This is a genomic window from Novosphingobium sp. JCM 18896, assembly GCF_025938095.1.
Classification (GTDB): domain Bacteria; phylum Pseudomonadota; class Alphaproteobacteria; order Sphingomonadales; family Sphingomonadaceae; genus Novosphingobium.
The window spans coordinates 893,515-936,780 of the sequence record NZ_JAPCZF010000002.1 but is presented as its reverse complement, the minus strand read 5'-3'; the positions used below and the strand labels follow the sequence as shown (position 1 = coordinate 936,780).

Genomic DNA, 43,266 nt, shown 5'->3' with positions numbered 1-43,266 from the left:
CACCTGGAAAAGAAGGCGATTTACGCCGTGGCGGGATGCCTCCGGGCTACGCCCTCCGCCATCCCGCCACGGCGTAAGCGCGCATCAAACCCTGGTCCCCTATTGCACGCCGATCCCGGTCCCCGTTTGCGCGCCGATTGACACTGTCGCGCCCATGCCCGCGCTTCGGGCTTAGTTCGGAAGGTCTTGCTGCGGGGGGCATAACCGGCTCGCCTAACCTGCACATTCCAGCCAGTTTTCCGCTTCGTAATCGTAGCCATTTTCAGCTCCAGTGTGATTTTTTTGTGATTCTGAGCGTCACACGGCCTTGGAGCTGGCCTTCAGGTCTGTTGGGTCAGAGCCACGCCGCTATCTGCGAAAAGCCCGACATTGCGCTTGGCAATCGCCGTCACCCTCTGCTAGTCGCACGCGGCCCGCACCCGTAGCTCAGCTGGATAGAGCGCTGCCCTCCGAAGGCAGAGGCCACAGGTTCGAATCCTGTCGGGTGCGCCATCAGCCCAGAATCGTCATTCGCGTGCTACGGCGTCCAGCCACTTGCCGCGGATGCATGCCTGCGGTATCGACCGCGCCGTCCGTGATCCCAAGGATTGCGGGCGCATGATCGCGCCGGTGCCTCGCGAGAGGCTTAAAACGGGAACGCGGTGAGGAAGGCGGGAGCGATCCCACCTTTCCGAAGCCGAGGCTGTCCCTGCAACTGTAAGCGGCGAGCGCGATGCACATGCGCGGACGGGCACAGGTCCCGAGCCGCCAACCACTGGGCCGGACGCTAAATCATGCGAGGCCTGGGAAGGTCGTGCATCAAGCGATGACCCGCGAGCCAGGAGACCTGCCGGCGTCTGGTCGCTCTTGCCTTGGTCCAGGGGATGGCCGCGGCACGGTGTACTCCGTCTGAGCGACGAACGAGCGGCTGGGGCCGCATCGGTGTCGTGTGTCGGTCGCCCCCGGGCGTCCGGCCGGTGCACGCTGCCGACCGTTCGCGAACGGCAAGCCCCCGCCCAGTGTCGTGTGACGCCGACGGGGGATTACAATGATCAAGCTTGCACCGGCTGCTTTCGCGGCCTTCTCTCTCTGTGCGCCTGCGTTGGCCCACGCCGAAACCTATGCCGAAGAGGCGGAAACCACCGACAGCGAAACCATCGTCGTCAACGGCGTGGTCGATCGGCTCCAGCTCAACACCAAGGCCGAAGGCGCCAGCCGCCTCGGCATCACGCTGCTCGAGACGCCGGCCAGCGTCGAAGTGCTCGATGGCGACGCCATTCGCCTGCGCGGCGACCTGACCATCCAGGATGCCGCGGCGCGCGCCACCGGCATCGTCAACACCTCGGGCGTGTTCGGCTTCGGCCTGGCCGCACGCGGCTTCACCGGCACGAATTCGGTGATGACGCTCTACGACGGCATGCGCATGTATAATAACACGCTGACTTTCCCGGCCGATCCGTGGATGGCGCAAAGCGTCGAGATCCTGCGCGGGCCGGCCTCGGTGCTCTATGGCGAGGGTGCGATCGGCGGCGCGGTCAACATCGTGCGCCGGCAGCCGAGCGATGAGTTCGAAGTGTCGGGCCGCGTGATCGGCGCCTCGTTCGGCACGGTGCAAGCCGCCGCCGGTGCCGGCGGACCGCTCGGCGACAAGGTCAGCTTCCGCGCCGACGCCAGCTACCGCCGCTCGGACGGCTGGATGGACCGCGGCGACAGCAGCGCGATCGCGCTGTCGGGCGCGCTCCGGTTCAAGCCGACGGACAGCCTCAGCCTGACCCTGTCGCACGACTTCGCGACGCAGAAGCCGCGCACCTGGTTCGGCGTGCCGCTGGTCAACGGCGTGCTCGACAGGTCGATCCGCAAGAACAACTACAACGTCACCGACGCCGTGCTGCGCTTCCGCGACAACTGGAGCCAGGCGAAGCTCGAGTGGACGCCGTCCGAGGACGTGACGGTGCGCAGCACCTTCTACCACCTCTGGGCGAACAAGTACTGGCAGAACGCCGAGAACGTGACCTACGTGCCCGCGACGGCGACGAGCGCCGCGCAGGTCCGCCAGTCGAGCTTCCTCGAGCTCTATCATATCCAGAAGCAAACCGGGAACCGCACCACCGCGAACCTCAAGCAGCGGTTCGGCTCGGTGGAGAACACGCTGGTCGTCGGGTTCGACGTCAACCACATCAGCTACAAGAACGTCAGCAATTCGGGCAACAACGCCACCCGGCTGATCGACGCGGTCAATCCCGTGCCCGGCCTGTTCATCGATCAGACCGGGGCCGCCGCGACCAAGCCGCGCTACACCAATATCATCAACCAGTTCTCGCTCTTCGCCGAGGACCGGCTGAAGTTCAGCGAGCAGTTCTCGATCATCGGCGGGCTGCGCTATGACCGGCCAAGGATCACCAAAACCGACTACGTCGTGACGACGAACAACTTCACGGCCACGCCCGATGCCGTGACCTGGCGCGTCGGCGCGGTCTATCAGCCGATCCCGACACTCTCGTTCTACGGTCAATATGCCACGGCCGCCGATCCGGTCGGCGCGCTGGTCTCGACCAGCCTGGCGCAGAGCGATTTCGACCTCTCGACCGGCCGCCAGTACGAGATCGGCATCAAGCATTCGTTCTGGGGCGGGCGCGGCCAGTGGACCCTGGCTGCCTACGACATCGTCAAGAAGAAGCTGCTGACCTCGGACCCGCTGATCCCGAGCCTGCAGGTCCAGGTGGGCCAGCAATCGTCGAAAGGCATCGAGGCCTCGTTCTCGCTCGAACCGTTCGACGGTTTCAGCGTGGCGCTCAACGGCTCCCTGCTGCGCGCCCGCTATGACGATTTCTCCGAGAGCGTCGGCGGCGTTCGGTTCCAGCGCGCGGGCAACCGGCCGACCAATGTCGCGGCGAAGACGGCCAATGCCTTCGTCAGCTGGGAAGTGGTCGAGAACTGGACCCTCGACGGCGGCGTCTCCTATGTCGGCAAGCGCTTCCAGGATGCGGCGAACACGCGCGTGATCCCCGCCTATACGCTGACCGACATCGGCCTGCGCTGGCAGTTCATCGAAGCCGCCAGCGCCAGCTTGCGCGTGCGCAACGTGTTCGACGAGACCTATGCGCGCGCCACCTATGGCGCCACGCAATGGGTGCTGGGCGATCCGCGCACGGTCGAGGCCTCGATCCATGTCGCCTTCTGAGGCGGCTACGGCGATCACCGGTGGGGGCGCGCCACGCGCGCGTCCCCGCTCCCCTGCCACCGGCGCACTATGGCGCGCGGCAAAACGCTTTCTCTATGTCTTCCACCGCTGGACCGGCATCGTCCTCTGCCTGTTCTTCGCGGTGTGGTTCGTCTCGGGCGTGGTGATGATGTACGTGCCCTTCCCGTCGTTCCGCGCGTCCGAGCGGATCGCCGGAGCCGCGCCGATCGACTGGGCGCGGGTTCGGGTCGCGCCCGATGCCGCGCTCGCCAGGCTGCACGAAAGCGCGTTTCCCGAGGAGATGCGGCTCGGCATGTCGGGCCAGGTGCCGGTCTACCATATCGTCACCGAGGATGGCCGCCGCGCAGTCTCGGCCGAGACCGGGCAGGAAATCCGCGCGGTCGATACGCGGCAGGCGGGTGCCATCGCCGCGGCGTTCGTCGGGGCACCGGTTGCCTCGACAGCCGCGGTCAGCCAGGACCAGTGGGTCGTCACGCGCGCCTACAAGAAGATCGCGCCGTTCTGGCGCGTTCGTCTGACCGATCCGGCCGCGACCGACGTTTATGTCGTGCAGCGGACCGGCGAGATTGTGCAGAACACCACGGCGGACGAGCGCTTCTGGAACTGGCTCGGCGCCGTGCCGCACTGGATCTACTTCGAGGCACTGCGCGTCTTTCAGGAGCCCTGGCGCCAGACCGTGCTCTGGACCTCGGGCGTGGGTCTGCTCGGTGCCATCGCCGGGATCTGGATCGGCCTGCTGCGCGTGCGATTAGCCAAGCGCTACAAGTCGGGCTCGGTCAGCCCCTATCGCGGCTGGATGAAATGGCACCACGTTATCGGTCTCGTCGGCGGGCTGTTCGTGGTGACCTGGGTGTTCAGCGGCTGGCTGTCGATGAGCCCCTGGGGCGGCCTGCGCGACGAGGACAAGGGCGTGGCCGAGCGCTATGCCGGGACAGGCCCTGGTTTTGCCGCCACCGACCTGCGGCGCCTGGCTGCCACGGCGGGGGCCGCGCGCGAGCTGGAATTCCGCTATCTGGACGGCATGCCGGTGATCGTCGCCTGGCATGATCCCGAGCGTAAGTCGCTGCTCGACGGCGCGACCGGTGAGCCGCTCGCGCTCCCCCAAGACCGGATTGCCGCGATAGCCCGTGCGGCCGTGACCGACGGCCGGCTGGTGCGAGTGCAGCGGCTCGAACGCTACGACAGCTATTGGTACGCCACCGGCGATCCGCGCCGCGATGCGCGGCCGTTGCCGGTGCTGCGCCTGGTGTTCGACGACCCCGCCGAGACCTGGCTCCACGTCGATCCCGCGACGGGCACGCTGCTCGCGCGGACCGGATCGGGCGGCCGCTCCTACCGCTGGCTGTTCGCCGCGCTGCACAGCTTCGACCTGCCGTTCCTGCTGGAGAACCGGTGGCTGCGCGATCTGCTGATGTGGCTGTTTTCGGCGGCCGGCCTGGCCGTGTCGATCTCGGGCGTGGTGATCGGCTGGCGCCGGTTGCGACCCCCGGCCAAAGCGCTGCGCGCGCCAGGCGGAGCCTGATACGCCGGAAGCGGTGGTGCCGGACCGGCCGGCACCACCGCCATGGCCCTTAGCGGGCCTGGCCCACTTCCTTGCGCGACAGCGAGGTCGTCAGCTTGCCGTCGACGTCGGACAGCGTCGAGGCGGGGATCGTCACCAGCTTGCCGTTGTGGATGATCTGCGCGTCGCCGGTGCCGGTCACGCGATAGACCGGCGCGAGGCGCTGGCCCGTGCTGGTGTAGATCATCTTGCCCTGCGAGGCGACGGCTGCGGCCGGCGCCTGAGCGACGACCACCGCGGGCGCGCCCGCAACAAAAAGAGCCGCCGTGGCGGCCACGAGGAATTTCCGCATCAAAAGTCTCCCACACTACTTACCTAGTTTAGCAATTGGTAAGCTTGCTTAGAATTCTGTGAGTGTCAATCACTCACACGAGGGAGATCGCTCGACTCTGGTAATTTTACGTGGTCGCGATCTCTGACAGGCACTCAAAAAAGCACCTCCGTCAGAGCAGGCGGGCCACGAAGTCACGGTCCGAAACCGTCGGTGTCCAGATCGCCGAGACCAGTCTCTCCGCGCCGAACAGCGCATCGAGCCATTCACCCGGCGCCGCGGATCGCGTGGCTGCCTGCAACGGCTCGGACAGCGGATCGTCGACCGGGCCATTGTCACCGCGAAGGTGCCGCAGCCAGGCGGCGAGCGCGGTAAGTATCGCGGGGCTTTCGGCACCGCGGCGCTGGTGGTGCGCCAAGGTCTCCAGCCAGCGCTGCGGGATCTTCTGGCTGCCGTCCATCGCGATCTGCACGAGGCGGTGGTGGAGTGAGGGATTGGCGAAACGCGCGAGCAGGTCGGCGGCATAGGCCTCAAGATCCTGGCCCGGCGCCGGGGTCAGGCTGGCCGCGGCTTCCTGCTGCATCAGCCGCTCGATCACGGGGCGGATCGCCGGGTCGGCCACGGCCTCGTGAACGAAGACATGGCCGCGCCCGAGGCCGAGATAGGCCAGCGCCGAATGGGCGCCGTTGAGCATCCTGAGCTTCGCGGTCTCGTAAGGCGCGACATCGGCGACGAGCTGCGCGCCGACCTGGTCCCAGGCGGGGCGGCCCTGGGCGAAGCGGTCCTCGATCACCCATTGGCTGAACGGTTCGGTGACGACCGCGGCCGCGTCGGACAGGCCGAGCAGGCCCTCCACCACTGCCACGTCTTCTGGCGTCGTCGCGGGAACGATGCGATCGACCATCGTGCCGGGGAACGTACATTCGTCGGCGATCCAGCGCGCGAGATCGGCGTCGATGCGCGCGACATGTTCGCCGAGCAGTCGGCCGAGCTGGCCGCCGTTGTCGGCGAGGTTGTCGCAGGACAGCAAGGTGAGGCCCGGCAGCTTCGCGGCCCGGCGCTGCGCCAGGCCTTCGGCGAGGTAGCGGTAGATCGATCCCTCGCCCGCCAGCGCCGGATCGAGGCTGCCGTCGGCGGCACGGCCATAGCCCTTTTCGGTGATCGTGAAGCTGGCGATCTTCGTCGCCGGCGCGGCGAGCAGCGCCACCACCGCCGCAGGATCCTGCGGCGCGACCAGCACCTGACGCACCGAGCCGACCACGCGCGCCCTGGGCGCCGCGTCGGAGCGTTCGGTCACGCTGTAGAGCCCGTCCTGCGGGTTCATCTGCTCGGCCACCCCGGCGGAGCGCAGCGAGACGCCGGCGATCGTCCAGTCGCGCCCATGCTTGGTGCCGGCGCCGGCTTCCATCGCAAGGTCGGTATACCAGGCCTGGTGCGCGCGGTGGAACGCGCCGATGCCGAAATGGACGATACCCACGGCCTGGGCCGCGCGATCGTAAGCGAAGCGCGTCACTCCCGGCGCCAGCCGACCCAGCGACTGGTCGGACAGCCGCGTCACAGCCGGTAGGCCTGCTTGGCGAGATTGTAGGCCAGGTCTTGCGCGAGCTCGGCCGCTTCCCAGTCCTCGAGACGGTGCTCGAGCACCAGTTCGGCCAGGAAACCGCAGTCGATCCGCCGCGCGAGATCGTGCCGCGCGGGGATCGACAGGAAGGCCCGCGTATCGTCGTTGAAGCCGACCGTATTGTAGAAACCCGCGGTCTCGGTGGTCGCGCGGCGGAAGCGGCGCATGCCCTCGGGGCTGTCGTGGAACCACCAGGCCGGTCCGAGCTTGAGGCACGGATAGTGCCCGGCCAGCGGCGCGAGTTCGCGCGCATAGGTGCTCTCGTCGAGCGTGAAGAGGATGATCGACAGGCCCGGGGCATTGCCGAAGCGGTCGAGCAGCGGCTTGAGCGCGTGGACGTATTCGGTGCGCATCGGCAGGTCCGCACCCTTGTCGCGACCGAAGCGCGCGAAGACATCGGCATTGTGGTTGCGGAAGGCGCCGGGATGGATCTGCATCACCAATCCGTCGTCGACGCTCATCGCCGCCATCTCGGTCAGCATCTGTGCGCGGAACAGCTCCGCCTCGGCCGCGGTGAACTCCGCCGACGAAACCTTGCGGAACAGCGCCTCGGCCTCGGCCTGTGAAAGATCCGCCGTCTGTGCGGTCGGATGGCCGTGATCGGTCGAGGTGGCGCCCAGGCTGGCGAAGAAGGCGCGGCGCTGACGATGCGCGGCGAGGTAGCCCGACCACGACAGGCAATCCTCGCCGGTCAGTTCGGACAGCCGCGCCAGGTTCTCGCGAAAGCTCTCGAATTCGGGGTCGATCACGGGATCGGGACGGTAGGCGGTGACCACCCGCCCCTGCCAGCCGCCCTGCCTCTGGTTCTCGGCCCGCACCGCGGCATGATGTTCGAGCGTGTCGAGCGGGCTCTCGGTCGTGGCGATCACTTCGATGTTGAAGCGATCGAACAGCGCGCGCGGGCGAAAGGCGTCGGTCGCGAGCGCGGCGGTGATCTTGTCGAAATAGAGGTCCGAGGTCTCCGCCTCGAGCCTCACCGCGATGCCGAAAGCCTCGCCGAAGACCCAGTCGAGCCAGAACGCCGAGGGGGTGCCGCGGAACAGGTGATAGCGCTCGGCGAAGAGGCGCCAGGCCGAGCGCGGATCGGCGTGGCGACCGGCCTGACCGATACCCAGGGCTTCGAGCGGAACGCCCTGCGAATAGAGCATGCGGAAGACGTAGTGATCGGGCCGCAGCAGCAGGTCGGTGGCATTGCCGAAAGGCGCGTTGCGCGCGAACCACGACGGATCGGTATGACCATGCGGGCTGACGAGCGGCAGTCCGGCGACCGCGGCGTAGAGCTCACGCGCGATGGCGCGGGTCGCGGGATCGGCGGGCAGCAGCCGATCGGGATGCAGCGTCAGCGGGCGCGCCATCGCGGTTCAGCGCGTCGCCTGGGTATAGCGCGCGCGCTTGGCGGCGACCGCGGCGCGGGCTTCCTCGACCGCCTTTTCCTCGGTGGCGAAAAGCAGACTGTCGAGCACCGCGGCCAGGTGCGTGCGCATCGCCGCGCGAGCGATCGCCGGGTCGCGCGCGCGCAGCGCCTCGAGCACGGCCGAATGCTCCTCGATCACCGGCTTGACGTTGGCCGTGCGCGCCTTCTCGTGGAGCAGCGCGGCTTCGGGCGAGGTGTAGCGCAGCTCCCACAGCCGCTCGATCGTGTCGAACACGGCCTGGTTGCGCGTGGCTTTGGCGATGGCGAGATGGAAGGCGCGATCGGCCTTGTCGGTCCCGCTCGGCTCCTGGTTCTCGCGCGCGATCTCGCGCACGAGCTGTTCGATCTCGGCGATCTCCTCGTCGCTGATCTGCGTCGCGGCGAGCGCAGCCGCCTCGCCCTCGAACAGCAGGCGCGCCTCGGTCAGCTCGAAGGCGGTGATGTTGAACCCGGCAATATCGCCCTTGCCCGGCAGGCGCATGACATAGGCACCCGAGCCGATGCGAACTTCGACCAGGCCCTGGACCTCGAGCGCGATGATCGCCTCGCGCACGGTGGGTCGGCTGACCTGGTACTGCTGCGCCAGCTCGCGCTCGGCGGGAAGACGGCTGCCGACCGGATAGGCGCCGGCGGACAGTTCGCCGATCAGCTTGCGCGCGAGGTCCTGGTACAATCGGTCATTCGACCGCGGAGAAGTATCCTGCATCTTGCTTTCCATTGGCCTGACCAATATGGGCATGGCAGTCAGACCCGACGGCGTCAAGTTCGAGTCCGCCGCTCGGCCCATCAGCGAACCGGAGTCCTCCTAGGATATGAAGATCACGGCAGCCAGGGTCATCGTCACCTGCCCGGGACGCAATTTCGTGACCTTGAAGATCGAGACCGACCAGGGCGTCTACGGCATCGGCGACGCGACGCTGAACGGCCGCGAGCTCTCAGTCGTGTCCTATCTCGAGGATCACGTCGCGCCCTGCCTGATCGGCATGGACCCGCGTCGGATCGAGGACATCTGGCAATACCTCTATCGCGGCGCCTACTGGCGGCGCGGGCCGGTGACGATGCGCGCGATCGCCGCGGTCGACGTCGCGCTGTGGGACATCAAGGCCAAGATGGCGGGCATGCCGCTCTACCAGCTGCTCGGCGGGCGCAGCCGCGACGGCGTGATGGTCTACGGCCACGCCAACGGCAGCGACATCGCCGAGACGGTCGAGGCGGTCGGCCAGTACATCGACATGGGCTACAAGGCGATCCGCGCGCAGACCGGCGTGCTCGGCATCAAGGACGCCTACGGCGTCGGCCGCGGCAAGCTGTTCTACGAGCCCGCCGACGCCGCGCTGCCCTCGGTCACCGGCTGGGATACGCGCAAGGCGCTCAACACCGTGCCCAAGCTGTTCGAGAAGCTGCGCGAGACATACGGCTTCGACCACCACCTGCTCCACGACGGCCACCACCGCTACACGCCGCAGGAAGCCGCGAACCTGGGCAAGATGCTCGAACCCTACCAGCTGTTCTGGCTCGAGGACGTCACCCCGGCCGAGAACCAGGAAGCCTTCAAGCTGATCCGCCAGCACACGGTGACGCCGCTGGCCGTGGGCGAGATCTTCAACACGATCTGGGACGCCAAGGACCTGATCCAGAACCAGCTGATCGACTATATCCGCTGCACGATCGTCGGCGCCGGCGGCGTCACGCACCTGCGCCGCATCGCCGATCTCGCCAGCCTCTACCAGATCCGCACCGGCTGCCACGGCGCGACCGACCTGTCGCCGGTGACGATGGGCACGGCGCTGCACTTCGATACCTGGGTGCCCAACTTCGGCGTGCAGGAATACATGCGCCACACCGCCGAGACCGACGCGGTGTTCCCCCACGACTACACCTTCGACAAGGGCGAGCTGTTCTGCGGCGAAGCCCCCGGCCACGGCGTCGACATCGATGAGAAGCTGGCCGCGAAATATCCCTACAAGCCCGCCTACCTGCCGGTCGCCCGGCTCGAGGACGGGACGATGTGGAACTGGTGAGAGGAAAGACCATGGCCCCCCGTTTTATCGCCGTTGCAGCCGCCTTGCTGGCGGGTTGCGCCACCGTTTCACCGGCCACCGGTGAACCCCGCGGCGGCCTGGCCGCCCTGCCCGCCGTCGGCACCGTCGACGCGCGGTTCCTGTCCTACAACGTCGAGATGGTCGAGATCACCGGCGGCCGGTTCTGGCGGCCCTACGGCAGCCCGGGGACCGACCGGCACGAATACCGCCCGCCGCTCGACCTCGCAGACGCGAAGCTGCGCGCGCTGGCGAAGGCGCTGGCCCCGGCCTATGTCCGCTACAGCGGCACCTGGGCCAACAATACCTGGTTCGCCGACAGCGACACGGCCCCCGCCAAGCCGCCCGAGGGCTTCGACCAGATACTCACCCGCCAGCAGTGGCGCGGCGCGGTGGACTTCGCCAAGGCGACCGGCAGCGCGATCGTCACCTCCTTCGCCACCAGCACCGGCACCCGCGACGCCCAGGGCGTCTGGAAGACCGACACGGCAGCACGCTGGCTGGCCTATACCAAGTCGATCGGCGGCGCGATCACCGCCACCGAGTTCGCCAACGAACCCAACATGATCGACCTGACCAAGCCGCCGGCGGGCTACACCCCGGCCGACTATCGCCGCGACTACGCGACCTTCGCCGCCTGGCTGCACAAGGCCTCGCCCAAGACCTTGCTGCTGGCGCCCGGCTTCGCCGAGCTCGGTGAGCCGACGCGCACCTTGAGCCTGCGCAACAATACGATGAAGCAGTTCGCGGCGAACGAACTGCTCACCGCCGACATACCGCGCCCCGATGCCTACAGCTTCCATTTCTACGGCGGCGGATCGGAGCGCTGCGGCGGCAAGTTCATGGGCCACTCGGCCGAGAAGGCGCTGGGCGCGGCCTGGCTAGACGCGGTCGATCCGGCCATCGCACGCATGGCGGCCGAGCGCGACAAGGCCGCGCCGGGCAAGCCTCTGTGGAACACCGAGAGCGGCGAGACGGCCTGTGGCGGCAATCCCTGGGCCAGCACGTTCGCCGACAGCTTCCGCTTCGTCGACACGCTCGGGCGCTCGGCCCGGCAGGGCGTGAAGGTGTTCATCCACAACACGCTGGCCGCCTCGGACTATGCGCTGCTCGACGAAGGCACGCACGATCCGCGCCCCGACTACTGGGCCGCGGTCCTGTGGAAGCGGACGATGGGCACGACCGTGCTCGCCGCGCCGACCACGCCTGCACCCGAAGTGCGGATCTACGCCCAGTGCCTGCCCGGCCGCAAAGGCGGTGTCGGGCTGGCGGTGATCAACACCGGTGAAGCGACACAGACTTACGCGCTCGGCGGGCCCGCGCTCGCCTGGGTGATGCAAGCGCCCGCGCTCGACAGCAAGGCGGTGACGGTCAACGGTCGGCGTCCCGCTTTGGCAGGCTCCAGCCTGACCGGTCTCGACGGCGCGCCGGTCTCGGGCAGCCTCTCGCTGCCGGGCCGGTCGGTCACCTTCGTCGCCGTGGCCGCCGCCGGCAACCGCGCCTGCGGCTGAGCCGATGGCGCGGATCGTCTGCATCGGCGAAGGCATGCTCGAGCTCTCGCGCCGGGAGAACGACTGGCAGCTCGACTATGGCGGCGATACGCTCAACACCGCGATCCACCTCGCGCGCGCCGGGCACGACGTCGCCTATCTGACCGCGCTGGGCGCCGATCCCTTCAGCGTGGAGCTGAAAGCGCAGTGGCGCGCCGAGGGGATCGACACCTCGCTGGTCTTGACCCACCCGACGCGCCAGGCCGGGCTCTACGCGATCACCACCGACGCGGCCGGCGAGCGCAGTTTCACCTATTGGCGCGACACCAGCGCCGCGCGGGAAATGTTTGCCCTGCCCGAGAGCGACGCCATGCTGGCCCAGGCCGAGCGGGCGGACCTCGTCTATTTCTCGCTGATCACGCTGGCGATCCTGCCACCCGAGGGCCGCCAGCGGTTGCTGGCCCTGGCAGCCTCGGCACGCCGCGTCGCCTTCGACGGCAACTATCGTCCGCGGCTGTGGCAGAACCAAGCCGAGACGCGCGCGGCGCGCGACGCCGCCATTGCCCTGGCCGACATCGGCTTGCCGACATGGGAGGACGAAACCACTCTGTCGGGCGAGCCCGATGCCGAGGCGGTCGCGCGCCATTGGACCGGCTTGGGCTGTAGCGAAACCGTGGTGAAGCTGGGCGCAGAAGGCTGCCGACTGCCCAACGGCACACTCTGCGCACCCGAGCGCGTGTTGCAGCCCGTCGACACCAGCGGCGCCGGTGATGCCTTCAACGCCGGCTACCTCGACGCGCGACTGAAGGGCGCCTCGCCAGCCGATGCGGCGCGCGCCGGGCACGCGCTCGCCGGCTGGACGATCATGCTCCCCGGGGCGATCCCGCCGCGCGAGTCCTGAGCAGGCTCCACAGCACCGCCGCGGCCATGAGATCGAGCGCGGCCAGCGCCACGAACAGCGGGTTGTAGCCGAACACGTCGGCGCTCTTGCCGATCGCGAAAGTGAACAGCATGCCGCCGATCCAGGCGGCCGATCCGGCCATGCCCGTCGCGGTGGCGACGGTGCGGCTGTCGAACAGGTCCGAACCCAGGGTGACCAGCGCGCCATTGAGCAGCTGGTGGGCGAAGCCGCCGACGCAGAACAGCGCGATCGCCACGCCCGGCGAGCCCGCCAGGCCGATGCAGGCCGGACCGATCATGCAGACCGCGCCCGCAGTCATCGTCAGCTTGCGCGAGGTGACCAGCGACGCCCCCCTCCGCATCAGCCACGGCGGCAGCAGGCCCGCCACGAGCGAGCCGAAATCGGCGGCCAGGAACGGTAGCCAGGCCCAGAGCGCGATCGCCTTGAGATCGAGCTTCCACACCGCGACCAGATAGAGCGGGATGAAGAAGTTGAAGGTCTGCCAGGCCGGCTCGGCCAGGAAGCGCGGCAGCGCGATCGCCCAGAACCCGCGCGACTTGAGCACCTGCTTGCGCGTCGCCGGCTTGTCGCCGATGTCGTCGCGGTTGCGGCCAAGCTCGATATGGGCGCGCTCCTCGGCCGACAGGCGCGTGTGCTGCGCGTGGGGGCGATAGCCGAACCACCACAGCGCCGCCCAGACGAGGCTCAGCGCGCCGGTGATCAGGAAAGCTTCCTGCCAGCCCCACCAGAGGATGCAGAAGGCGACGAGCGGCGGCGCGATCATGTTGCCCAGGCTCGTGCCCATCTGGAAGCCGCTGGTCGCCAGCGGCCGCTCGCGCGGGGGAAACCATTCGGACACGGTCTTGGCACCGGCGGGGATCGCCGCCGCCTCGGTCGCGCCGAGCAGGCCGCGGAAGAAGGCCAGGCTCGGCCAACCCGTCGCGAAGGCGTGCGCCATGTTCGACAGCGCCCAGCCGACGGCAAAGAGGAAGAAGCCGAGCCGCGTGCCCAGGGCATCGAGCACCGAACCCGCCACGGTCTGCATCACCGTGTAGCTCGCCTGGAAGGCCAGCACGACCCAGGAATACTCCTCGGTCGACATGGCGAATTCGGCCTGCAGGGTCGGCGCCGCGACCGACAGGGTCGAGCGCGCGAGATAGTTGAGCACCGTGCCCAGGGTGACGAGGCCGATGATCCACCAGCGCAGGTTGCGGATGGTGCGCATCAGCTATGGGCTTGCACGAAGCGGGCACCTTCGGCCGCAGCCACGAGCCCGTCGGGCGGCGAATCGACCTCGATATAACCGACCGCGGAGGTAAGCCTGCGCAGGCGTGGCAGCAATGCCGCATAGCCCATCTCGCCACTGCCGACCGTGACGGCATGATCGGTCACGCTCTTGCCGCGGCTGCGATCGATGTCCTTCAAATGCATCGAACTGACCCGCGGTCCGAGCCGGGCGAGCAGGTCGAGCGGCGCGACGCCGCCGTACCAGCACCAGGCGAGATCGAGCTCGATCGCGAGATCGCCGGGCGGAACGCTGCGCAGGATGATGTCGAGCGGGCTCTCGCCACCGTCGAGCGGCATCAGGTCCCACCAGTGGTTGTGATAGGCCAGGGTCAGTCCGGCAGCCCGGCACTTGGCGCCGAGCGCGGCGAGTTCGGGCAGCCAGGCGTCGAAGGCTGCGCGGGTGGTCACGCCGAGCCGGCCGGAAATGAACGGCGGGGCCGCGCTCATGGCGATGACCTTGGCGCCGATCACCACGGCATCGGCGATCTGGCGATCGATGTCGGGGCGCACCGGCGGCAGGCGCACCACGCCGACTTCGAGCCCGGCGTCGCGCACCATCCGCGCCTTGTCCTGCGCCGAGGGCTCGCGGCTTCCGCCACCATAACCGGCCAGGCGGAAACCGAAGTGGCTGTAGCCCATGGCCGCGACCGCCTTGAGCGTACCGGGATAGTCGCGAGCCAGTTCCTTGATCACGGTGATGTCGGCAAGGCCCAGCCGCCCGCGGCGACGCGCCGTGGCGGACAGAGCGGAGATGGGCAGGGCGGCGGCGGCGGACAGGCCCAGTCCACCGCGCAGCAGGTCTCGACGGCCGATGATCAAGCAACCCTCCCAAAATTGGTCAGGCCACCTATTCAGCCGGATCGCTCCGTGTCAATCCAATCGTGGTTTCAGCGCCGCGCCGGGCAGGCCCGTTTGCCCGAGACCGCCGCCCAGTCGATCGCGGCTTCGAGCAGCACCACGTTGTGCGGTTCGGCATAGGTTTCCGGGCGGTGGCCGATCGCCGAATAGAACATGCGCCCCTTGCCGACGCAGTTGGTCCAGGCGATCGGATGATCGTCGCCCATGCGCAGGTTCTGGTTCATCATGCCGACCGGCTTGTAGCTGGTCTCGTCGAGCGTCGCGATCACCGTCGCGCCGATCGCGCGCGGGTTGGTGCGGAACGAGTACCATTCGTCGTTCATCGTCCATTCGCGCGGCAGGCCGCGTGCGGCCGGATGATCGGGCGCCTGGACGACCACGCGTGCATCCTGGAACTGCGGCGCCATCGGATGGCCGATGAAGCGCGCGCCGAGTAGGCGGTCGGCGTACCAATCCCAGAAATAGATGAAATCGCCGGCGCTGCCGTGCAGGCCGACATAGGCGCCGCCCTGCTCGATCCAGGTCTGGAAGGCGCGGCGCTGCGACAGAGTCAGCACGTCGCCGCTGATGTTGTTCCAGATCACCGCGTCGAACTGGCGCAGGGTCGCCGGGTTGAAGGCGCCGCCCTTGTCGGTGACGACGAGAGCCCAGCCCTTGCGCTCGGCCATGGCGGTCAGCGCCGCGCGCGCGGCATCGACGCTCGGCGTATCCTTGAAGCCGTTGATCTTTTCGAACAGCAGCAGGTGCGGCTTGCCCTTGGGCAGATCGAAGCGCGGCACCTCGTTGTCGTAGCGGGCGCAGCGCGCGACCTTGTCGGCGGCGGTGACCGGCAGCGCGCGCAGTTCGGCATCGATCGCGGGCAGCGCCTCGGCCTTGATACCGGTCATCGCGCTGCCTTCGCGCAGGCTCAGGATCGCGGCGAAGGTCGGCGGCGTGGTGCCGGCAAAGCGCGGCGGCAGCTTCGAGAAGCGGCCCGGCGCCGCCTTCTCGAGCACAGCCTTGGCGGCCGGGCTCAGCATGATGTCGACCAGCGGCGAATCTACCGAGAACGGCGCGTCGCGCAGCGGGCAGTCTGTCACGGGACGGGCAGTGGCGGGCTGCGCCACACCAGCAGCCAGCGCGGCGGCCAGAACCAGGCCGGCGAATGTCTTCATAGTCTCTCTCCCACCGCCGCGCGTCAGGCGCGCTCGGCCTCTATCTCTTCGAGGCTCTTGCCCTCGTTGCGCGGGGCACCGAGCCAGCCGATGATAGCGCTAACTAGCAGGAAGCCGACGAGTATCCAAGCCAGCGTGTGGAAGCCCGTCGCGGTCAGCAGCGGCACGAAGAAGCTGAATACGCCGAGGCCGATGCGCACGACGGCGAAGGTCACGCCCTGCGCGGTCGAGCGCAGCAGGGTGGGGAACAGTTCGGCGCTCCACAGCTGGAAGAACGACTGCGCGCCGAAGCCCATCGCCGTCGCCATGATAACGATGTGGACCACGGCGACCGGGCCGGTCAGCGGCAGCACCGCGAGCAGCGCCATGCCGCCGACCTGCATCAGCGCCGAGACGAGGAACAGCGCCCGCTGATTGACCCGGTCCGACAGCTTCATGAAGACGAACCAGATCGACACGATGCCCAGACCGAAGGTCAGCGCCTGCAGCGCGACGCTGGCCTCCTGGCTCTGCCCGCCGACGGTGCGCAGGATATAGGGGAAGAAGAAGCCGTTGGTGCCGGCCCAGAGGTTCCAGAAGCCGTACATGCCGATGAGGAACAGTATCGACTTGAGGTATTTGGGCTGGAGCAGCTGGCGCCAGTCGGCCTTCTCGGCATGGTCCTCGGCCGCCCTCGCCTCTTCCCAATAGCGCGATTCGCGCATGCGCGAGCGCAACAGGGTCAGCACCAGCGCGAGCACCAGCAGGTGGCCGAAGACCAGGCGGATGCCGAGCAGGCCGAGCGGCGCGAGGATCAGCCCCAGGGTCAGCACGACCACGGGACCGAGATACCAGAGGATCTGGGCGATACCGCTGTAGCGCGCGCGTTCGCGCTTGGGCGCGATCTCGGCGATCAGCGACCACGAGGCGGGGATGTCGGCACCGACCGCGAGGCCGACGAGCACGAAGCCGAGCACGATCATCCAGGGCGCCGCGGCGAAGGTCAGCCAGGCCATGCCGAAGGCGTAGAACAGCATGTCGTACTGGTAGATGCGCTTGCGTCCGAACCGGTCGCAGAGCACGCCGCCGATCAGCGCGCCGACGCCGGCCGAGATCGCATTGGCGCTGAAGGCGCCGATCAGGCCGATCGTCGTCGGGGTCATGCGGTAGAGCTCGGCCCAGAGCGCCAGCGCGGCCGAGCCGGCGACGATCGATCCCGCGTCGATGTAGTTCGCCAGACCCGCCAGCACGGAATCGCGCAAGGGCGATGGCTCGGTCTTCTCGCTCGCTACGATAGGCGCGATCGCCCCGACTTCCTGCATCCCGCCACCCTCGAATGATCTTTTTCGATCGTTTATGCTCGAAAAAGATCGATAGCGCGAAGGTCGCGGCCTGGCAACGCGTCACTTCACGATGACGCGCACCCGTCCCAGGTTGCGGATACGGCCATAAGGCGAGGCAGGATCGCCCTGCCGCTGCGACACGCCGCGCAGGCCGGCGAAATAGGTGCCCGGCTTGTCGTAGCGATGCGCGATCGTGACGTTGGCCTGCTTCGCGCCGCGTCGAATGGGCGAGGTCTGGGCGAAATTGCCCGTCCCCTCGAAGTCCCATTCCGCGGCGACCACCGCGCCGGCGCCCGGCGGCACCGCGATCGTGCCGCTGAACGACACGGTCTGCCCGGCGGCGATCTCGACCCTGTCGCCACCTTGGACACGCAGCGTCACGACCGGCTGGATGCCGTGACGCTGCGCCGCAGTAGGCGCAGCGACGACCTGGCCCTTGTCGATGCGATAACCGGTCGAGGCTGGCGGCGGCGTACCCTTCTCGACCCAGGCGGCGAGATCGCTGAGCGCCTGCTGGAGCACGGGCACGTAGCTGACGATACGGCTTGCGGCCTCCTCGGTCGGCTCGTCGCCGTGGAGCGCATGGTCGGTATACCAGAGGCGGAAGTTCTGGTCGAACCTGCCCCCAAGATTCTCCTTCACACGTTCGGCATACCAGTCGGCCTGCCAGGGCATCGCCTCGCGATCCCACAGCGAGGCGGCGACGATCATCTTGCCCTCGAACCGGCCGGTCTGCAGCGAGCCCGAGGTCGACTTCACGAACAATGGGCCGAGCAGCATCGGCCGCTGCGGATAGATCGGCGTGCCGTCGGGCTTGCGGAACTGGTCCCAGACGGCGAAGTCGCGGCCCGGCACCTGGTGGCGATGATAGGTTTCCATCGCCAGGAAGTTCGAATTGTCGACGGTGACCTCGTCGCCGGGCCTGATCTGCTCGATCGCCTTGGGATCGGCGAAGCCCAGCAGCACCGAGTCCCCGCTGAGCGTGCTCAGCATCAGCTTCTTGCCTTTGACCGCCCCGCTCGAGACGACGAGTTCGCCGCCGAGGAAATAGACCGGCGGCGCGGCGCTGCTCAGCCGGAAGCCGACGACCTTGTTCGCCTCCTCGGGCGGGCCCTTGTAGGCGGTGTCGACCCCGCCGCGATCCTTTTGCTCGAAGGGATTGGTGCTGAGCCCCAGCCGCGCCGCCTCGGCCGCGGTGATCGGCGCCGCCACCGTCGTCTTGAACTGGACGCGGTCCTTGGTGAAGTATTCGGGGTGATCGTGGCCGAGATAGCCGGACTTGGTCCAGAAGTCGGTGAAATAGCCCGGATCGGCCATGGCGACGCCGCCATAGAGCGCGGCAAAGCCGTGCAGCCCCATGGTCTTGTAGCCGAACCACGACTTCATCGGGAAACCCATCTGCTCGATCTCGCGCAGGACCGAGGCCTCGTAGGGCGTCAGCCCGGCATAGGGATCGCCGCTGCCGCCGGGCTCCATGGCATCGATGATGCCGGGAAACTTGTCGCGCAGCACGCGCAGCGCCTGCATGCGCACGGTGAACATGTTCGGGATCGCCATGGTCGAGCCGATCACATAGGGCACGACCCCGTCCCAGACGCCGCGGGTGTTCTCGATCGAACCGATCGTGCGATAGCCGCCGCCGCTGCCGCCATAGGCATAGCCGTAAGGCCGCTTGCCGCCGTACATCTCGAGCGCGAGCTTGCGCGAATAGGCGGCCGACGCGGCATTGGCGCGATAGGCGGTGATCGTCGGATCGGACAGCGCCAGCGAGCCCTTGGCGAGGTCGATCTTGCCGCCGCCGTTGGTCTCGATGAAATAGGCGCCGGCGGCGATCGACGAGCCGATCTTGTTGAACTCGCCCGCGGGCATCGCCTGGGCCAGGTTCTCGTTGTCGGGCACCGGCGTGATGTGCTGGAAGAAGCGCCCCTGGTACTGTTCCTTGGGCGGGAAATAGAACGAGAAGCGCGTATCGGTACCCTTGAAGCCGCCGTGGACATAGCGGTGGCGGACGGGCGCATCGCGCCACTCGTCGACGTCGACATAGGGCTGCGCGAAGAAGGGATCGTTGTCGGGCGAGTAGAGCGCGGGCGCGGCGGCGGGCGTGGGTGCAGGATCGGCCGCTTGGGCAACCACGGGAAGCCCCATGGCCACCGCAGCCACCACACCCCGCAACCAGATTCGCGAACGACGCATTTGCTTCTCTCCCGCAACAACGGCGCCGCTTTCCGGCACCCGAAAAGAACGCCGCCGCCCCGATCCCGGGTGCGGCGGCGGATAGTCGATCAGAACTTCTTCGAGACGCCCAGGATGAACATCCGGCCAATCGTGAAGCCGTTGGCATAGCCGAATTCGTTCTGGTCGTTGCGGCGCAGGATCGGCGGATCCTGGTCGAAGACGTTGTTGACGTTGAGCGTGAAGCTCAGGTCCTTGAGCATGCCGCTGTCCGACGGCACGTCGTACTTGAAGAACAGGTTCACCGTGTTGAACGCGCTGACGCGGTTCTGCACGGGCGTGCCGGTGGTCGGGACGATGGCGTAGCCACCGTTGTGGTTCCAGGTCGCCTGGGCGCGGAAGCCGCCGACGTCGGCGCCGATCGAGGTCTGCAGGAACAGCTTCGGATTGTCGCGCGCCAGTTCGTCGACCACCACCGAAGTCGGGCTGACCTGCGCCTTGCGCGACAGCGGCCGGTTGCCGCTGACATCGGCGAAGAGCGCGCCGAAGCCGGTCTCGTGACGATAGTTCACCGAGAAGTCGATGCCCTTGACGTGAACGATGCCGAAGTTGCCCGTGCGGAAGTCGACGAATTCGTAGACCGGCGTGCCGCTGGCGATCAGCGGCTCGACCACGGCCGAACCACCGGGGGCGAGCGCGCCGATGGCGCGCAACTGCGCGGCGGTGAGGCCCGAAACGCTGGTCGTCACGTTATTGGGGAAGTCGGTGAATATCCCGACGTTGGCCGTCGGCGTACGCAGGATGTCCTTGAACTTCACGTCATAGTAGCTGACGCTCGCACGCAGCGAAGGCAGCGGCGTGAGGTCGACGCCCACCGACCAGGTATCGGCCTTCTGCGGCTTGAGCCCGGGCTGCGAGCCCTGGAGCGCGATGGTGAAGCTGCCACCCGTCGGGGTGTCGCCCGGCTTGGTGAAGGCGACGAAGGGGAACGACGAGATCGAATTGCGCAGCGAGCCGAGCTGGTCGAGCGGGGTGGGCGCGGTGAACGAGGTGCCCCAGTTGCCGCGGATCGCCAGCCATTCGACCGGCTTGAGCGTGGCGCCGATCTTCGGATTGAAGGTGTCGCCGAAGTCACTGTAGTGATCGTAGCGGCCCGAGGCCGAGATCGTGAACGAGTAGAGCCCGCCGGTGCGGTTACCCTCGCCGATGATCGGCACCTGCAATTCGCCGAAGAGCGAGTGGACGTCGCGCTTGTAGGGCGTGAAGGGCAGGTTGATCAGCCCGCCGAGACGCACGTCGTTCGAGAACCGCTGCTTGAACGTGTCGTGCATGAACTCGTAGCCGGCGGCCAGGCGGACGTCGCCGCCGCCGATCGTGAACAGCCGGCCCTCGGCGATCAGGCGCGCGTTGAACAGGCTGTCCTTGGCCTGACCGGCGATCGAGCTGTCGGCGATGTCGTCGAGCAGCGCGCGGCTGGTCAGCGCCACGTTGTAGGGGTTGATCGCCGTGGCCGTGGTCGTGGCGAGACCCGCGGCGGCCAGACGCGTCGGGCTCAGCTGGGTCAGTTCGTAGCGGCTGTCGCTCTGGCTCCAGTTGAGCAGGCCGCGGATCTGCCAGTCCTCGTTGACGTTGAACTTGAGCTCGGCATTGACCCCGCCTTCCTTGATCGACGTGCTCGAACGCTGGCTGTCGAGACCGTAGACCGGACCGAGACCGAAGCTCACCGTCGCGCGGTTGTCGATCGGCTGCGAGCCGAGACCCGGGATCGGGATCGAGCCGAGCGGACCGAGGAACAGACCGGCGGGCAGGTTCGCGGCATTGTAGGGATTGCCCGAACCGACCGTGACGACGCCGTCGAGCACCGAGGTCGAAAGCGTCGTGCGCTGGCTGTAGAAAGCGCGCGCGTCGAGCGTCAGCCGATCGCCGAACTCCTGGGTGAAGCCGACAATCGCACCGTGGCGCTCGGCGCGCGGCACGAAGGTGTTGTCGTCGCTGTTGTCGCAGCGGTTGAAGGTGTTGGCGGCGTAACGCGGCCCGGCATAGTTGACCGACGAGATCGTCGCGCCGAGGTTGGTCAGCACCGTGTTGACCGCCAGGTTCGGGCTGTCACAGGTTAGGTCGCGCGGCAGATAGGGCTGCGAGGCGTAGTTGACGTTGCGGATGTAGTCGCGATCGCGGCCATAGAGCGCGTCGTTCTTGGTGAAGGTGTAGGAGGCGTAGATCGAGCCCGTCTCCCAGGCCTTGCCCAGGGTCGCGCTGGCATCCCACTGCCAATAGTCGTCGGCGAGGCCATAGCGGCCGCTGACCTCGAGCCCGTCGAAGCGCTTGCGGGTGATGAAGTTGATCACGCCGGCAACCGCGTCGGCACCGTAGATCGAGGAACCGCCTTCGGTCACGACCTCGACCCGCTCGATCGCGCCGGTAGGGATCAGGTCGGGATCGACCGAAGCCTGGTTGACGCCCGCCGAGGCGACGCGGTGACCGTCGACGAGGATCAGCGTCGCCGAGGACGAGGCGTTGTTCGGCGAGATGTTGCGGATGTTCGGACGCGAGATCTGGATCTGGTTGACCGCGATCGACAGGTCCGAAACCGGCACGCGATTGAAGTAGTTGGTGACCTGCGGGATCGACGCCAGCAGCTCGTTCGAGCTCGTCGCCGCGGTCGACTGCAGGCTCTCCTGGCCGATGGAAATGACGTTGGCACCGACCGGCGGCGCGCCGCGGATCAGCGTGCCGGTGACGACGATCTCCTTGCCGTCTCCGCCTTCGCCGCCGGGCGCATCGGCCGTGGACTCCTGCGCCGCGGCGAGGCCCGGAACGATAGCGAGCGCCGCGACACCCGCGAAGGACAGCGCGCGAAACGCGCGCAGGGTCGAATTGATCATTGATTTGCCTCCCTGAAAGCATCCTCGGACGGTTTAGCGAGACGCCGCTCGTTTATTATTCAATATGATCGATTATGATCATACTATTTGATAGCGCTACCAACACTCGCGCGCAACCCGGCGATTTTCGCCGTCATCCGCAGCAAGTCCGTCGATGACGTCCGGATAGACGGCCCATCGCGGCGCTGTCAATTTTATTTTACGTTCTAAAATAAATGTGGTGTCGGCTTGGCAGACCGGCGCAAGTCTGGAAGACAGGCGCCCGATGCGAATGTCCGATCAAGCGTTCAACCGGCTGTCCGTGCTCAAGAAGCTGCGCGCGGCCGAACCGATCTCGCGGACCGACCTCGCGCAGATCTCGGGGCTCAACGGCGGCACCATCACCGCCATCATCCGCGATCTCGTCGAGCGCGGACTCGTCATCGAAGAGCGGCTGGGCTCGGCCACGCGGGGACGCCCCAAACTCAATCTGCGGATCAACCCCGAGGGCGCCTTCGTCGTCGGCGCGACCATGTCGGAAAACGGCCAGCTATGCGCCGAGATCGTCGATCTGCGTGGCCAGAGCGTATCCTCGCATTCCGCCCCCGCCCCACCGACGAGAAGTCTCGAGGATCTCGCCCAGGCGTTCTGCCGCACCATTGCCGAGGCGATCGCGGCCAGCCCGATCCCGCGCACGGCCATATCGCAGGTGGGTATCGGCCTGCCCGCGATCGTGGTCAGCCAGACCGGCATGGTCGAGCTGTTCGAGACCTTCGAAGGCGCGCCTTTCGCTTTCGCCGAGGCGATCGAGCGCGAACTGCGCATCCCGACGCGGATCGACAACAACAACAACATCCTCGCGCGCTCCGAACACTGGTTCGGCGACGGCGGCGTTGACGATTTCACGCTCGTCGTGTTCGATCTCGGCCTCGGCGGCACGCGCTATCAGGCCGGGCAACTGCTGATCGGCAGCCACGGCATCGAGGCCGAGTTCGGCCATACCAAAATCGTGCCCGAAGGCGGCCGCCCCTGCCATTGCGGCGGCCGCGGCTGCCTCCAGGCCTACAGTTCGGTGAGCGCGATCGTCTATCAGGCCTGCGAACTGCGCGGCGAGCCGCAGCCGGCGATCGACCAGCTCCGCAGCCGCTTCGGCGAAGTGGTCGAGGCCGTCCAGGCCGGCGATCCGGACATGGCCGAGCTGTTCGCGCGCGCCGGCCGCCTGCTCGGTCGCGGCCTCGCCAACCACGTCAACATGCAGGACCCCGAACGGATCGTGGTCCTCGCCAAGTCGCGCGACCTGATCGACCTCGTCTCACCGCCCTTCTTCGCCGCGCTCCACGAGGACACCTTACCCGTGCTGCGCGACGGCGACCGGGTGACCTTCAAGCAGATGGACGACAGCGCCTATGCGCGCGGCGCGGCCGCGATGGTGCTCGAGCAACTCTATCAGTTCCGCTAATCGCGGGGGCGATCACCGTCGGATTCGCGCAGGACGAGTTCGAAATCCAGGCACTCGTGGCGCACCGATCCGGCCTTGCCCAGACGCTTGGCCTCGATCGCGGCGATCAGCAGCTGCGTCCCGCGCCGCGCCATGTCCTGGATCGGCTGGCGGATCGTGGTGAGCTCGGGCCAGACGGTGGTCGCGATCGGCGTGTCGTCATAGCCGACGATCGTCAGTTGGCGCGGCACGTCGAGCCCGTGACGGTGCGCGACCGCGGAGGCCGCCGCCGCCATGTCGTCGTTGCTCGCGAAGATCGCGGTGGGGGGCGACGGCCGTGCGAGCAGCGCCTCGGCCGCGGCCAGACCGCTGCGATAGGTGAAATCGCCCTCGACGACGAGCTCGGGTTCGGCCGCCCTGCCCGCCTCGCCCAGCGCGCGCCGATAGCCGGCCAGACGCAGCGCCGACGCGGTCTGGTTGGTGTCGCCGGTGATGAAGGCGATCCGCTCGTGCCCGCGCGCGAGGAGATGGCGGGTCATGGCATGCGCCGCGCGTTCGTCGTCGATCGTCACGGCATGGGCGAAGTCCGCGGCGCGGCCCGTGGCGATCTGCACCATCGGCAGCCCGCGGTCGCGCAGCACCGCGAGCAGCGCGGCATCGTCGCAGAGCGGCGGCGGCAGCAGCACGGCGTCGACCCGGTGCGAGTCGAGCTTGGCGGCCAGCACATCGGCGCTCTCGCCGCCGGCGCAATGCTCGACCACGAGCTGCGCATCGCTGGCCCCGGCTTCCTGCAAGGTGCCGACGAGGAACTCGCTGAGGTAGGACGCACTGGGATTGCTGTGGAGCAGCGCGATCCGGCTCTGCCGGCCACCCGCCAGGCTGCGCGCGGCGGCATTCGGAACGTAGTCGAGCGCGCGGATCGCCTCGCGGACCTTGTCGCGCGTGGCTTCGACGACGCTCGCCTCGCGGTTGATCACGCGCGAAACGGTCATCGGCGAAACCCCGGCCAGACGGGCGACGTCGGCCACCGTCGGCGCGCTCTGCGTCCGCCGCCTGCGTTTTCGCGTCTGCCCCGCTTCGACCATCGCCCCTGCCTATGGTGCCGGGGCCGCTCGCGCAAGCCGCAGAGGACGCTTGCCCGCCCGTAATGTTAGCGCTAACTAAAGCACCATTGGGAGTGGAAGAAACGATGTTTCTGGGGATCGATGTAGGAACCTCGGGCGTGAAGGTCGTCGCCATCGACGCGGCGGGAAGCCTGCGTGCCCAGGCTTCGGCGCCGCTCTCGGTGGCGCGGCCGCAGGCCTTGTGGTCCGAACAGGCGCCCGACGACTGGTGGGCCGCCGCCGATGCGGCCGTGCTCGCGCTCGACCCTGCAATCCGCGCGCAAGTGACCTGCATCGGCCTTGCCGGACAGATGCACGGCGCCACGCTGCTCGACGCCGACGATCGCCCGCTGCGCCCCGCGATCCTGTGGAACGATGGCCGCGCCTTCGACGAATGCGACGCGCTCGAAGCGAGCGAACCGGACACGCGCGCGATTACCGGCAACCTGGCCATGCCGGGCTTCACCGCGCCCAAGCTGGCCTGGGTGCGCAAGCACGAGCCCGAACTGTTCGAGCGGGTCCACACGGTGCTGCTGCCCAAGGACTACGTCCGCCTGCGGATGACCGGCGACAAGGCCTCGGACCTGTCCGACAGTGCCGGCACGCTCTGGCTCGACGTCGCCGCGCGCGACTGGAGCGACACCATGCTCGCCGCGACCGGACTGACGCGCGAACAGATGCCCGCGCTGTTCGAGGGTGGCGCGGTCACCGGCCGGCTGCGCGTCGAGGTCGCGACGGCCTGGGGCATGGACCGCGTTCCCGTCGTCGCGGGCGCGGGCGACAATGCCGCGGGCGCCGCCGGCGTCGGGGTGATCGCCGAGGGCGATGCGCTGCTCTCGCTCGGCACCTCGGGGGGTGATCTTCGTCGCGACCGGCGCCTTCCGCCCGAACCCGGCGCGCGCGGTCCACGCCTTCTGCCACTGCCTGCCCGAGACCTGGCACCAGATGGCCGTGCATCTTTCGGCCGCCGCCTGCGTCGATTGGGCCGCGCGGCTGACCGGCCTCGACGGCCCCGCCGCGCTCTTCGCCACGGCCGAGCAGGCCGGCCCCGTCGCGGGTCCCGAACTGTTCCTGCCCTACCTCTCGGGCGAACGCACCCCGCACAACGATCCGCACGTCCGCGGCGGCTTCCTCCGACTCGACAACGAGACCACGCGCGAAAGGCTCGCGGCCGCCGTGCTCGAAGGCGTCGCCTTCACCCATGCCGACGGGCTTGATGCTTTGCGCGAGGCGGGCACGCGGGTCGAGGAACTGCTCGTCATCGGCGGCGGCGCACGCTCGCGCTATTGGGGCCGCATCCTCGCCGCGGCGCTGCGCGTGCGGCTGGCCTATCCCGAGGGCGGCGAGGTCGGCCCGGCGCTCGGCGCGGCCAAGCTCGCACGGATGGCCGCGCTGAAACTGTCCCCCGCCGAGGCCTGCACGCGGCCGCCCGTGGCCCAGGTCATCGAACCCGATCCCGCGCTGGTCGAAGCGCTCGCCCCCAAGCTCGCAAAGTTCCGCGCGGCCTATGCTGCGATCCGCGACCTCTGAAAGGAAGCCCATGTCCGCCGAATACTTCGCCCCGTTCGACACGGTCCGCTTCGAGGGGCCCGACAGCACCAGCGACCTCGCCTATCGCTGGTACGACAAGGACCGCGTGGTCCTGGGCAAGCGCATGGAAGACCACCTGCGCTTCGCGGTCTGCTTCTGGCACACCTTCTGCTGGCCGGGCAGCGACGTCTTCGGCGGCGGCACGTTCAACCGCCCCTGGCATGCCGGCCCCAAAGACGCGTCCCGCGCGCGCGCCAAGCGCGAAGCGGCGCTGGCCTTCGTCGAGAAGCTCGACCTGCCGTTCTACTGCTTCCACGACGTCGACGTCATGGCCGATGCCGAGGACGCGACGGGCTTCCGCCGCAGCTTCGCCGAGGCGGTCGATCATCTCGAGGCGCTGCAGGCCCAGCACGGCCGCAAGCTGCTGTGGGGCACGGCCAACCTGTTCAGCCACCCGCGTTACATGGCCGGCGCCGCGACCAATCCCGATCCCGAGGTCTATGCCTGGGCGGCGATGCAGGTGCGCGACTGCATCGAGGCGACACACCGCCTCGGCGGCGCCAACTACGTGTTGTGGGGCGGGCGCGAGGGCTACGACACGATCCTCAACACCGAGATCGGCATCGAGCAGCAGAACTTCGGCCGCTTCCTCAACCTCGTGGTCGAGCACAAGCACCGCATCGGCTTCACCGGCACAATCCTGATCGAGCCCAAGCCGCACGAGCCGACCAAGCACCAGTACGATTTCGACACGCAGACCGTTTACGCCTTCCTCAAGCGCTTCGGGCTCGAGAACGAGGTCAAGGTCAACATCGAGGCCAACCACGCGACCTTGTCGGGCCACACCTTCGAGCACGAGATCGCCATGGCGCGCGCGCTGGGGATCTTCGGCTCGATCGATGCCAATCGTGGCGATCCGCAGAACGGCTGGGACACCGACCAATTCCCCAATTCGGTCGAGGAACTGACCCTGGCGCTGATCGAGATCGTGCGCGCCGGCGGCTTCACCACGGGCGGGTTCAACTTCGACGCCAAGGTCCGCCGCCAGTCGATCGACGCGGCCGACCTGTTCCACGGTCACATCGGCGGCGTCGACACGATCGCCCGCGCGCTGCTGCGCGCCGCGGCGATCGTCGAGGACGGCCAGCTCGATGCCTTCCGCCAGGAGCGCTACGCCGGCTGGCAGGGCGAACTCGGCCGCGCGATCCACGCGCCCGATGCGACGCTCGCCTCGGTCGCCGAACACGCGATCCAGAGCAAGCTTGCGCCCCAGCCGCGATCCGGCCGCCAGGAGTGGCTGGAAAACCTCGTGAACCGCTTCTGATGCTGACATTGGCCGCCGGCGACTATGCCCTGGCGCTCGCGCCCGAGCGCGGCGGCGCCGTGTTGCGGTTCGACTGGCATGGGCGATCGTTGCTGCGCCAGTCGCACGGCCCACGCAACGCCGCGCTCGATCACGACTGGCGCTGCGGCTGGTCGGTCGCTAGCGCCACGACGCGTTCGGCAACCCTGCTGCTGCACCATCTGGGCGCCGACTGCACCTATATCGCCAGCCAGGCCTTCGCGCTCGACGAGAGCGGGCTGACGATGACGCTGTCGCTGGTCAACCTCGGCCGCCGGCCCATGCCGGCGGAGATCGACTTCGGGTTGGACCTGGACGACGTCGAGATCGTCGCGCGGCAGCGCGAGGTCGACGGCCCGATTCTGCTAGCCTCCGGCGCGGTGCGGTCGGCCAGCCTGCGGCTGCGCGCGACCGCCCGCGAGGAGGTCTCCTACTTCGGCTGACCCAATAGCGTAACCGGGCCGATCAGCCCCGACCGGCGCAGCGGCGCCTTGGCGGTGTAGGTCGGCAGCGCCGTCCAGGTGATCGGCTTGGCGTCGGGCTGGCGATCGCCGATCAGGCGGTTGACCCAGAGGTTGGCGACGCGGACCTGCAAGGTGTTGCGGCCGGGCTTGGCGGTCTGGCTGACGTCGACGCGATAGGGTGCGTGCCAGGCATAGCCCGCAGGCCTGCCGTTGACCGTCACCTCGGCGACCTCGCGTGCCTCGCCGAGATCGATCCACAGCGGCTCGCCGCGCTTCCAGCCCTTGGGCGTGGTGAAGCCGTTGGTGTAGGTGGCGATGCCCGAGAAGTACTTGATGCCCGCATCGGCGTTCTCGTCGAGCGGCGCGAGGCTGGCAAAGGTCGCCTTCGCCGGAGCGCCACGATTCGCCTGGAACGCCACCTGCCACGGTCCGTCGATCCGGCCGACCTCGCTCGGCACCAGCTTCTTGATCGCCAGGGTCGGCGCGACGGCGGGCTTGCGGAACACGACATGGACCGATTCGTCGGCCGCCAGGGTCAGCGGCACGATCGTCTCGCCGCCTTCGGTACGATAGCTGAGCGCCTCGGAATTGCCCGTCTCGGAATGCCAGAGCTCGGGCGTCTTGCCGGTGACGCGGAAGCGCGCCTCGATCGTCTCGCCACGGTCCTGCTGGTTGACCAGGAAATAGCTGTCGCCATCGGGGAGCTTGCGGTGGACGAAGGGGATCGCAGCGCCGTCCTGACCGCCGGTGAAGCGGAAGTCGGGCGCGACGCCGATCTTGGCGAGCGCAGCCTCGATGTCGGTCGAAGCAATGACCCGGCCCTTGCCGATCTGCGTGACCTCGCCGCCGTTCCACAGCTTGGCAGCGAGCGCGGCGTATTCGGTCGAATTGGCGGCAAGGCTCGGATCACCCTCGGGCTTCATGCCGACGACCGTCGCGCCGCCTTCGACGAGCGCGGCCAGCTTGCGCAGCGCGGGCAGGGTCATCCGGCGCGACGAACCGCCCAGATAGAGCACGCGATAGCGCGCGCCGCCGGGGGTGGTCAGTTCGTTGCCGTCGTTCGCCAGGGCGCTCATCAGCGCATCGGCGCTGACGAAGTCGTAGGCATAGGCCTTGGGCGCATCGGCCACGGCCTCCTTCTCGTAGAGCGCGGTCAACGGCGCTTCCTCGCCGTAGAAGTAGCCGACGTCGGCCAGGTTGCGGCCCTGCTGCAGCATCAGCGAATTGCGCGAGATATAGTCGACCCAGGGTTTAGCGAGTTCGGCCCAGGCCTCGTGCCGGTTGAAGTACTGGCCGAAGATGAATAGCGACAGCCCCGGCACCTTCTCGTCGACCGGCTGGTGGACCGAGGTGTGGATCACCGGACGGTTCACCCCGGTGACGAATTCGAGGTCGATGATCCGCTTGAGATAGGCCGGCGCGTGATCCCAGTAGGACAGCGCCGAGGTCAGCGATTCCGCAGCGACGAGGTTCTGGCCATAGACGTGCGCCACCGATGCCGCGCCCTTGATGTCGGCGACGTGGCTCTGCTGCGGCCCGACCTTGCGCGCGTGGGTCCACATGGCCGACATCGGGATGTCGGCGAAGCGGCGCATCGACATGTCGTCGCCCAGCGACGGGCGCCCGCTCTCGAGCGCTTCGCCATAGACCTTGAGCCCGTTCTCGTGCGCGACCTTGGCGACCGTGCCGTAGTGCTCGCTGGCCATCAGATCGGCCAGGGTGCGGCGATAGTCGTAGAGGAAGCGGTCGCTGTCGGCGCGCGAGCCAACGATCGTGCCCGTCAGCGCCGGCAGCCACGGTACCGCGTCATAGCCGCGCAGGCGCTTGAACTGCGCCAGCATCTGCGGCGTCCAGTTGGCCGCGCCCACCTCGATGCTGTCGGTCAGGATCGCCTGGACGCCGCGCTTGCCGATCAGGTCGGCGCCGGCAGCGTCGCGATACATGCCGATGTAGTGTTCGAGATAGCGGCGCACAGCCGGGCCGTCGAACTTGTCGACCTCGAGCCCGGTCGCCTCGGGCGGCGCCGGGTGGTTCGTCGTGCCGAGCAGCGAATAGCCGAGACGCAGCACGCGCCAGCGCGCGCCGCCGGGAAGCTTGGGCGGAGTCCAGTCGAGCGTCCCGTCGGGTCGGAGACGACCGGTCAGGTCGATAACCCTGGCCGGATCGACACCGCGGGCTTCGGGCAGGGCCTGGTCGAGATGATAGTAGTCCCGCTCGACCTCGAAGCCGGCCTTGGTTTCGAACCGATCGATCCGTTCTTCGCCCGATAGGCGCAATTCGCCGATCTTCACCGGCTTGGCACCGCCGCCCATGCCGGCCGGCGCACCGACCGAGCCCATCGCCGCTCCGAGGCCCGCGAGATCGAGCCCAGGCGCGGCCGAGGCCATGAAATTGCCCATCGCCGACGAGGGCTTGGCCGGGCCGAAGGTCACACGGAACTGGCGCGCCGTGACCGGAGCGAAGCCGATCGTCGTTGGCACCGCCGTCACTGCTATGTCGGCCACCTTGCGCCAGGCCGCGCCGTCGTCGCTCGCTTCGAGCACGGGGGCATAGGCGGCGCCCATGAACAGCGCCGCAGCACCAGGTATGAACAAGGTCGCCGAGCGCAGGGTCTGCGGCGCCGAATAGGCGAAGACCAGGCTGGGAACGCCCGATGCGGGACGCTTGAGGTCGACCGTGGTGTTGAGATCGGCGTCGGCCAAGGCGCCGCCGTCGAGCTGTTCGTCGGCGCCATCGCGCACCACCGGCGCGGCAAGCGCGGGCGCTCGCGCCAGCGGGACCGCGAGCACCGCGACGTCGGCGTAGAAGGTCGGCACCTGCGGTCCCTTGTCGCCCGACAGCAGCGAGCCGATGCCCGATCCCTTGTCGATCGACTGGAACGGGCCCGTGGCCGAAGGCGGCGGGGCCAGCTTGCCGGCGAAGCGCTTGCCACCCATGAGTTCGGTCTCGCTCCAGACCAGTTTCTTGAGCCCGTCCTCGGGCTTGACCCAGGGGCCGCCGGTCTCCGACCAGCCGGGCGATGCGGCGATCGCGAGCTCGAGGCCGAGCCGGTCGGCCTCGGTCGCGGCGAAGCGGAAGGCGTCCTTCCAGTCGGGCCGCATATAGATCAGCCGATCCTTGACCACCTGCGGCGTGTTGAGATTGGCGTCGAAGTTTTGCAGCCCGCCGATGCCGACGCGCTTCATCCAGGCCATGTCCTTGGCGATGCCGTCCTTGGTGACGTTGCCGTTCATCCAGTGCCACCAGACGCGCGGCCGCGCGGCGTTCGGCGGATCGCGGAACTGGTCTTCGAGCGAGGGCGCGGAAGCAGCATCGGCGGCGGGCGGCGCGGCCGGCTCCGCCTGCAGCGCGCAGGCCGTCAGCGCGGTCGCACAGGCCAGGGCCACGCGCAGGTTCCTCAAGATCATCCTCATCATCCCCTCTTTTCGATTGTTCGTCAGACGATCCCGGCGCCGAGCCCGACGGGCTTGCGCTCCTGCGCCTTGCGCTCGCGCCAGCGGCTGGCGCGGTAGGTCGCGAGCACGTCGATCGCGCCGCCGGCCTCCAGCCGCGCCCGGGCCAGGATCGGCGCGACGTCGATGGTGTAGGCGCGGCGCAACGCCTGGAAGGCCATCATCGTGTCGTTGGCCTCCTGCGCCGCTTGCAGCGCCTCGCGATCGACCAGCAGCGCCTTGGCGAAGCAGCTCGCGATCGCCTCGGCCGAGGACAGCATCGATTCGATCGGATCGGTCACGTTGTGCGACTGATCGATCATGTAGCTGGGATCGAAACCGTCGCGCGGATGGAGCTCGGCCTCGACCAGTTCGTTGAACACAAGGAACAGCTGGTGCGGGTTGATCGCGCCCGAATCGAGATCGTCGTCGCCGTACTTGCTGTCGTTGAAGTGGAAGCCGCCGAGCTTGCCGAAGCGGTGGAGCCGGGCGACGATCTGCTCGATGTTCACGTTCGGCGCGTGGTGGCCAAGGTCGACCAGGCACTTGGCCTTGGGGCCGAGCTCCTGCGCGGCGAGGATCGACGAGCCCCAGTCGGAGATGACCGTCGAATAGAACGCCGGCTCGAACATCTTGTGCTCGATCAGCATCCGCCAGTCGTCGGGCAGCGCGGCATAGACCTGGCTCGCGGCGTCGAGATAGCGATCGAGGCTGCGCGCGAAATCCTGCTGGCCGGGGAAATTGGTGCCATCGCCGACCCAGACCGTGAGATCGCGCGAGCCGAGCTGCCGGCCGATCTCGATGCATTCGATGTTGTGCTCGATCGCCTGCTGGCGCGTTGCCGCGACGGTCGAGGACAAGGAGCCCGTGGCATAGGTCTGCGCCTGGCCGGGCTGGTCCTGGAAGGTGTTCGAATTGACCGCGTCGAAGCCGAGCCCGAGGCTCGCGGCTTCCGCGCGCAGGCCCTTGTAGTCGGCGACCTTGTCCCAGGGGAAATGCGGGCTGACCCGCGGGGTGACGCGGCTCAGCTGCTGGATGACCGCACAATCCTCGAGCTTCTCGTAAATGTTCGTCGGCTCACCGGGGATCGGGAACTTGGCGAAGCGCGTGCCGCCGCGACCCGCGCCCCAGCTCGGCACGGCGACCGAGAAGGCGGCGACCCTGTCCTTGATCGCGTCGATCGCCACACCGCCGCGCGCGAGCTTGCGACCGAGCGCGTCGTAGTCCTCGTCGAGCGCGGCGATCTCGCGCGCATTGGCTTCGGCGATGAGCTCGTCGGACAGCACGGTCATTGGGTGGCCTTCTTGAGGAAGCCCTGCATCGCCAGCCAGGCGGTGAACTGGTCGAGCAGCAGGGTCGTGGTCGTGCCCGGCGCGCCGAGGCCGCCGAAGCCGTGGCCGCCCTTCTGGTAGGCATGGAGCTCGACCGGGCGCTTGGCCTGCTGCCAGGCGGCGGCGATCGGGAAGGTCACGGGGCGGAACAGCGGATCGTCGAAGGCGATCGCATCGAACATCGGCGGCGCATGGGCCGGCGCCGTGTCGATCGCCTGCGGCCCGTAGACATAGCCGAAGAAGGCCGGCTGATCGGCGGCCGGCGCGGTCTGGACCAGTTCGAGCGCGGTCATCGCCCCGGCCGAGAAGCCGATCAGCCCGACGCGCGCGGGATCGAGCTTCCATTCGCCGGCGCGGCTGCGCACGAGGCGCAGCGCCGCGAGCGCATCGGCGGCGGCATCGGGATGACGCATCGCCGCGGCCGCGGCCGGATCCTTGGGCGCCGCCTGGAACCGCGCCATCATCGCGGCGAGGAAGGCCTTGCCCTCGACCGGCGTGGGTTCGAGGCGATACTTGAGCACGAAAGCGGCGATACCGCGATCGGCCAGCGCCTTGGCCACGGCAAAGCCTTCGGTCTGCATCGACAGCATCAGGAAGCCGCCGCCGGGCGCGACGATCACCGCCGCACCGGTGGCCTTGGCCGGATCGGGCAGGACGGGGGTCACGGTCGGCTGGGTGACGTTGCGGACCACCGGGTTGCCCGCCTGGAGCATGTTCCAGACCTCGCTAGACCGGCTCGCGCCCTTGGGCGCCGGCAGGGCGATGGCGGCCGGATCGGGCATCGCTTCAATCGGCGCGAGGCTCTGCGCCGCCGCTGCCACAGGGCAAGCTAGCGCTACCAATGTCGTCCAGATCGTCGCTTTTCTCATGGTTCTTCTCTCCCGGCTTTCGTCGCTAGCGGGTGAACGCCTGGGCGTTCCCCGCATCGACGTTTATCATGTTGCCGGTGGATTTCGCCGACATGTCACTGGCGAGGAAGTAGACCGCCTCGGCGATGTCCTCGGGCAACACGTCGCGCCCCAGCATCGAGCGGTTGCGGTAATGCGCCTCGAGCTCGGCGCCCGGATCGATGCCGTGCGCGCCCGCACGCTCCTGGCGCCAGTCACCGTCCCAGATCTTCGAGCCGCGGATCACCGCATCGGGATTGACCACGTTGACGCGGATCCCCTCGGGCGCGCCTTCGAGCGCGAGGCAGCGCGCGAGGTGGTTCGCCGCTGCCTTGGCCGAGGCATAGGCGCTGGCATTGGTCGCCGCGGCGACGCCGTTCTTCGAGCCGATGAACACCACCGAAGCTCCGCCCTGTATCTTCATCCGCTTGAGCAGCGGCCAGGCAGCGCGGCTGGTCAGGAAATAGCCCTCGGCGAGAACGCTGTAATTGCGGTTCCACAGGTCGACCGTGGTCGCCTCGATCGGCGCCGACGAGGCGATGCCGGCATTGGCGACGAGAATGTCGAGCCCGCCGAATTCGCGCGCGCAGGCGTCGAAGGCGGCCTGGACCTGGGCCTCGTCGGTGACATCGCAGACCACGGCGCGGACCACATCCTTGCCGAACCGCTTGGCGAAGCCCGCGCGCACTTCCTCGACCGCCGCCGCGTCGCGATCGGCGAGCATGACGCAGGCCCCCTCGGCCAGCAGCCGCGCCGCCGAGGCCGCACCGATGCCGCCGGCGCCGCCGGTGACCAGCGCGATCCGGCCGACCATGGGCTTGGGTGCGGGCATGCGCTGGAGCTTGGCTTCCTCGAGCAGCCAATATTCGATGTCGAAGGCTTCCTGCTCGTCGAGCCCGATATAGCCGGCGCCCCCGTCTTCTTTGAGCGCCTCGGCACCGCGCATCACGTTGATCGCATTGCCGTAGAACTCGCCAGCGAGCCGCGCCGTGGTCTTGTCGGCAGCGAAGGTGATCCGGCCGAGCCCCGGAACCAGCACGACCACCGGATTGGGATCGCGCATCGCCGGCGAATTGGGCCTTTTGCAGCGTTCGTAGTAGGCGGCGTAGAGCGCGCGATAGGCCTCGAGCCGCTCGGCCAGATAGGCGTCGTCGTCGAGCCGCGCGGGATCGAGCGTCAGCGGTGCGATCTTGGTGCGCAGGAAATGGTCGGGGCACGAGGTGCCCACCGCGGCCAGTCGCAGGAAGTCGCGCGAGTTCACGAATTCGAGCGTTTCGGCATCGTCGGAAAAGTGGCCGACCTTACGCCGCGCATCTGCATTTTGGCCGGTCATCAGACCGCGCAGGCGAGGCATAAGGCCGGCCGAGGCAACGGCGCGATCCAAGGCGGAGAGAGAATGGACCGCGCCGCCGAACGCCGGTTTCCCGGCGAGCTTGCCGTTGAGATAGGTCGCGGCCTGGGCGATCAGGCCGATCGTGTGCTCGTAACAGGCCTTGGCGCTGTCGCCCCAGCAGATGATCCCGTGGCCGGCGAGCATCACCCCCGCGAGCCCCGGATTGGCCGCGACATAGTCGCGCAACTGGACCCCGAGCGTGTAGCCCGGGCGCTTCCACGGCAGCCAGCCGATGCGCCCGCCCCAGATCTCGCGCGTCGCCGCCTCGCCGCCCGAGCTTGCGGCCAGCGCGATGATCGCGTCGGGATGGACGTGATCGACGTGGGCGAAGGGCAGCAGCGAATGCAGCGGCGTGTCGATCGAGGCCGCGCGGCCATTCAGGTTGAACGTGCAGTGCGGCAGGTAGCCGACCATCTTGTCGTCGTCTTCGGGGCCCGCGTAGTGCGCCTCGAGCGAGAGCAGCTTGTCCTGATAGAGCGTGGCGAAGCCATCGAGCTTCATCGAGCCGATGTCGCCGCCCGAGCCCTTGACCCACAGCACCTCGACCGCGGCGCCGGTAAGCGGGTCGATCTCGGTCAGCTTGGCCGAGGTGTTGCCGCCGCCGAAATTGGTCACGGTCAGATCCGAGCCGAGCAGGTTCGAGCGATAGAGCAGCAATTCGGCGGGAGACAGGCGCGCTGCCACAGCGTCGTCCCAGCGGCTGGCCGGCACGGCAAAGGGAATGGCGGCGGCAGTGGCTGGCGACGGCACGGTCGGGGCGTTCATGCTAGGGTGGTAGCGATTACGCCTTGTGCAATCAATCTCTTTCGATAACAAACGATCATAAACGCGCATTGGGGAGCCGAATTGAGCGAAGCCTTCGCCATCGTCGTCGACATCGGCAAGACCATGAGCAAGGTCACCTTGTGGTCGCGCGCGGGCACTTTGCTCGACCGGCAGGTGCGCCCAAATGCCGTGGTCGAGCAGGACGGCCTGCGCAGGCTCGACGTGGCGGCGATCGGCGACTGGCTGATCGCGACGCTCGCGCGCCATGCCGGCCAGCCGGTCGAGTACCTGATTCCCGTGGGCCACGGCGCCGGCGTCGTGGGACTGCGCGACGGCGCCCTGGCCTTCGCGCCGCTCGACTACGAGCAGGCGATCCCCGAGGCCGTACGCGCCGCCTATCGCCGCCAGCGCGATCCTTTCGCGATCACCGGCTCGACGGCCCTGCCCGACGGGCTCAACCTCGCCGCCCAGCTCGATTGGCTCGAGGCGCGCGATCGCGCCGCGCTCGACGGCGCGACCTTGCTGCCCTGGGCGCAGTACTGGGCCTGGTTCCTCTCGGGCCGCGCGGTCAGCGAGGTCACCAGCCTCGGCTGCCACAGCGACCTGTGGAACCCCGCCGCGCAGGCCTTCGCGCCGATGGCCGTGCGACGCGGCTGGGCCGATCGCTTCGCGCCGCTGGCCGCGGCCGGCGACGCGATCGGCACCCTGCGCCCCGAACTGGCGGCGCGCACGGGCCTGCCCGCGACGGCAAAAGTGCTCGCCGGGCTACACGATTCGAACGCCGCGCTGCTCGCCGCGCGCGGCTTTGCCGAGATCGCCGAGAACGAGGCGACCGTGCTGTCGACGGGGACCTGGTTCGTCGCCATGCGCAGCCCCGCGCGGCATGCCGCCGAACCCGTTGCGCTGGCCGACCTGCCCGAGGCGCGCGACTGCCTGGTCAATGTCGACGTCCATGGCCGCTCCGTGCCCTCGGCGCGCTTCATGGGCGGGCGCGAGATCGAGACGCTGATCGAGTTCGACACGCGCCGCATCGACATCACGCCCGATCAGCCCGCGCTGCTCGCCGCCGTGCCCGCGGTGCTCGCCGCCGGCGCGATGATGCTGCCGACGCTCGCGCCGGGCTGCGGCCCTTTCCCCGACGCCCGGCCGCGCTGGATCGCCGAGCCCGACGATCCCTTCGCACGCCGCGCCGCGGCCTCGCTCTATGCCGCGCTCGTCGCCGATGCTTCGCTCGATCTGATCGGTGCGCGCGAGCGCCTGCTGGTCGAAGGCCGCTTCGCCGAGGCCCAGGTCTTCGTCCGCGCACTGGCATCGCTGCGGCCCGAGACCGCGGTCTATACCGCCAATGCCCACAACGACGTGTCGTTCGGCGCGCTGCGGCTGGTCGATCCGCGGTTACGCCCGCAGGGGTCGCTCGCGCGGGTGGCGCCGCTGGCCGGTGACCTCGCCGCCTATAGCGCGCGCTGGCGCGCCGCGATCGCTGCATAGCCCGGCCATGGATTTCCCGGCATATCCCGGCCATAGGCTTTTGTGCGCAGCACGGCGCGGCCTGATCGTGCGACCGGGATTCGAACAATGCACGCCGAACAACGCGAACGCCTGATCCTCGAAGCGATCGAAGCCACCGGTTTCATCGCCTATCGCGATCTCGAAGCGCGGCTCGACGCATCGCCCGCGACGATCCGCCGCGACCTGACCCGGCTCGAAAAGGCCGGCACCATCGTCCGCGTCCACGGCGGCGCCAAGCCGGCCTCCGAAGCGCGCAACGGCCGCACCGGTCTGGCCGGCACGCCGTTCGAGCAGTCGATCACCCAGAACCTCGCGCAGAAGCAGGCGATCGGTCGCGCCGCCGCCGCGCTTTGCGAACCCGGCGAGGCGGTGATGATCGACGGCGGTTCAACCACCCTGCAGATGTGCCCGCACCTCGACGGGCTCGACCTCCAGGTCCTGACCAATTCGCTGCACATCATCGACGCGCTGCTGCCGCAGACGGGCACGCGGCTGCTCGTGCCCTCGGGCGTGATCTTCCGCGAGCAGAACATCATCCTCGCCCCCGCCGGCGAGGAATCGATGCCGCGCTTCCACGCACCCAAGCTGTTCATGGGCGCGGCCAGCCTAGGCCCGCAGGGGGTGATGCAGCAGGACGTCATCCTCGTCGCGGCCGAGCGGCGGCTGATCGATCGCGCCGAGACGCTGATCCTGCTGGTCGACAGTTCCAAGTTCAACAGCTCGGCCGGGGCGATCGTCTGCGCGCTCGACGAAGTCGACGTGCTGGTGACCGACAGCGGCATTCCCGCAGACATGGCGGAGATCGTCCGCAAATCGGGCGTGGAACTGATCATCGCGAGGTGATCGCGCGCAACGCGCTTGCACTCCGGCCTCGATGCGATAAAACGAACGACATCGTTCGATAAAGAATCCGCGCGCCGGTCAGACGAACCGAGCGGCGGTCGCCAGAGGATAGCCGGCTCGTGACATTCCGTCGTTCCATCATTGCCATAGTCGCATCGACGCTTTTCGCCATGCCCGCGCTCGCCGCCGGCCCCGATGGCGAGGCGGTGTTCCGCCAGCGCTGCCAGTCGTGCCACGGCACGCCGCAGCGCCCCTCGCCGCTCGGGCCGAACCTGACCGGCGTGGTCGGGCGCAAGGCCGCTTCGACGCCATTCGCCTATTCGCCCGCGCTCAAGGCCTCGGGCCTGACGTGGAACCGCGCGACGCTCGACCGCTTCCTGACCGCGCCCGCGCGCACCGTCCCAGGCACGCGCATGGTCATCAGCCTGACCGACCCGGCGCAGCGCGCGGCCGTGCTCGATTACCTCGCCACCCGGCGCTGACGGCGAGGGGGAGAGCGACATGGCACGAAAGATCCTGCGCTGGGTGCTCTGGGCCCTGCTCGCGCTGCTGGTCCTGTTCGCGATCCAGATCGCGCGCAACTGGGATACGATCCAGCGGACGATGCTGGGCGGGCTGCACGTCTACGAGACCACGCCGCCGCCGCTCCCCGCCGAGATCAAGCGCCCGGCGATCCTGGTCTTCTCGAAGACCAACGGCTTCCGCCACGAGGAGGCGATCCCCGCGGCCAATGCGCTGTTCGCCAAGATGGCGGCGGACAAGGGCTGGGGCCATTTCCAGACCGAGAACGGGGCCACCTTCGACCCGGCAATCCTGTCGCGCTTCGACGCCGTAGTGTTCAACAACGTCAGCGGCGACGTGTTCACGCCCAAGCAGCGCGCGGCGCTGAAGGCCTTCATCGAGAACGGCGGCGGCTTCGTCGGCGTCCACGGCGCCGGCGGCGATTTCTCCTACGACTGGAAATGGTACGTCGATCACCTGATCGGCGCGCAGTTCACCGGCCATCCGCTGAACCCGCAATTCCAGCGCGCGACGGTCCAGGTCGCCGACGCCACCCATCCGACGACGCAGGGCCTGCCCAAGGCCTGGCAGCGCACCGACGAATGGTACTCGTTCGACAAGGCCGTGGGCGCGCCCGACTATCACGTCCTGCTGACGCTCGACGAGCGGACCTATCCGAACAAGAAGATCATGGGCCGCGACATCGCCATGGGCGCGAACCACCCAATCGCCTGGTGGCACTGCAGCGGCAAGGGTCGCGTGCTCTATTCGGCGATGGGGCACCAGGCTTCGGCTTATGCCGAGCCCGCATACATCGCGATGCTGACCCAGGCGGTCGGCTGGGCGCTGAATGGCAGCGAATGTGGCGGCAATCCGGCGCAGAAGGCAGGTGTCAAGTGAAGCCCATTCGCTACGGCATGATCGGCGGCGGCCAGGGCGCCTTCATCGGCGGCGTCCACCGCACCGCCGCAGCGATCGCCGGCAACTGGCAGCTCGTCGCCGGGGCGCTGTCCGCGACCCCCGAAAAGGCTCTGGCCTCGGCCGCCGAGATCGGCCTGCCCGCCGAACGCAGCTACGGCTCCTGGGCCGAGATGCTCGATCGCGAGGCCGCGCTGCCCGCCGACCAGCGGATCGAGGCGGTGGCGATCGTCACCCCCAACCACATGCACGCGCCGCCCGCGATCGCCGCGATGGAAGCCGGCTTCGACGTGATCATCGACAAGCCGCTGGCCGACAGCCTCGACAACGCGCGCGCGATCGTCGAGGCCGCCGCGCGCACCGGCCGCCGCATCGCGGTGACGCACACCTATACCGGCTATCCGCTGGTCAAGCTCGCGCGCAAGCTCGTCGCCGGCGGCGAATTCGGCGCGGTGCGCCGCGTCATGGTCAAGTACGTCCAGGACTGGCTGTCGCGCCCCGAGGACCTGATCGACAACAAGCAGGCCGCCTGGCGCGTCGATCCCGCGCGGTCGGGCCAGGCCGGCGCCTTCGGCGACATCGGCACCCACGCCGCCAACCTCGTCGAATTCATCACCGGCGAACGGATCGCGCAGATCTGCGCCGAGCTGACCATGCTGCCCGGCCGCCGCATCGACGACGACGGCGCCGCGCTTTTCCGCCTCTCGGGCGGCGGCAAGGGCACGCTGACCGCGAGCCAGGTCTGCGTCGGCGACATGAACGACCTGGCGATCGACGTCTATTGCGAGGAAGCCGGGCTGCACTGGCGCCAGGAGCAGCCCAACACGCTGACGATCAAGCGCCGCGACCGGCCCGACGAGGTCCACCACGCCGGCGCCAACCGCGCCTACGTGCCCGGCGACATCCTCGCGATCCAGCGTACTCCGGGCGGCCATCCCGAGGGCTACCTCGAGGCCTTTGCCAACATCTACCGCGCCTTTGGCGAGCAAATCCGCAGTGGCCCGGTCGCCGGCGCCGATCCCGGCTATGCGACGATGGACGATGCCCTCTCGGGCATGAACTTCCTGCGCGCCGCGCTCCAGTCCAGCCGCGACGGTGCGGTCTGGACAGACCTTTAGAAGGATAAGGCCATGAAAGGTCCCGCGATCTTCCTCGCCCAGTTCGCCGGGGACGAGGCGCCGTTCAACTCGCTCGATGCGATCACCAAGTGGGCAGGCTCGCTCGGCTACAAGGGCGTGCAGATCCCCACCTGGGACGGCCGCCTGTTCGATCTCGAGAAGGCCGCCGAGAGCCAGGACTACGTCGACGAGGTCAAGGGCATCTGCGCGCAGAACGGCGTCGCGGTGACCGAACTGTCGACCCATCTCCAGGGCCAGCTCGTCGCCTCGCACCCGGCCTTCGACGTGCAGTTCGACGGCTTCGCCCCGCCGCAGTTCCACGACAACGTCGCGGCGCGCACCGACTGGGCGGTCGGCCAGCTCAAGCTCGCCGCCAGGGCCAGCCGCCGCTTCGGCTGCACCGCGCACGCAACCTTCTCGGGCGCGTTGCTGTGGCACACGGTCTATCCCTGGCCGCAGCGCCCCGCGGGCCTGGTCGAGGAAGGCTTCGCCGAACTCGGCCGTCGCTGGAAGCCGATCCTCGACACGTTCGACGAGAACGGCGTCGATGCCTGCTACGAGCTGCACCCGGGCGAGGACCTGCACGACGGCGTGACCTTCGAGCGCTTCCTCGACGTCGTGGACCAGCACCCGCGCGCGAACATTCTCTACGATCCGTCGCACATGGTGCTGCAGCAGATGGACTATCTGGCGTTCATCGACATCTACCACGAGCGGATCAAGGCGTTCCACGTCAAGGATGCCGAGTTCCGCCCGACCGGCCGCGCCGGCGTCTACGGCTCCTATTCGGGCTGGGTCGAGCGCCCGGGCCGCTTCCGCTCGCTCGGCGACGGGCAGATCGACTTCTCGGCGATCTTCTCGAAGCTGACGCAGTACGGCTACCAGGGCTGGGCCGTGCTCGAATGGGAATGCGCGCTCAAGCATCCCGAACAGGGCGCCGCCGAAGGCGCGCCGTTCATCGCCAGGCACATGATCCGCCGGGCCGAAAAGGCCTTCGACGACTTCGCGGGCACCGGCGCGGACAAGGTGCTGATCAACAGGGTGTTGGGCCTCAGCTGAAGAAAACAGAACGGGAGGGGACGACATGGATAGGACAGAGGCCGGCGACGGCTACGACCGCAGAGCGCTGTTCTGGATCTGCACCTTGCTGGTGTTCACCGCGGCGCTGTCGTTCTCGATCCGCACGGGCGCTTCGGGCGCGATCAAGGCAACGCTGCTCGATGGACCCGCGCCGCTCCACTCGGGCGAGATGATCGCCGCCGCGCTCGGCAACGCCTTCCTCGGCTTCGCGCTGAGCCTGCTGGCGATCAGCCCCTTGCTCGACATGATCGGCGCCAAGCGCGTCGTGCTGTTCTCGGCCGCCTGCTTCATTCTCGGCCCCGGGCTCATCCTTCTCTCGCCCGAAATGAGCGGGATCGACGCGATCTACCGGATGCTCAACATCGGCATGGTCGTCTGTGGGCTCGGCTGGGGCGCGATGGAGGCCTCGGTCAACCCGGTCACTGCCGCGCTCTATCCCGACGACAAGACTCACCGGCTCAACACGCTCCACGCCTGGTGGCCCGCCGGGCTGATTGCCGGCGGCCTGCTGTCGGTCGTGCTGCTGAGCCAGCTCGAACTGCCCTGGCAGGCCACGGTCGCGCTGATCCCGGTGCCGGCGATCGCCTGCGCGCTCTTCGCACTCCGCCAGCCGTTTCCCAAGACCGAGAGCAGCGCCATGGGCGTGCCGTTCACCCAGATGATCGCCGAGCCGTTCAAGCGGCCCAGCTTCTGGATCTTCCCCGCGATCATGTTCCTCACCGCCTCGGCCGAGCTCGCGCCGGGCTCCTGGGTCGACATCGCGCTGACGCAGACCGTCGGCATGCCGGGCATCCTCGTGCTGGTCTACGTCTCGGCGATCATGTTCGTCATGCGCCACTTCGCCGGCCCGCTCGAACGCCGCTTCTCCGATATCGGCCTGCTGCTGTTCTCGACGATCCCCGCGGCGCTCGGGCTCTACGGCCTCGCCGTCGCCTCCTCGCCCTTCACCGCGCTGGTCGCGGCGACGCTCTGGGCCTTCGGCGTCTGCTTCATGTGGCCGACGATGCTCGCCGCCTCGTCGCGCCGCTTCCCGCGCGGTGGTTCGTGGTCGATCGGCATCGTCGGCTTCGCCGGCGCCATGGCGATCTATTTCGTCCTGCCGCAGATCGGCGCGATCTACGATCGGGCCAAGCTCGAGAAGGCCGGCGGCGACGCCGCCTTCGCCGCGCTGACGCCGGGCCCCGAGCTCAGCCAGGTCCTCGCCTATGCCGCCGAGCAGTCGTTCCTGGCGATCGCGGTGGTGCCCTGCATTCTGTTCTTTATCTTCGGCGCGGTCTGGCTGGCCGAACGCCGCGCGCGCGCGATCACCCGCGCCGATCTCGTGGAGCCTGCCGAATGAAGATCGGAATCAACCTTCTGCTGTGGACGGGCCACGTCACGCAGGAGCACCACGACATCCTCCAGGCGCTCAAGGACACGGGCTACGACGGCGTCGAAGTGCCGGTGTTCGACGTCAGCGACGTCGGCCACTACCGCGA

The 43,266-nt window shown here is 68.4% G+C and carries 31 protein-coding genes, 1 tRNA gene, 1 pseudogene and 1 riboswitch (1 of these 34 only partly in view); of the genes and pseudogenes, 18 read left to right on the top strand and 15 right to left on the bottom strand.

The genetic code is table 11. The features are described 5' to 3' along the window. The first annotated feature begins 415 nt into the window (after window positions 1-415). From OLX23_RS10395 to OLX23_RS10385, 3 genes are all read left to right on the top strand, one after another. A tRNA-Arg gene (locus tag OLX23_RS10395) sits at window positions 416-492 on the top strand. A 98-nt stretch (window positions 493-590) separates the two neighbouring features. Continuing rightward, window positions 591-849: riboswitch (cobalamin riboswitch) on the top strand. Window positions 850-1,027: 178 nt separating this feature from the next. Continuing rightward, complete coding sequence (locus tag OLX23_RS10390; RefSeq protein WP_264444893.1) at window positions 1,028-3,160, top strand: TonB-dependent receptor; 2,133 nt, start codon at window positions 1,028-1,030, stop codon at window positions 3,158-3,160. Continuing rightward, entirely contained in the window at window positions 3,147-4,703 is a 1,557-nt protein-coding gene (locus OLX23_RS10385; protein WP_264444892.1) for a PepSY domain-containing protein, read from the top strand. Before OLX23_RS10390 ends, OLX23_RS10385 begins: the two co-directional genes overlap by 14 nt. Window positions 4,704-4,752: 49 nt before the next feature. Here the strand turns inward: OLX23_RS10385 and OLX23_RS10380 are convergent, their stop codons facing one another. The 4 genes from OLX23_RS10380 to OLX23_RS10365 form a co-directional block, all read right to left on the bottom strand. After that, on the bottom strand, window positions 4,753-5,034 hold the full coding sequence (locus OLX23_RS10380; protein WP_264444891.1) for a hypothetical protein: 282 nt from the start codon (window positions 5,032-5,034) through the stop codon (window positions 4,753-4,755). A gap of 151 nt (window positions 5,035-5,185) precedes the next feature. Continuing rightward, entirely contained in the window at window positions 5,186-6,571 is a 1,386-nt protein-coding gene (locus tag OLX23_RS10375) for a mannitol dehydrogenase family protein (RefSeq protein ID WP_264444890.1), read from the bottom strand. Beyond that, window positions 6,568-7,989 carry a glucuronate isomerase gene (uxaC, locus tag OLX23_RS10370; RefSeq protein ID WP_264444889.1) on the bottom strand — a complete coding sequence of 474 codons (1,422 nt, stop codon included), beginning with the start codon at window positions 7,987-7,989 and terminating at the stop codon, window positions 6,568-6,570. Before uxaC ends, OLX23_RS10375 begins: the two co-directional genes overlap by 4 nt. Before the next feature lie 6 nt (window positions 7,990-7,995). After that, complete coding sequence (locus OLX23_RS10365) at window positions 7,996-8,754, bottom strand: FadR/GntR family transcriptional regulator (protein ID WP_264444888.1); 759 nt, start codon at window positions 8,752-8,754, stop codon at window positions 7,996-7,998. A 106-nt stretch (window positions 8,755-8,860) separates the two neighbouring features. Here OLX23_RS10365 and manD point away from each other — a divergent pair, with 106 nt between their 5' ends. From manD to OLX23_RS10350, 3 genes are read left to right on the top strand one after another with little or no spacing between them, the layout of a single operon-like run. Beyond that, window positions 8,861-10,069: a D-mannonate dehydratase ManD gene (manD, locus tag OLX23_RS10360; protein ID WP_264444887.1), complete on the top strand. Its 1,209-nt coding sequence runs from the start codon at window positions 8,861-8,863 to the stop codon at window positions 10,067-10,069. An 11-nt stretch (window positions 10,070-10,080) separates the two neighbouring features. Beyond that, window positions 10,081-11,598: a hypothetical protein gene (locus tag OLX23_RS10355; protein WP_264444886.1), complete on the top strand. Its 1,518-nt coding sequence runs from the start codon at window positions 10,081-10,083 to the stop codon at window positions 11,596-11,598. Between the two features lie 4 nt (window positions 11,599-11,602). After that, entirely contained in the window at window positions 11,603-12,478 is an 876-nt protein-coding gene (locus tag OLX23_RS10350) for a sugar kinase (RefSeq protein WP_264444885.1), read from the top strand. Here OLX23_RS10350 and OLX23_RS10345 read toward each other — a convergent pair. From OLX23_RS10345 to OLX23_RS10320, 6 genes are all read right to left on the bottom strand, one after another. Further along, window positions 12,441-13,703 carry an MFS transporter gene (locus OLX23_RS10345; protein ID WP_264444884.1) on the bottom strand — a complete coding sequence of 421 codons (1,263 nt, stop codon included), beginning with the start codon at window positions 13,701-13,703 and terminating at the stop codon, window positions 12,441-12,443. The two genes, OLX23_RS10350 and OLX23_RS10345, sit on opposite strands and share 38 nt — an antisense overlap. Further along, a complete protein-coding gene (locus OLX23_RS10340; RefSeq protein WP_264444883.1) occupies window positions 13,703-14,584 on the bottom strand; it encodes a sugar phosphate isomerase/epimerase family protein in 882 nt (293 codons plus the stop codon). The genes OLX23_RS10345 and OLX23_RS10340 overlap by 1 nt, the downstream gene beginning before the upstream one ends. 68 nt (window positions 14,585-14,652) lie before the next feature. After that, a complete protein-coding gene (locus OLX23_RS10335; RefSeq protein ID WP_264444882.1) occupies window positions 14,653-15,777 on the bottom strand; it encodes a ThuA domain-containing protein in 1,125 nt (374 codons plus the stop codon). A gap of 23 nt (window positions 15,778-15,800) precedes the next feature. After that, window positions 15,801-17,078, bottom strand: coding sequence for an MFS transporter (locus OLX23_RS10330; protein WP_264444881.1), 1,278 nt, complete (start codon window positions 17,076-17,078; stop codon window positions 15,801-15,803). 81 nt (window positions 17,079-17,159) lie between these two features. After that, window positions 17,160-19,292 carry a hypothetical protein gene (locus OLX23_RS10325; RefSeq protein ID WP_264444880.1) on the bottom strand — a complete coding sequence of 711 codons (2,133 nt, stop codon included), beginning with the start codon at window positions 19,290-19,292 and terminating at the stop codon, window positions 17,160-17,162. 89 nt (window positions 19,293-19,381) lie between these two features. After that, entirely contained in the window at window positions 19,382-22,156 is a 2,775-nt protein-coding gene (locus OLX23_RS10320) for a TonB-dependent receptor domain-containing protein (protein ID WP_264444879.1), read from the bottom strand. Window positions 22,157-22,427: 271 nt separating this feature from the next. Here OLX23_RS10320 and OLX23_RS10315 point away from each other — a divergent pair, with 271 nt between their 5' ends. Then, window positions 22,428-23,594, top strand: coding sequence for an ROK family transcriptional regulator (locus OLX23_RS10315; protein ID WP_264444878.1), 1,167 nt, complete (start codon window positions 22,428-22,430; stop codon window positions 23,592-23,594). Here OLX23_RS10315 and OLX23_RS10310 read toward each other — a convergent pair. Continuing rightward, a complete protein-coding gene (locus OLX23_RS10310) occupies window positions 23,591-24,658 on the bottom strand; it encodes a LacI family DNA-binding transcriptional regulator (RefSeq protein WP_264444877.1) in 1,068 nt (355 codons plus the stop codon). The genes OLX23_RS10315 and OLX23_RS10310 overlap by 4 nt on opposite strands. 104 nt (window positions 24,659-24,762) lie before the next feature. Here OLX23_RS10310 and xylB point away from each other — a divergent pair. The 3 genes and pseudogenes from xylB to OLX23_RS10295 all read left to right on the top strand — a co-directional run bounded on the left by xylB (window position 24,763) and on the right by OLX23_RS10295 (window position 27,991). Continuing rightward, a pseudogene (xylB, locus tag OLX23_RS10305) lies at window positions 24,763-26,206 on the top strand (xylulokinase). A 10-nt stretch (window positions 26,207-26,216) separates the two neighbouring features. Beyond that, the gene (xylA, locus tag OLX23_RS10300; protein WP_264444876.1) at window positions 26,217-27,530 is read left to right on the top strand and encodes a xylose isomerase; all 1,314 of its coding nucleotides are present in this window, start codon (window positions 26,217-26,219) and stop codon (window positions 27,528-27,530) included. Continuing rightward, entirely contained in the window at window positions 27,530-27,991 is a 462-nt protein-coding gene (locus tag OLX23_RS10295) for a hypothetical protein (protein WP_264444875.1), read from the top strand. Before xylA ends, OLX23_RS10295 begins: the two co-directional genes overlap by 1 nt. Here the strand turns inward: OLX23_RS10295 and OLX23_RS10290 are convergent. From OLX23_RS10290 to OLX23_RS10275, 4 genes are read right to left on the bottom strand one after another with little or no spacing between them, the layout of a single operon-like run. After that, window positions 27,979-31,419, bottom strand: a complete 3,441-nt coding sequence (locus OLX23_RS10290; protein WP_264444874.1) for a glycosyl hydrolase — start codon at window positions 31,417-31,419, stop codon at window positions 27,979-27,981. The genes OLX23_RS10295 and OLX23_RS10290 overlap by 13 nt on opposite strands. Window positions 31,420-31,448: 29 nt before the next feature. Then, window positions 31,449-32,735 carry an L-rhamnose catabolism isomerase gene (gene rhaI / locus OLX23_RS10285; protein ID WP_264444873.1) on the bottom strand — a complete coding sequence of 429 codons (1,287 nt, stop codon included), beginning with the start codon at window positions 32,733-32,735 and terminating at the stop codon, window positions 31,449-31,451. Beyond that, entirely contained in the window at window positions 32,732-33,643 is a 912-nt protein-coding gene (locus tag OLX23_RS10280; protein WP_264444872.1) for an alpha/beta hydrolase, read from the bottom strand. The genes rhaI and OLX23_RS10280 overlap by 4 nt, the downstream gene beginning before the upstream one ends. A 25-nt stretch (window positions 33,644-33,668) precedes the next feature. Beyond that, window positions 33,669-35,819: a bifunctional rhamnulose-1-phosphate aldolase/short-chain dehydrogenase gene (locus tag OLX23_RS10275; RefSeq protein ID WP_264444871.1), complete on the bottom strand. Its 2,151-nt coding sequence runs from the start codon at window positions 35,817-35,819 to the stop codon at window positions 33,669-33,671. Window positions 35,820-35,900: 81 nt separating this feature from the next. Here OLX23_RS10275 and OLX23_RS10270 point away from each other — a divergent pair, with 81 nt between their 5' ends. From OLX23_RS10270 to OLX23_RS10235, 8 genes are all read left to right on the top strand, one after another. Next, on the top strand, window positions 35,901-37,307 hold the full coding sequence (locus tag OLX23_RS10270; protein ID WP_264444870.1) for an FGGY-family carbohydrate kinase: 1,407 nt from the start codon (window positions 35,901-35,903) through the stop codon (window positions 37,305-37,307). Window positions 37,308-37,394: 87 nt separating this feature from the next. Further along, complete coding sequence (locus OLX23_RS10265) at window positions 37,395-38,171, top strand: DeoR/GlpR family DNA-binding transcription regulator (RefSeq protein ID WP_264444869.1); 777 nt, start codon at window positions 37,395-37,397, stop codon at window positions 38,169-38,171. A 119-nt stretch (window positions 38,172-38,290) separates the two neighbouring features. Next, on the top strand, window positions 38,291-38,653 hold the full coding sequence (locus OLX23_RS10260) for a c-type cytochrome (protein WP_264444868.1): 363 nt from the start codon (window positions 38,291-38,293) through the stop codon (window positions 38,651-38,653). Between the two features lie 19 nt (window positions 38,654-38,672). Further along, complete coding sequence (locus OLX23_RS10255; protein ID WP_264444867.1) at window positions 38,673-39,572, top strand: ThuA domain-containing protein; 900 nt, start codon at window positions 38,673-38,675, stop codon at window positions 39,570-39,572. Further along, the gene (locus tag OLX23_RS10250) at window positions 39,569-40,708 is read left to right on the top strand and encodes a Gfo/Idh/MocA family protein (RefSeq protein ID WP_264444866.1); all 1,140 of its coding nucleotides are present in this window, start codon (window positions 39,569-39,571) and stop codon (window positions 40,706-40,708) included. Before OLX23_RS10255 ends, OLX23_RS10250 begins: the two co-directional genes overlap by 4 nt. Before the next feature lie 12 nt (window positions 40,709-40,720). Next, window positions 40,721-41,767, top strand: a complete 1,047-nt coding sequence (locus tag OLX23_RS10245; protein WP_264444865.1) for a sugar phosphate isomerase/epimerase family protein — start codon at window positions 40,721-40,723, stop codon at window positions 41,765-41,767. Between the two features lie 25 nt (window positions 41,768-41,792). Next, window positions 41,793-43,127 carry an MFS transporter gene (locus tag OLX23_RS10240; protein ID WP_264444864.1) on the top strand — a complete coding sequence of 445 codons (1,335 nt, stop codon included), beginning with the start codon at window positions 41,793-41,795 and terminating at the stop codon, window positions 43,125-43,127. Then, window positions 43,124-43,266: the beginning of a sugar phosphate isomerase/epimerase family protein gene (locus OLX23_RS10235; protein ID WP_264444863.1), read on the top strand. 715 nt of this gene lie beyond the right edge of the window; 143 of the gene's 858 nt are visible here — the first part of the coding sequence; the start codon lies at window positions 43,124-43,126; its stop codon lies beyond the right edge, outside the window. The genes OLX23_RS10240 and OLX23_RS10235 overlap by 4 nt, the downstream gene beginning before the upstream one ends.

Excerpts from the sequence above, each read along its gene's own strand:
- OLX23_RS10390 (WP_264444893.1), top strand. The coding sequence starts at position 1,028 with ATGATCAAGCTTGCACCGGCTGCTTTCGCGGCCTTCTCTCTCTGTGCG.
- OLX23_RS10385 (WP_264444892.1), top strand. The coding sequence starts at position 3,147 with ATGTCGCCTTCTGAGGCGGCTACGGCGATCACCGGTGGGGGCGCGCCA.
- OLX23_RS10380 (WP_264444891.1), bottom strand. The coding sequence starts at position 5,034 with ATGCGGAAATTCCTCGTGGCCGCCACGGCGGCTCTTTTTGTTGCGGGC.
- uxaC (WP_264444889.1), bottom strand. The coding sequence starts at position 7,989 with ATGGCGCGCCCGCTGACGCTGCATCCCGATCGGCTGCTGCCCGCCGAT.
- OLX23_RS10365 (WP_264444888.1), bottom strand. The coding sequence starts at position 8,754 with ATGCAGGATACTTCTCCGCGGTCGAATGACCGATTGTACCAGGACCTC.
- manD (WP_264444887.1), top strand. The coding sequence starts at position 8,861 with ATGAAGATCACGGCAGCCAGGGTCATCGTCACCTGCCCGGGACGCAAT.
- OLX23_RS10355 (WP_264444886.1), top strand. The coding sequence starts at position 10,081 with ATGGCCCCCCGTTTTATCGCCGTTGCAGCCGCCTTGCTGGCGGGTTGC.
- OLX23_RS10350 (WP_264444885.1), top strand. The coding sequence starts at position 11,603 with ATGGCGCGGATCGTCTGCATCGGCGAAGGCATGCTCGAGCTCTCGCGC.
- OLX23_RS10345 (WP_264444884.1), bottom strand. The coding sequence starts at position 13,703 with ATGCGCACCATCCGCAACCTGCGCTGGTGGATCATCGGCCTCGTCACC.
- OLX23_RS10335 (WP_264444882.1), bottom strand. The coding sequence starts at position 15,777 with ATGAAGACATTCGCCGGCCTGGTTCTGGCCGCCGCGCTGGCTGCTGGT.
- OLX23_RS10330 (WP_264444881.1), bottom strand. The coding sequence starts at position 17,078 with ATGCAGGAAGTCGGGGCGATCGCGCCTATCGTAGCGAGCGAGAAGACC.
- OLX23_RS10325 (WP_264444880.1), bottom strand. The coding sequence starts at position 19,292 with ATGCGTCGTTCGCGAATCTGGTTGCGGGGTGTGGTGGCTGCGGTGGCC.
- OLX23_RS10320 (WP_264444879.1), bottom strand. The coding sequence starts at position 22,156 with ATGATCAATTCGACCCTGCGCGCGTTTCGCGCGCTGTCCTTCGCGGGT.
- OLX23_RS10315 (WP_264444878.1), top strand. The coding sequence starts at position 22,428 with ATGTCCGATCAAGCGTTCAACCGGCTGTCCGTGCTCAAGAAGCTGCGC.
- OLX23_RS10310 (WP_264444877.1), bottom strand. The coding sequence starts at position 24,658 with ATGGTCGAAGCGGGGCAGACGCGAAAACGCAGGCGGCGGACGCAGAGC.
- xylA (WP_264444876.1), top strand. The coding sequence starts at position 26,217 with ATGTCCGCCGAATACTTCGCCCCGTTCGACACGGTCCGCTTCGAGGGG.
- OLX23_RS10295 (WP_264444875.1), top strand. The coding sequence starts at position 27,530 with ATGCTGACATTGGCCGCCGGCGACTATGCCCTGGCGCTCGCGCCCGAG.
- OLX23_RS10290 (WP_264444874.1), bottom strand. The coding sequence starts at position 31,419 with ATGATCTTGAGGAACCTGCGCGTGGCCCTGGCCTGTGCGACCGCGCTG.
- rhaI (WP_264444873.1), bottom strand. The coding sequence starts at position 32,735 with ATGACCGTGCTGTCCGACGAGCTCATCGCCGAAGCCAATGCGCGCGAG.
- OLX23_RS10280 (WP_264444872.1), bottom strand. The coding sequence starts at position 33,643 with ATGAGAAAAGCGACGATCTGGACGACATTGGTAGCGCTAGCTTGCCCT.
- OLX23_RS10275 (WP_264444871.1), bottom strand. The coding sequence starts at position 35,819 with ATGAACGCCCCGACCGTGCCGTCGCCAGCCACTGCCGCCGCCATTCCC.
- OLX23_RS10265 (WP_264444869.1), top strand. The coding sequence starts at position 37,395 with ATGCACGCCGAACAACGCGAACGCCTGATCCTCGAAGCGATCGAAGCC.
- OLX23_RS10255 (WP_264444867.1), top strand. The coding sequence starts at position 38,673 with ATGGCACGAAAGATCCTGCGCTGGGTGCTCTGGGCCCTGCTCGCGCTG.
- OLX23_RS10245 (WP_264444865.1), top strand. The coding sequence starts at position 40,721 with ATGAAAGGTCCCGCGATCTTCCTCGCCCAGTTCGCCGGGGACGAGGCG.
- OLX23_RS10240 (WP_264444864.1), top strand. The coding sequence starts at position 41,793 with ATGGATAGGACAGAGGCCGGCGACGGCTACGACCGCAGAGCGCTGTTC.